Source organism: Rhizobium sp. K102 (genome assembly GCF_022385315.1).
Lineage (GTDB): Bacteria > Pseudomonadota > Alphaproteobacteria > Rhizobiales > Rhizobiaceae > Rhizobium > Rhizobium croatiense.
In genome coordinates this window covers 57,672-114,851 of the sequence record NZ_CP092437.1, presented here as the reverse complement: position 1 = coordinate 114,851, position 57,180 = coordinate 57,672, and the positions used below count along the sequence as shown (strand labels likewise).

51 protein-coding genes and 1 pseudogene (2 of these 52 running past the window's edge) are annotated in these 57,180 nt (G+C 62.2%); 21 read left to right on the top strand and 31 right to left on the bottom strand.

Annotated features, from left to right (window positions below; translation table 11 throughout):
* Nucleotides 1-754: the 5' portion of an L-threonate dehydrogenase gene (gene ltnD, locus MHI61_RS28045; RefSeq protein ID WP_239793251.1), read on the bottom strand. It extends 191 nt beyond the left edge of the window; only the first 754 of its 945 coding nucleotides appear in the window; the start codon lies at nt 752-754; its stop codon lies beyond the left edge, outside the window.
* A 69-nt stretch (nt 755-823) separates the two neighbouring features.
* Nucleotides 824-2,140: an MFS transporter gene (locus MHI61_RS28040; protein WP_239793250.1), complete on the bottom strand. Its 1,317-nt coding sequence runs from the start codon at nt 2,138-2,140 to the stop codon at nt 824-826.
* Nucleotides 2,141-2,382: 242 nt separating this feature from the next.
* On the opposite strand from MHI61_RS28040, the gene MHI61_RS28035 reads away from it, so the two are divergent.
* The 4 genes from MHI61_RS28035 to MHI61_RS28020 all read left to right on the top strand — a co-directional run bounded on the left by MHI61_RS28035 (nt 2,383) and on the right by MHI61_RS28020 (nt 6,218).
* Nucleotides 2,383-3,381 carry a LacI family DNA-binding transcriptional regulator gene (locus tag MHI61_RS28035; protein ID WP_239793398.1) on the top strand — a complete coding sequence of 333 codons (999 nt, stop codon included), beginning with the start codon at nt 2,383-2,385 and terminating at the stop codon, nt 3,379-3,381.
* A 16-nt stretch (nt 3,382-3,397) separates the two neighbouring features.
* Nucleotides 3,398-4,066, top strand: a complete 669-nt coding sequence (locus MHI61_RS28030; protein ID WP_239793249.1) for an aldolase — start codon at nt 3,398-3,400, stop codon at nt 4,064-4,066.
* 195 nt (nt 4,067-4,261) lie between these two features.
* On the top strand, nt 4,262-4,930 hold the full coding sequence (locus tag MHI61_RS28025; RefSeq protein ID WP_010032957.1) for a haloacid dehalogenase type II: 669 nt from the start codon (nt 4,262-4,264) through the stop codon (nt 4,928-4,930).
* 13 nt (nt 4,931-4,943) lie between these two features.
* On the top strand, nt 4,944-6,218 hold the full coding sequence (locus MHI61_RS28020) for an FAD-binding oxidoreductase (RefSeq protein ID WP_239793248.1): 1,275 nt from the start codon (nt 4,944-4,946) through the stop codon (nt 6,216-6,218).
* A 94-nt stretch (nt 6,219-6,312) separates the two neighbouring features.
* Here the strand turns inward: MHI61_RS28020 and MHI61_RS28015 are convergent, their stop codons facing one another.
* The 6 genes from MHI61_RS28015 to argE all read right to left on the bottom strand — a co-directional run bounded on the left by MHI61_RS28015 (nt 6,313) and on the right by argE (nt 12,928).
* Nucleotides 6,313-7,770: an NAD-dependent succinate-semialdehyde dehydrogenase gene (locus MHI61_RS28015; RefSeq protein WP_239793247.1), complete on the bottom strand. Its 1,458-nt coding sequence runs from the start codon at nt 7,768-7,770 to the stop codon at nt 6,313-6,315.
* 54 nt (nt 7,771-7,824) lie between these two features.
* Nucleotides 7,825-8,868, bottom strand: coding sequence for a tartrate dehydrogenase (locus MHI61_RS28010; protein WP_239793246.1), 1,044 nt, complete (start codon nt 8,866-8,868; stop codon nt 7,825-7,827).
* Nucleotides 8,869-8,877: 9 nt separating this feature from the next.
* Complete coding sequence (locus MHI61_RS28005; protein ID WP_239793245.1) at nt 8,878-10,341, bottom strand: aldehyde dehydrogenase family protein; 1,464 nt, start codon at nt 10,339-10,341, stop codon at nt 8,878-8,880.
* A 124-nt stretch (nt 10,342-10,465) separates the two neighbouring features.
* Nucleotides 10,466-10,819: a cupin domain-containing protein gene (locus MHI61_RS28000; RefSeq protein ID WP_239793244.1), complete on the bottom strand. Its 354-nt coding sequence runs from the start codon at nt 10,817-10,819 to the stop codon at nt 10,466-10,468.
* 37 nt (nt 10,820-10,856) lie between these two features.
* Nucleotides 10,857-11,780, bottom strand: coding sequence for a glyoxylate/hydroxypyruvate reductase A (locus tag MHI61_RS27995; RefSeq protein ID WP_239793243.1), 924 nt, complete (start codon nt 11,778-11,780; stop codon nt 10,857-10,859).
* Nucleotides 11,781-11,803: 23 nt separating this feature from the next.
* A complete protein-coding gene (argE, locus tag MHI61_RS27990; RefSeq protein WP_239793242.1) occupies nt 11,804-12,928 on the bottom strand; it encodes an acetylornithine deacetylase in 1,125 nt (374 codons plus the stop codon).
* A gap of 268 nt (nt 12,929-13,196) precedes the next feature.
* Between argE and MHI61_RS27985 the strand changes: the two genes are divergently transcribed.
* On the top strand, nt 13,197-13,892 hold the full coding sequence (locus MHI61_RS27985; RefSeq protein WP_239793241.1) for a GNAT family N-acetyltransferase: 696 nt from the start codon (nt 13,197-13,199) through the stop codon (nt 13,890-13,892).
* 115 nt (nt 13,893-14,007) lie between these two features.
* On the opposite strand, the gene MHI61_RS27980 is transcribed toward MHI61_RS27985, so the two are convergent.
* Together MHI61_RS27980 and MHI61_RS27975 are read right to left on the bottom strand one after the other, a co-directional pair.
* Nucleotides 14,008-14,211 carry a hypothetical protein gene (locus MHI61_RS27980; RefSeq protein ID WP_239793240.1) on the bottom strand — a complete coding sequence of 68 codons (204 nt, stop codon included), beginning with the start codon at nt 14,209-14,211 and terminating at the stop codon, nt 14,008-14,010.
* Between the two features lie 250 nt (nt 14,212-14,461).
* Nucleotides 14,462-14,773, bottom strand: a complete 312-nt coding sequence (locus MHI61_RS27975; protein ID WP_239793239.1) for a hypothetical protein — start codon at nt 14,771-14,773, stop codon at nt 14,462-14,464.
* 286 nt (nt 14,774-15,059) lie between these two features.
* On the opposite strand from MHI61_RS27975, the gene MHI61_RS27970 reads away from it, so the two are divergent.
* Complete coding sequence (locus MHI61_RS27970; protein WP_239793238.1) at nt 15,060-15,965, top strand: LysR substrate-binding domain-containing protein; 906 nt, start codon at nt 15,060-15,062, stop codon at nt 15,963-15,965.
* Nucleotides 15,966-16,022: 57 nt separating this feature from the next.
* Complete coding sequence (locus tag MHI61_RS27965; protein WP_239793237.1) at nt 16,023-17,180, top strand: HPP family protein; 1,158 nt, start codon at nt 16,023-16,025, stop codon at nt 17,178-17,180.
* Between the two features lie 27 nt (nt 17,181-17,207).
* Here MHI61_RS27965 and MHI61_RS27960 read toward each other — a convergent pair whose 3' ends face one another.
* The 8 genes from MHI61_RS27960 to MHI61_RS27925 form a co-directional block, all read right to left on the bottom strand.
* Nucleotides 17,208-18,137, bottom strand: a complete 930-nt coding sequence (locus tag MHI61_RS27960) for an electron transfer flavoprotein subunit alpha/FixB family protein (RefSeq protein WP_239793236.1) — start codon at nt 18,135-18,137, stop codon at nt 17,208-17,210.
* A gap of 23 nt (nt 18,138-18,160) precedes the next feature.
* On the bottom strand, nt 18,161-18,910 hold the full coding sequence (locus tag MHI61_RS27955; RefSeq protein ID WP_239793235.1) for an electron transfer flavoprotein subunit beta/FixA family protein: 750 nt from the start codon (nt 18,908-18,910) through the stop codon (nt 18,161-18,163).
* 10 nt (nt 18,911-18,920) lie between these two features.
* The gene (locus tag MHI61_RS27950; RefSeq protein WP_239793234.1) at nt 18,921-20,351 is read right to left on the bottom strand and encodes an aldehyde dehydrogenase family protein; all 1,431 of its coding nucleotides are present in this window, start codon (nt 20,349-20,351) and stop codon (nt 18,921-18,923) included.
* A 13-nt stretch (nt 20,352-20,364) separates the two neighbouring features.
* Nucleotides 20,365-21,099 (bottom strand): ABC transporter ATP-binding protein, encoded by a 735-nt coding sequence (locus MHI61_RS27945; protein ID WP_239793233.1) that lies wholly within the window; start codon nt 21,097-21,099, stop codon nt 20,365-20,367.
* Nucleotides 21,096-21,914, bottom strand: coding sequence for an ATP-binding cassette domain-containing protein (locus tag MHI61_RS27940; protein ID WP_239793232.1), 819 nt, complete (start codon nt 21,912-21,914; stop codon nt 21,096-21,098). Before MHI61_RS27940 ends, MHI61_RS27945 begins: the two co-directional genes overlap by 4 nt.
* Nucleotides 21,911-23,221, bottom strand: a complete 1,311-nt coding sequence (gene livM / locus MHI61_RS27935) for a high-affinity branched-chain amino acid ABC transporter permease LivM (protein WP_239793231.1) — start codon at nt 23,219-23,221, stop codon at nt 21,911-21,913. The genes MHI61_RS27940 and livM overlap by 4 nt, the downstream gene beginning before the upstream one ends.
* Before the next feature lie 15 nt (nt 23,222-23,236).
* Nucleotides 23,237-24,154: a branched-chain amino acid ABC transporter permease LivH gene (locus tag MHI61_RS27930; RefSeq protein ID WP_239793230.1), complete on the bottom strand. Its 918-nt coding sequence runs from the start codon at nt 24,152-24,154 to the stop codon at nt 23,237-23,239.
* A gap of 78 nt (nt 24,155-24,232) precedes the next feature.
* Nucleotides 24,233-25,348, bottom strand: a complete 1,116-nt coding sequence (locus tag MHI61_RS27925; protein WP_239793229.1) for an ABC transporter substrate-binding protein — start codon at nt 25,346-25,348, stop codon at nt 24,233-24,235.
* A gap of 308 nt (nt 25,349-25,656) precedes the next feature.
* On the opposite strand from MHI61_RS27925, the gene MHI61_RS27920 reads away from it, so the two are divergent.
* The 6 genes from MHI61_RS27920 to MHI61_RS27895 are packed head-to-tail and all read left to right on the top strand — an operon-like array spanning nt 25,657 to nt 34,356.
* A complete protein-coding gene (locus tag MHI61_RS27920) occupies nt 25,657-27,738 on the top strand; it encodes a hydantoinase/oxoprolinase family protein (protein WP_239793228.1) in 2,082 nt (693 codons plus the stop codon).
* A gap of 10 nt (nt 27,739-27,748) precedes the next feature.
* Nucleotides 27,749-29,416, top strand: a complete 1,668-nt coding sequence (locus tag MHI61_RS27915) for a hydantoinase B/oxoprolinase family protein (protein WP_239793227.1) — start codon at nt 27,749-27,751, stop codon at nt 29,414-29,416.
* Complete coding sequence (locus MHI61_RS27910) at nt 29,413-30,624, top strand: pyridoxal phosphate-dependent aminotransferase (RefSeq protein WP_239793226.1); 1,212 nt, start codon at nt 29,413-29,415, stop codon at nt 30,622-30,624. Before MHI61_RS27915 ends, MHI61_RS27910 begins: the two co-directional genes overlap by 4 nt.
* 12 nt (nt 30,625-30,636) lie before the next feature.
* Nucleotides 30,637-31,449 (top strand): NAD(P)-dependent oxidoreductase, encoded by an 813-nt coding sequence (locus MHI61_RS27905; RefSeq protein ID WP_239793225.1) that lies wholly within the window; start codon nt 30,637-30,639, stop codon nt 31,447-31,449.
* Nucleotides 31,450-31,455: 6 nt separating this feature from the next.
* A complete protein-coding gene (locus tag MHI61_RS27900; RefSeq protein ID WP_239793224.1) occupies nt 31,456-32,649 on the top strand; it encodes an FAD-binding oxidoreductase in 1,194 nt (397 codons plus the stop codon).
* Nucleotides 32,650-32,670: 21 nt separating this feature from the next.
* The gene (locus MHI61_RS27895; RefSeq protein ID WP_239793223.1) at nt 32,671-34,356 is read left to right on the top strand and encodes a thiamine pyrophosphate-binding protein; all 1,686 of its coding nucleotides are present in this window, start codon (nt 32,671-32,673) and stop codon (nt 34,354-34,356) included.
* A gap of 39 nt (nt 34,357-34,395) precedes the next feature.
* Here MHI61_RS27895 and MHI61_RS27890 read toward each other — a convergent pair whose 3' ends face one another.
* Both MHI61_RS27890 and MHI61_RS27885 read right to left on the bottom strand, forming a co-directional pair.
* Nucleotides 34,396-35,127 (bottom strand): FadR/GntR family transcriptional regulator, encoded by a 732-nt coding sequence (locus MHI61_RS27890; protein ID WP_239793222.1) that lies wholly within the window; start codon nt 35,125-35,127, stop codon nt 34,396-34,398.
* Between the two features lie 45 nt (nt 35,128-35,172).
* Nucleotides 35,173-38,229 (bottom strand): FAD-binding and (Fe-S)-binding domain-containing protein, encoded by a 3,057-nt coding sequence (locus MHI61_RS27885; RefSeq protein ID WP_239793397.1) that lies wholly within the window; start codon nt 38,227-38,229, stop codon nt 35,173-35,175.
* 98 nt (nt 38,230-38,327) lie between these two features.
* Between MHI61_RS27885 and MHI61_RS27880 the strand changes: the two are divergent.
* Nucleotides 38,328-39,076, top strand: a pseudogene (locus MHI61_RS27880) (SDR family oxidoreductase).
* Nucleotides 39,069-39,818: an SDR family oxidoreductase gene (locus tag MHI61_RS27875; RefSeq protein ID WP_239793221.1), complete on the top strand. Its 750-nt coding sequence runs from the start codon at nt 39,069-39,071 to the stop codon at nt 39,816-39,818. Before MHI61_RS27880 ends, MHI61_RS27875 begins: the two are co-directional and overlap by 8 nt.
* On the opposite strand, the gene MHI61_RS27870 is transcribed toward MHI61_RS27875, so the two are convergent.
* The 3 genes from MHI61_RS27870 to groES all read right to left on the bottom strand — a co-directional run bounded on the left by MHI61_RS27870 (nt 39,799) and on the right by groES (nt 42,114).
* Nucleotides 39,799-40,056 carry a hypothetical protein gene (locus MHI61_RS27870; protein WP_239793220.1) on the bottom strand — a complete coding sequence of 86 codons (258 nt, stop codon included), beginning with the start codon at nt 40,054-40,056 and terminating at the stop codon, nt 39,799-39,801. The two genes, MHI61_RS27875 and MHI61_RS27870, sit on opposite strands and share 20 nt — an antisense overlap.
* Nucleotides 40,057-40,123: 67 nt before the next feature.
* A complete protein-coding gene (gene groL, locus MHI61_RS27865) occupies nt 40,124-41,752 on the bottom strand; it encodes a chaperonin GroEL (RefSeq protein WP_239793219.1) in 1,629 nt (542 codons plus the stop codon).
* A 47-nt stretch (nt 41,753-41,799) separates the two neighbouring features.
* Nucleotides 41,800-42,114 (bottom strand): co-chaperone GroES, encoded by a 315-nt coding sequence (gene groES / locus MHI61_RS27860; RefSeq protein WP_010029452.1) that lies wholly within the window; start codon nt 42,112-42,114, stop codon nt 41,800-41,802.
* A 387-nt stretch (nt 42,115-42,501) separates the two neighbouring features.
* On the opposite strand from groES, the gene MHI61_RS27855 reads away from it, so the two are divergent.
* The 4 genes from MHI61_RS27855 (at nt 42,502) to MHI61_RS27840 (ending at nt 44,042) form a co-directional block, all read left to right on the top strand.
* The gene (locus tag MHI61_RS27855) at nt 42,502-42,792 is read left to right on the top strand and encodes a hypothetical protein (protein ID WP_010032737.1); all 291 of its coding nucleotides are present in this window, start codon (nt 42,502-42,504) and stop codon (nt 42,790-42,792) included.
* 83 nt (nt 42,793-42,875) lie between these two features.
* Nucleotides 42,876-43,232 (top strand): hypothetical protein, encoded by a 357-nt coding sequence (locus MHI61_RS27850; RefSeq protein WP_239793218.1) that lies wholly within the window; start codon nt 42,876-42,878, stop codon nt 43,230-43,232.
* Nucleotides 43,233-43,290: 58 nt separating this feature from the next.
* Nucleotides 43,291-43,617 carry a DUF2934 domain-containing protein gene (locus tag MHI61_RS27845; protein WP_239793217.1) on the top strand — a complete coding sequence of 109 codons (327 nt, stop codon included), beginning with the start codon at nt 43,291-43,293 and terminating at the stop codon, nt 43,615-43,617.
* 5 nt (nt 43,618-43,622) lie between these two features.
* A complete protein-coding gene (locus MHI61_RS27840) occupies nt 43,623-44,042 on the top strand; it encodes a metal-dependent phosphohydrolase (RefSeq protein WP_239793216.1) in 420 nt (139 codons plus the stop codon).
* A 55-nt stretch (nt 44,043-44,097) separates the two neighbouring features.
* Here the strand turns inward: MHI61_RS27840 and MHI61_RS27835 are convergent, their stop codons facing one another.
* Complete coding sequence (locus MHI61_RS27835; RefSeq protein ID WP_239793215.1) at nt 44,098-45,201, bottom strand: flavodoxin family protein; 1,104 nt, start codon at nt 45,199-45,201, stop codon at nt 44,098-44,100.
* 279 nt (nt 45,202-45,480) lie between these two features.
* Between MHI61_RS27835 and MHI61_RS27830 the strand changes: the two genes are divergently transcribed.
* Nucleotides 45,481-47,820, top strand: coding sequence for a PAS-domain containing protein (locus tag MHI61_RS27830; RefSeq protein WP_239793396.1), 2,340 nt, complete (start codon nt 45,481-45,483; stop codon nt 47,818-47,820).
* A gap of 50 nt (nt 47,821-47,870) precedes the next feature.
* On the opposite strand, the gene MHI61_RS27825 is transcribed toward MHI61_RS27830, so the two are convergent.
* From MHI61_RS27825 to MHI61_RS27795, 7 genes are all read right to left on the bottom strand, one after another.
* On the bottom strand, nt 47,871-49,721 hold the full coding sequence (locus MHI61_RS27825; RefSeq protein WP_239793214.1) for a DUF2264 domain-containing protein: 1,851 nt from the start codon (nt 49,719-49,721) through the stop codon (nt 47,871-47,873).
* A gap of 76 nt (nt 49,722-49,797) precedes the next feature.
* A complete protein-coding gene (locus tag MHI61_RS27820) occupies nt 49,798-51,072 on the bottom strand; it encodes a sugar ABC transporter substrate-binding protein (protein ID WP_239793213.1) in 1,275 nt (424 codons plus the stop codon).
* A 35-nt stretch (nt 51,073-51,107) separates the two neighbouring features.
* Nucleotides 51,108-51,821, bottom strand: a complete 714-nt coding sequence (locus tag MHI61_RS27815) for a YesL family protein (RefSeq protein WP_239793212.1) — start codon at nt 51,819-51,821, stop codon at nt 51,108-51,110.
* An 18-nt stretch (nt 51,822-51,839) separates the two neighbouring features.
* Nucleotides 51,840-52,949 (bottom strand): sn-glycerol-3-phosphate ABC transporter ATP-binding protein UgpC, encoded by a 1,110-nt coding sequence (gene ugpC, locus MHI61_RS27810; protein WP_239793211.1) that lies wholly within the window; start codon nt 52,947-52,949, stop codon nt 51,840-51,842.
* Nucleotides 52,950-52,964: 15 nt separating this feature from the next.
* Nucleotides 52,965-54,137 carry a glycoside hydrolase family 88 protein gene (locus MHI61_RS27805; protein ID WP_239793210.1) on the bottom strand — a complete coding sequence of 391 codons (1,173 nt, stop codon included), beginning with the start codon at nt 54,135-54,137 and terminating at the stop codon, nt 52,965-52,967.
* Between the two features lie 4 nt (nt 54,138-54,141).
* Complete coding sequence (locus MHI61_RS27800; RefSeq protein ID WP_239793209.1) at nt 54,142-54,978, bottom strand: carbohydrate ABC transporter permease; 837 nt, start codon at nt 54,976-54,978, stop codon at nt 54,142-54,144.
* Nucleotides 54,975-55,931, bottom strand: a complete 957-nt coding sequence (locus MHI61_RS27795) for a sugar ABC transporter permease (RefSeq protein ID WP_010029740.1) — start codon at nt 55,929-55,931, stop codon at nt 54,975-54,977. Before MHI61_RS27795 ends, MHI61_RS27800 begins: the two co-directional genes overlap by 4 nt.
* A gap of 247 nt (nt 55,932-56,178) precedes the next feature.
* On the opposite strand from MHI61_RS27795, the gene MHI61_RS27790 reads away from it, so the two are divergent.
* Nucleotides 56,179-57,180, top strand: partial view of a heparinase II/III family protein gene (locus MHI61_RS27790; RefSeq protein WP_239793208.1) — the 5' portion only. 792 nt of this gene lie beyond the right edge of the window; 1,002 of the gene's 1,794 nt are visible here — the first part of the coding sequence; the start codon lies at nt 56,179-56,181; its stop codon lies off the right edge, out of view.

The window sequence follows — 57,180 nt, the reverse complement described above, 5'->3', positions numbered from 1 at the left end:
GATCCTTGACAAAGATCTCGATGCTGCTGAGCGGCGTATAGTCTCCGGCCAGCACGTGCGGGACACGATTTTCGAACATCCAGGAATTGCCGGCCGAGGCGGTGATGACTTCATAAACCTTGGCGAGGTCGAGGCCCTGCTTGGCGGCAAAGCTTATCGCCTCGCATGCGGCTGCGATGTGCACGCCGGCGAGAAGCTGGTTGATCATCTTGAACGCAGCGCCCGTTCCGGCGGCGCCGCCGAGCTCGTAGACCTTGCCGGCCATGGCATCGAGGGCGGGGCGGGCCGTATCGAAAGCCTGCCGCGAGCCGGAAGCCATGATCGTCAGCTCGCCAAGCGCGGCCTTGGCCGCGCCACCTGAAATCGGCGCGTCGAGATAGTGCAGGCCGAGGGCCTCCGTCCGCCCCGCCAGATCGCGTGCAACGGCTGGATCCATGGTTGCCGACGAGATGAAGACGGCGCCAGGCTTCATCGTATCCGCAGCGCCCTGCGGTCCGAACAGCACGGTCTCGGTCTGCGCGCCGTTGACCACCACGGAGACGACAATGTCGGCGTCCTTGGCGGCGTCGGCTGGGGTCGCCGCGCCACGCCCGCCTTCGGCGGCGAAGCGGTCCACCGCTGCCGGGGTTATGTCATATCCAACGACATCGAGACCTGCGCGCTTCATGGACCGGGCCATTCCCAGCCCCATGGAACCAAGACCGATAACGGCCACGACGACGGCAAGGCCCGGGCTTTCAGCAAGCGGTGTCATGAGGAGGTTCTCCAGTCTCGTGAGGAAAGATCCGTGCCCCTCCGGAAGCCGTCCCGGAGGGGCTGTGGTTTAGCGATTGACGGTTTTCGCGGGGACCGTCAACACGGCCAGCGAACCGATGACCAGTGCGGCCGCCAACAGATACATGCCGGCGCTGTTGTTGCCGGTGAAGTCCTTGAGATAGCCGACTAGAAACGGTCCGAGGAACCCGGCGAGATTGCCGACCGAATTGATCCAGGCGATGCCGGCCGCAGCGCCCGTGCCGGCGAGGAAAGCGGTCGGAAGCGACCAGAAGAGCGGTGCGCAGCTGATGGCACCCGCAGCGGCCAGCGAGAGGCAGATGATCGACACCGTCGTGCTCGTCGCGATCGTTGCGGCAACGAAGCCGCCGGCGGCGATGAGAGCCGGAACGACGAGGTGCCACCGGCGTTCGCGCAGCCTGTCGGCAGAACGCCCGAGCGCCAACATCGCGACGAATGTGCAGATATAGGGAATAGCGGAGATGAGGCCGATGTTGAGATTTCCGCTGACGCCCGACGCCTTGACGATGGTCGGCATCCAGAAATTCAGGCCATATTGCCCGAGCACGAAGCAGAAATAAATCAGGCACATCAGCCAGACGCGACGGTCGGTCAGCGTGCCCGAGATGCTGTGCGGGCTTGCTGTCTTGGCTTGATTCTCCGCTTCGATATTGGCCGTCAGCACCCGCTTTTCCTCATCGTCCAGCCACGTCGCGTCAGCGATCCTATCATCAAGATAAAAGAACGTCGCGATGCCGAAAAGAATGGCCGGAGCGGCTTCGATCAGGAACATCCATTGCCAGCCGGAAAGCCCGTGCGTTCCGTGAAAGCCGTCCATCAGAAGGCCCGAAAGCGGATTGCCGAAAATGGCGGATACCGGGATTGCGGACATGAAGGTGGTGATGATCTTGGCGCGGCGATGCGCCGGATACCAGGATGTCAGATATAAAATGATGCCGGGGAAAAATCCTGCCTCGGCCACGCCCAGCAGGAAACGCAGGACATAGAAGACGGTTTCCGACGAGGTGAACATGAAGGCCGCGGAGATGACGCCCCAGGTGATCATGATGCGGGCGATCCAGACCCGCGCGCCGACCTTGTTCATGATGATATTGCTGGGCACTTCAAACAGAAAATAGCCGATGAAGAAAATACCGGCGCCGATTCCATAGGCAGCTTCCGAGAGGCCGAGCTCGCTCGACATCTGCAGCTTGGCGAAGCCGACATTGACGCGGTCGAGATAAGCGACGACGTAACACAACATCAAAAACGGCACGATGCGCCAAAATACCTTGCCATAGGCCCGGTCTTCGGTCGCCTCTGCGGGATATGCGCCAGCGATTGGCGCCTCTGTATGCAGCGTCATGATTCTCTCCTCCGATCGTTGCCGCGGTCTCCGACAGGTCCTCCCGCGGCACGCTGAGCCGCTTTGGCAGCGCTGCCATTCTGGTTAACTTATTTTGGCAGCGCTGCCAACCGCAATTTGGCAGCGCTGCCAAAAAAATCTTGCTTCTTGCCTGAAGTAGTGAAAAATGAAGCCCGCCTAGCGAGGGTGTTGTCAGACCGCTTCGCGCCGGAAGCTGCCTCATGTCGGGTTCAAAATTGACTATGGAATTCAAACACCAGGCGACGGTCACCCTTGCGGAGGTCGCAGAAGCGGCCGGCGTCGGCGAGAGCACGGTGTCGCGCGTGCTGCGCAATCATGGCTCGTTTTCAGGCAAGACCCGGGAGCGGGTGATGGCCGCCGTCGAACGGTTGGGCTATGTGCCGAACCGGATCGCCGGAACGCTGGCCTCCACCGGTTCGCGCCTCGTCGCTTTTGTCATTCCTTCGCTGTCCAACATCGTCTTTCCCGATGTGCTGCGCGGCGCTAGCGCCGTTCTGGAGCAAAACCGATATCAGGCGGTTTTTTCGGTCACCGACTATGATCCGGGCAAGGAGGAAGCGCTCGCCGCCGCGATGCTCGCCTGGCGGCCGGCGGCGGTGATGCTGGCAGGATACGAACATACCGAAGGCACGGCGAAGATGCTGCGCGCCAGCGGCTGCCGGGTCGTGGAACTGCTCGATCTGGACGGGGATGCCCTCGACATCGCGGTCGGCTTCTCGAACCGTGCGGCCGGGCGGGAGAGCGCTGCCTTCCTGCTCAGGCGCGGCTACCGAAAGATCGGTTATGTCGGTCACGACCTGAACCGTGATACCCGCGCCGGCAAGCGCTTTTCCAGCTTTTGCGAAACGCTCGACGCCAACGGCACGCCCCTGGTCGACCACGAAATTCTTGGCGGCCCTTCCTCGGTGGAGAACGGCAGGTTGGGCCTGGAGCGACTGCTTGCACGGGCGACCGATCTCGATGCCGTCTATTTTTCCAATGACGACATGGCGTTGGGCGGTTACTTTCATTGTCTGGCGCAGGGGATTTCGATCCCGTCGCAGCTCGCCATTTTCGGCTATAACGGCCTCGATATCGGCCGGGCGATACCGCAGCCGCTGTCGACGATCCGGACGCCGCGCGTGGCGACGGGTGAGATAGCCGCGCAGCTGATCGTCGCCAACGCGCCGCCCCAGGCCGTCGATCTCGGCTTTGAACTGATCGAGGGGGCAACTGCCTGATATTGGAGGAAGTGTCATGTCCGACGCGCGCCAGCGTGAAGAAATCTGCCGATACGGCCGCTCGCTGTTCGAGCGCGGGCTGACGCCCGGCTCGTCGGGCAACATATCGTTGCGGCTGGAGGACGGCGGCTGGCTGGTCACGCCGACCAACGCCTCGCTCGGTTTTCTCGATCCGGCCCGTATTTCAAGGCTCGATGCCGAAGGCCGGCTCCTGTCCGGCGACAAACCGACCAAGGAAATCCCGCTGCACACCGCCCTCTACGACACACGCGGCAGCGCCCGCGCCATCGTCCATCTTCATTCCACCCATGCGGTGGCGCTGACAATGCTGCCTGAGATCGATCCGCGCGCCGCCTTGCCGCCGATGACGCCATATTATCTCATGCGCGCCGGCGAAACGGCGCTGGTGCCCTATTATCGCCCGGGCGATCCGGCGGTGGCCGATGCGATCCGCGGGCTGGCCGGCAAATATTCGTCGGTGCTTCTGGCCAATCATGGACCCGTCGTCGCCGGTGACACTCTGGAGGCGGCGGTTTTCGCAACCGAGGAACTGGAGGAAACGGCGAAGCTCTATCTGCTGCTGCGCAACCTCAATCCTCGCTTCCTCAGCCCGGAGCAGGTGGCCGATCTCGTCAAGACCTTCGGCCTCGATCTTCCCTCGCATCATCACCACGATCACGATTGAACCCGTCCTCGTTTCGTGGACCATCGAGCGTGACGGCATGATCCGTTTGCGGCAGCGCGCAACCTTCTGCCAAACCCCGCTTTCGATACGATAGATTCTGCTTCCGATGCCGCCAATTCAGGCAAGCCATGAGCAAAGCGGTGCCTATGATGGTGGACAGGTTTCCCCTAGTTCAGATCGTTCGAGGATATGCAGATGACCACATTCCGTCCGAAATACATCACCTTCGATTGCTACGGCACGCTGACCAATTTTCAGATGGCGGAAGCAGCCCGCGACCTTTACGGCGACCAGCTCGACGAGCCGCGCATGGCGGAGTTCATCAAGAATTTCGCCGCTTATCGTCTCGACGAGATCATGGGCGCCTGGAAGCCCTATGCGGAAGTCGTGCACAATTCGCTCGAGCGGACATGCAAGCGCAACGGCGTGACCTTTCGCGACGAAGCCGCGGAAATGATTTACGCGCGTGTACCGACCTGGGGTCCGCATCGCGACGTACCCGAGGGCCTTGCTAGGGTTGCGCGGGAAATTCCGCTGGTCATCCTGTCCAACGCCATGGACGCTCAGATCATGTCGAATGTCGAAAAGCTCGGCGCCCCCTTCCACGCGGTCTATACGGCTCAGCAGGCAAATGCCTATAAGCCGCGTTTCCAAGCCTTCGAATATATGTTCGATATGCTCGGCTGCGGGCCGCAGGACGTGCTGCACTGCTCGTCTTCCTTCCGCTACGATCTGATGTCGGCGCATGATCTCGGTATCAAGAATAAGGTCTGGGTCAATCGCGGCCACGAGCCGGCCAATCCTTATTACGGCTATGTCGAAATCCCTCACATCTCGGGCCTGCCTGGCGTCGTCGGCCTCTGACGGAGACAAGCGGATGCAGTTCCAATCCTACTGGCACGACACGGCCCGCGCTTTTGCCGATGCGGCCCAAGGTCCTGTCGAGGGACATTACGACGTCGCCATCATCGGTGCCGGCTTCACCGGGCTTGCCGCGGCGCGCCAGCTGGCGAAAGCCGGCGTCAAGGTCGTCGTGCTGGAGGCCGAACGCGTCGGCTGGGGAGCATCGGGACGCAATGGCGGCCATCTCAACAACGGACTTGCGCATAGCTTCCTGTCCGCCAAGGCCGCGCTAGGCCCTGAGCGGGCCGCTGCGCTCTACCGCGCGTTCGACGATTCCATCGATACGATCGAGACGATCATCACCGAAGAGGGGATCGACTGCGATTTCCGTCGTGCCGGGAAGCTGAAGCTTGCCTCCAAGCCGCAGCACTTCGAGGCGATTGCCCGCAATTTCGAAGCTGTGCACAGAGAAGTCGATCCGGACACGGCGCTTCTGACGGCAAACGAGCTGAAGAGCGAGGTCGGGTCGCCTTTCCATGGCGCCATGCTATCGAGGAAGAGCGCGATGATGCATATGGGCCGCTATGTCGCCGGGCTTGCAACCGCGGCCGTCCGCCACGGCGCGACGATCTACGAACAGGCTGCGGTGACCGCCCACAGGCAGGGTAACGGCCGCCACAGCCTTGAGACCGCGCGGGGCACCGTCACCGCCGATCACGTGCTGGTTGCGACCGGCGCCTACACGCCCTCGCTCTTCGGCTATTTCCGTCGTCGGATCATTTCCGTCGGCAGCTTCTTGATCGCAACCCGTCCGCTGAGCGATGCCGAAATCGCCGCGACGATGCCGGGAAACCGGACCTGCGTCACGTCGATGAACATCGGCAACTATTTCCGGCTGTCGCCGGACAAGCGGCTGATCTTCGGCGGTCGCGCCCGCTTTTCCGCCACGTCAGATCAACGATCGGACGCAAAGAGCGGCGATATTCTGCGTGCCAGTCTCGCCGAGATCTTCCCGCAGCTTGCCGGTGTCGAAGTCGATTATTGCTGGGGCGGTCTCGTCGATATGACCAAGGACCGTTATCCGCGTGCCGGCTATGTCGACGGCGTTTGGTACGCCATGGGATATTCCGGCCACGGCGCCCAGCTTTCCACCCATCTCGGCATGATCATGGCCGATGCCATGATGGGCAAGGCGGACCGCAATCCGGTAAAAGGGCTTGAATGGCCCGCCGTTCCCGGTCATTTCGGCAAGCCATGGTTCCTGCCGATGGTCGGGCTTTATTACAAGACGCTTGATCGCTTCAAGTAAGCGGCGCACACGCGAGAGCGGTTCGATCTTTCCAGAACATAGATGTAGCAAGGGCGCCGGAATGAATTTCCGGCGCCCGTTGTTTTTGCGCGGGTCAGGAAAGCCCGCCGATGTGGAAGCTCTTCACTTCCAGATATTCCTCGATGCCGCATTGCGCGCCCTCGCGACCGAGGCCGGATTGCTTGACGCCGCCGAACGGGGCGACCTCGGTGGAAATAGCACCGGTGTTGAGGCCGATCATGCCGAATTCGAGCGCTTCGCCGACACGCCAGGAGCGCTTCAGGCTCTCGGTGTAGAAGTAGGCGGCAAGGCCGAAGGGGGTGGCATTGGCGATGCGGATCGCCTCTTCCTCTGTGTCGAAGCGAAAGAGCGGCGCAACCGGCCCGAATGTCTCTTCGCTGGCGAGCTGCATGTCGGTCGTCGCACCGCCAAGCACCATCGGCGCCGCATATTGATCGCCGGCCGGCATCGAACCCGCCGTGGCGAGGATTTTTGCTCCCTTTTCGACCGCGTCGTCGACGTGACGCTTGATCTTCTCGATCGCGGCCTTGTTGATCATCGGCCCGATATCCGTACCAGCATCCGTACCGGCCCCGACCTTCATGGCCGCGACCCGCGCGCCAAGTTTGGCGGCAAAGGCCTCGTAAACGCCGGACTGGACGAGAAGGCGGTTGGCGCAGACGCAGGTCTGGCCGCCATTGCGGAATTTCGAGGCGACTGCGCCTTCCACGGCAAGATCGAGATCGGCGTCGTCAAAAACGATGAAGGGCGCATTGCCGCCGAGTTCGAGGCTGAGCCGCTTGACGCTGTCGGCCGCGCCGCGCATCAGCAGCGAACCGACGCGGGTCGAGCCGGTGAAAGAAATCTTGCGGACGGTCTGGTTGGCCATCAGTTCGTCGCCGATGCCGGCCGGCATGCCGGTGACGATATTGATCACGCCTTTGGGGATGCCGGCGCGCTCCGCCAGGACGCCCAGCGCCAACGCCGAAAATGGAGTCAAATCCGATGGCTTGATGACAACAGTGCAGCCCGCCGCGAGCGCCGGTCCCACCTTGCGGGTGATCATCGCATTGGGAAAATTCCACGGCGTGATGATCGCCGATACCCCAACGGGCTCCTTGAGGACGACGATGCGCCGATCTGCTGTCGGTGAGGGAATGGTTGTGCCGCCGATGCGGCGCGCCTCCTCGGAAAACCATTTGACGAACGAGGCGCCGTAACGGATTTCGCCGCGCGCTTCGGCAAGCGGCTTGCCCTGTTCCCTGGTGAGGATCAGCGCCAGGTCCTCGATATTGTCGAGCATCAGATCATGCCAGGCTTCCAGCAAGGCGGCGCGCTCGGCATGGGTCTTTGCCCGCCATGGGCCAAAGGCTTTTTCCGCCGCCGCGATTGCGGCCCGCGTATCGGCTCCGTCCATATCGGGCACCGTGCCCAGCACGTGCTGCGTCGCCGGGTCGGCCACCTCGATCGTGCGCCCCGCTGCGGCCCCGCACCATTCGCCGTCGATGAGACCTTGCTGGCGAAGCAGGCTGCCGTCTCTCAATCCGTTCATTTTCTCCCCTTTCGTCAAAGCTCTTTTAAATTACTGCCCAGTTTGCGCGACGCGCTAACCGAGTGCGGAAAGCACCGATGCCATGATCGCGTCGGTTTTGTCTTTGCCGGGAATTGCGCCGATGCCGCGCGCCGTCGTCGCCTCGATGGCGGCCATCACCTTTCCGGCGGCGGTCGTCTCGCCGAGATGTTCCAGCATCATCGCGCCCGACCATATGGCGGCGATCGGATTGGCGATCCCGAGATGAGCGATGTCGGGCGCCGAACCGTGGACGGGTTCGAACATGGAGGGCGCCGATCGATCGGGATTGATGTTGGCGGATGCCGCAAAGCCGAGCCCGCCTTGGATCGCGGCGCCAAGGTCGGTCAGGATATCGCCGAACAGGTTGGAGGCGACCACGACATCGAGGCTTTCGGGCGCCATGACCATGCGGGCGGCCATGGCGTCGATATGATAGCTGGTCACTTCGACATCGGGATATTCCGCAGCGAGGCCGTGGGTGATCTCGTCCCAGAAGACCATCGAATGTTTCTGCGCGTTGGATTTCGTCACCGAGGCAAGCTTGCCGCGCCGCCGGCGCGCCTGCTCGAAGCCGAAACGCAGGATGCGCTCGACCCCTGTGCGGGTGAAGATCGCGGTCTCGACAGCCACTTCGTTGTCCGTGCCCTGATGGACGCGGCCGCCGGCGCCTGAATATTCGCCCTCGGTGTTTTCACGGATGCAGAGGATGTCGAAGCCGTCGGACCGCAACGGCCCCTGTACGCCCGGCAACAGTCGGTGCGGGCGGATATTGGCATATTGCACGAAGGCCTTGCGGATGGGCAGGAGCAGCCCATGCAGCGATACGGAATCCGGCACTTTTCGCGGCCACCCGACGGCGCCGAGCAGGATGGCCTCGAAAGACCGCAGTGTCTCGATGCCGTCGGCCGGCATCATGCTGCCATTTTCGAGATAATAGTCGCAGGACCAGGGGAGGCGGGTTGCCTCAAGAGAAAACCCGCTCGATCCGGCCGTCTTTTCGAGCACGGCCCAGGCTGCTTCCGTCACGTCGCGGCCGATGCCGTCTCCGGGCAGAAGGGCGATTTTGTAAGTCTTCATCGCAGCTCCTTAAAGGCTGATGAGCACGCTCTTGCTCTTGCGGTTGGCGTGATAGGCTTCGCGGCCGAGATCCTTGCCGATGCCCGACTGTTTGTAGCCGCCGGTTGGCAGGATATGGTCGCGCGAGCGGCCGTAGCGGTTGACCCAGACGGTGCCGGCCTGCAGGCGGCGGGTGAGGCGGATCGCCCGCGCGAGATCGCGGGTGAAGAGACCGGCGGCCAGCCCATAGGATGGATGGTCGGCCAGCGTCAGCGCCTCCTCCTCATCCTCGAAGGTCTGGATGGTCAGCACCGGTCCAAAGATTTCCTCGAGAACCGCCGGCGATGTTGCCGTCACACCGGAAATCAGCGTCGGTGCGTAGAAATAACCTTCGCGGTCGAGCCGGCCGCCGCCCGTGAGGCATTCGGCCCCGCCCTCGATCGCGGCCCGGATTATGCCATCCATGCGGGCGATCTGGCGTTCGGAAATGACGGGCGAATAGTCGGTCGTTTCCTCCCAGGTGGGACCTGGACGGATTGCCGCCAATCTCTCGAGAAGCGCGGCTGCGAGCCCGTCCGCCACCTTCGCCTCGACGATAAGGCGGGACCCGCAAACACAGGCCTGGCCGGCATTGGACAAAATGCTGCCGGCAATCGCGCCTGCTGCGAGATCGAGATCGGCGTCGGCGAAGACCAGCTGAGGGCTCTTGCCGCCGAGTTCCAGCGTCATCGGCTTCACGCCGGTTCGGGCGATATTGGCCATGATCGCCGCGCCGGCTGCGGTCGAGCCGGTGAAGCTGACCTTGGAAATGCCCGGATGTCCCGTGATTGCAGTTCCCGTGGTGGGGCCGTCGCCGAGGACGACGTTGACGAGGCCGGCGGGCAAGCCGGCCCGCACCGAAAGCTCGGCAAGATAGAGTGTCGAGAACGGTGTCATCTCCGATGGTTTCAATACCACCGCATTGCCCGCTGCCAGCGCCGGAGCGAGTTTCCACCCCGCCATCGACAATGGAAAATTCCACGGCGTGATCGCGCCGATGACGCCGTAGGGCTCCGTCACGATCATGCCGAAATTTTCGTCGTCGGTCGGGACGAGATCGCCGCCTTCCTTGTCGGCGAATTCGGCGAAGAAGCGGATCTGCTCGGCGGTGACGGCGATATCGCCGGGGACCAACTGGCCGACCGGTCGGGTCGAGGAGAGCGCTTCGAGCCTGGCGAGGGTCTCCGCTTCGGCTTCGATCAGGTCCGCCCAGCGCTGCAGCGCCTTGGTGCGCTCGCGCGGCCGCACGCCACCCCAATTGCTCGTCTTCAACGTTTTTTGGGCGGTTTCGACGGCGTGGTCGACAAGGGCATCGTCGGCAAGCGGGCAGCCTGCATAGGCCTTGCCGTCGGACGGGCGATGCATGTCGATGACGGCTTCGGCAGGAAGCAGCCGGCCGCCGATGAAATGTCCGACAGGCAAGGAAATCGTGTTCGGGTCGAAGCTGAGTGTCATCGCATGTCCTCAAGATGGGCTGAGACAAGCCTAACCGGGGAAAGCGAGCAGCATGCATCGACCGGCGGTGCTGAGGCGGTGAAAAATTGCGTTTTCGCCGCCGCCACCAGTCAATTCTACGGCGTCACGTCACGGTTACGTAGATCTTGCGCACCGTCTCGATCGTCTTCCAGACGCCGACGAAACCCGGCTTCAAGACAAAACTGTCGCCGGCCTTGTAGACCACCGGCTCGCCGCCGTCCGGCGTCAGTTCGACCAGGCCGGAAAGGATGTGGCAGAACTCGAACGTCTCGCCTTTGATCGAACGCGTCTCGCCGGGCGTTGCCTCCCACACGCCGGTATGAATACTCTCTGCGCGGGCGACATCCTGCGCCCAGGTCTTGAAGGTGGGATTGCCCGAGATCAGGCGCTCGGGAAGGGGGCCGGACTCGCGCGGCGCGTGGGATGGGTTGGTGTCAATCGTCTTGAGCAGGGACATGGCTTTCCTTTCGGGGTTTACGTTTGGGGCGGATGATTCAGTAGCCGCGGCTGCGGTCGATCAGCCCGATCGGATCAAGGCCCGCCCGATGCCGTTTGATATTGTCGATCACGGCCGCCGCGGCGGTTTCGGGCTGGGTGACGCTGGCAATATGCGGCGTCAGCAGGATTTGCGGATGGCGCCAGAAGGCATGGTCCGCAGGCAGCGGCTCGGGATCGGTGACATCGACGACGGCGCCCGAGAGATGCCCGGCATCGAGCGCGTCGACGAGAGCCTGATGATCGAGCTGCGCGCCGCGGCCGACATGGACGAGCGCGGCGCCGGCCGGCAGCCTTGCGAAGAGCTCGGCATTCAGGAAGCCGCGGGTCTCCTCCGTCAGTGGCAGCAGGCAGACGAGAATGTCGGTGGTTGTAAGCAGGGTATGGAGACCTTCGCCGCCGCTCAGGCAGCGCACGCCGCCGATCGCGCGCGGGCTGCGGCTCCAGCCGGAAAGCGGGAAGCCGAAGGGTTGCAAACGTTCGAGCACCGCGCTTCCCAGCATGCCGAGACCGAGCACGCCGATGCGGCGTTCTGCGGCCTGTACCGGGTGGATCGGCTGCCAGAGCCCGCGTCGCTGCTGGTCGAGATAGGCCGGCAGGTCGCGATGGAGCGCAAGGACGGCGAGCGTCGCATATTCCTGCATCATCCTGACGATGCCGTCCTCGACCATCCGGACCACCTTGACCCGGGCCGGCACGGCATCGATGCAGAACTGGTCGATGCCGGCGCCGATCGAGAAGAGGATTTCGAGATTGCTGTAGCGCGCGAGATCGTCGGGCACGGTCCAGGTGATCAGGTAGCGCACAGCCTCCGGTTCGACCGATGCCGGATTCATGGAAAAGGCGATGTCGGGCAGTTCGCGCGCGAAGGCTTCGGCGAACATGGCGCCGCGCTTTGCGTCGGAATTGAAGAGAAAGGTCATTGCATCGGCTCCTTAATAGCAAATCAGGCGGTGCAGCGGCGGGCGAGGGCTTCGACCATTGCCTGGCAGGCCAGGAGTTCGCCGGCGAGAATGAATTCGTCCGGCTTGTGGGCCCGGCCGATATCGCCCGGCCCGCAGATGATCGCATCAATGCCGGCGCGCTGGAAAAGGCCGGCCTCGGTGCCGTAGCTGACGGCGGCAAGCGGTTCGATGCCGGTCAGTTCGCCAAGCAGGCGCGCAAGCGGCGCATCGGCGGCAAGCGATAAGGCCGGATAGGCGCTGAGTTCGCGCCATTCGACCTCGAAGCCGCGATGCGGCAGCGCCTCGGCCGCCGCTCGCAGCGGCGCCAGCAGTATGGCCGGATCGATGCCGGAAATGGCTCTTGCCTCGAACTCGGCCTCGCAAGTGTCGGGAATGATGTTGACCGCCTGGCCGCCCTTCAACGTGCCGACCTGAAGAGACGAATAGGGCGGCTCGAACACATCTTCGAATGGGCCGTGTGTCAGCCGGGCGGCTTCGGCATTGGCGCAAGCCAGGACGCTGCTCATGGCATGGATCGCGTTCAGTCCTTGGTCCGGGCGGGAGGAATGGCCGGACCGGCCCCTGACCGTCAGCCGGGCGGCGGCCTTGCCCTTATGGGCGCGGACTGCCCGCATGCCGCTCGGCTCGCCGATGATCGCGCCAAGCGGGGGCGCACAGAGGTCCGGCAGGCGTGCGATCATGTGCGGGACGCCGCGGCAGCCGGCCTCCTCATCGTAGGAGAAGGCGAGGTGGATTGGCCGACGGAGCCGCGTCGCCGCGAGCATCGGGACGGCGGCAAGAACGGCGGCGAGGAAACCCTTCATGTCGGTGGTGCCGCGGCCGTAGAAGCGGTCCGCTTCGGCGCGCAGGCGGAACGGGTCGCTGCTCCAGCCGGCCTCGGCGGCGGGAACCACGTCCATATGGCCGGAGAGGATATAACCCGGCACCTCGACCGGCCCGATCGTCGCGAAGAGGTTCGAGCGGTCACCCTCGGGGCCGGGAAGCTCGGTGGCGGCAATACCGTGACTTTTGAGATAGTGCCGGATCCAAGCGACGATTTCGCCGTTCGGCGTACCGACGACGGAGGGAAAGCCGACCAGCCTTTCGAGAATTTCAATTGCCTGCATGGGCGTCCTCACGGCACGGGATGTCGGGGTGCAACCGGGCTCTTGCGGTCAACGGCGTCGTCGGCCGGTCTGGGTCTGGCCTTTGACTGTATAGACCGGCCCAGGCTTTATTTGCCGAAAGCGCATCCGATTTTGGTCGATTGTTGTGTTTGCGCGGGCGTCGCCAGTGAATTGTATCGCGCGATCCGTCCTAATCTCGATAAGGCAGTTTTCCGTGGGGCGGCGTTTCCTGGGGGACGTTGCCAGAAAATGCGGCAGGAGGGTGGGAGTGAGCGCACTGACATCCGAATCCAGGTTTATCGACAGTTTCGAGACGCGCATTGCCGACATCGACAGCGTCGATATCGATAAGCTGCATGCGCTCTCAATGTCGGTCGCCTGGCCGCATCGCCGCGAAGACTGGCAGTTCTTGCGCGACTTCGGCCAGGGCATTGCGGCGATCGATGAAATCGGCCGCATCCTCGGCTCTGCGATGTGGTTTCCCTATGGCGACCGATTCGCGACGATCGGCATGGTCATCACCTCGCCGCGCCTGCAGGCCAACGGCGCCGGGCAATGGCTGATGGGCCACGCGCTCGATCAGGTTGCCGGGCGCAATCTCGGGCTGAACGCGACGCGGGCGGCGCGGCGCCTTTTCGTCCTGATCCGCGCCGGCCGGATCGAGGCCTTCTCGCTTTGCCGAAGGTTCGGGCGCGGCCATGTCATCGGTCCGGTCGTGGCAAGCAATCACGCCGATGCGATCGCCGTCGTCCACCCGCATGCTGTCGAGCATGCTGGAGCATTCTTGCGCCTCGATACACGCGAGAAAGGCGGGACATTTGCCGGTTTCCTCTCCCGCTGCGGTCTTCCCATTTATGATATCGTGACGACCATGTCGCGGGGCGACCCTTGGCTCCCGGTTCCGGGACGCCGAGGGATGCACGAGCCGAAGACCTATGCGCTCGTCAGTCACACGCTCGGCTGAGCTGGACGAGCTCTAAAGCGCGTCGCATCAAATATGATTCACGCAACGCGCTTTAGCTCTTTGTTTTATGCATGTCGCTGTCCCGGAACCGCTGCACACTTCCGGGTGACATGCATTAAGCACCGGGACTGAGGGGCAGCGATGCATGAGCCTGAGCGCGCTCGCACTCGGGCCGGAATGAGCGATATTGCCAGAAACCGTCCGGAGATTCTCGCCGGTATACGGTCTCGAGCCAATAGATGGTGTCGTCGAGCGGCAAGACGGGATACCAAGCATACCACTGCGACCAGATCTTTCTTCGCTGTTCGTTTCCTCTCATCGCCCCTCTCTTTCCTGAGCGGTCCGCTCCGACAAATATTCAGAGGATGAGAATAATATTACGAAACTATTCTTCTACGAAGATCCTTTTGGGATTAGTCAAAATTGTCCTTCACCCAATGAGGCAATTCCGCACGATATGGATGGGCACAACCTGTTTGCGAGGGAGTCTGCGAGCCGCGTGATGGAATGAGAACGACGTTCGCAACGGCTCCATCGCCGTCTGCCTGGTCACGAGGCAGAGCGGATGCTCAGTTGATCGAGCGCAGCCCGAGATAAGCGGCCAAGCAGACGGCGGAAAGGCTGATGGTCAGCCTGGGTCTGGCGTCGTCGAACATTGCCGCCAGCGAAAGGCAGAGCATCAGGATGACCGATTTCGCCCAAAGATCCTGATCGGAGAGGGTGAAGGCGACTGCCGCCAGAAAGACCGCACTAGCGACCATCGTGACGGGGGCGGATTTCGCGGCGAGATCACCGCCAGAAAAATACGGCAGGAGAAAACGTCGCATGCTCAAGCCTGAAGCGACGCTCAGAAGAAGGCAGGTCAAAATAAGGTGCAACATTGGTCGTCGACGATCGCTCTGCAGATAGCTTGCAGATGCAAACGTCATGCCAGCCGCAATTGCCCTGCCGCAGAGGCAAGGCTGAGACTTCTTTGGCTATTTCGGCGGCGGCACGATCCTTTTTTCGGCATCGCCGGCGTGTCCACGCGCTGAATAGCGCGCATGCAGCCCCGACAAGCCGGGATGGCGAGGCGGAACTGTGCGGCGCAGAAACCTGCTTGAGCGGATGCAATGATTTTTATATAGAGAATGATAAATCATCAAAATTCTGAAAAAGAGATTTTCATTGGATCTTTCCTCGATCGAGATATTCCTCGCCGTCGCCAGCGACCGGAGCGTTACAAAGGCCGCCAGGGCCGTCGGGCGGGTGCCGTCGAACGTGACGACACGTATCCAGCAGCTGGAGGAAGACCTCGGCGCTTGCCTGTTCAGCCGTGACGGCAAGAAGATGACGTTGACGCGGGAGGGCGAGACGTTTCTCACCTATGCCAACCGGCTTATGGCGCTTGCGCTCGAAGCGCGCCAAGCCGTACGGCCTCTCGCCCCATCGGGAACATTGCGAGTCGGAACGATGGAGAGCACGGCGGCAAGCAGGCTGCCGGCGGCGCTGACGCAATTCAACCAGATGTGGCCTGACGTGTCGCTGCATCTGACGATGGGGGCGTCCCGCGATCTCGCCCGCGATGTTCTGGCCGACGCACTGGATTGCGCCTTGATTGCCCGGCCACCGAAGACGATGCGCGAAGATGACCGCGATTTCGATGTCGAGCTCGAGGCGCTGGCGATGGAGACGGTCTTCGTTGAGGATCTGTTGATCGTGCTGCCGTCTGGGCATCCCGCCATCAAATCCGCCGCCGACCTGCGTGTCGGGGCGCTCGCCGCTTTGGAGCCCGGCTGCACCTATCGCAGGATCGCCGAAAACTGGGCGCGTCAATCGAGCGCCCTGCCGACGAGCGAGCTCGGCTCCTACCACGCGATCCTGGCGAGTGTTGCGACCGGCAATACCGCAGGCGTGATGCCGAAATCCGTGCTCGACCTCATGCACTGGCCGGCGGCTCTCCCGACCCATCAGCTCGGCCCCGTCGAGACGCTGCTAGTGTCCCGCAGGGATAGCCGCCCCAGCGCCTTCAGCGCCTTCCATGAAGTCCTCAGCGCGACCAAAGGCAGAGACATGAGGTTGGCGACAAACTAGTTTCTCCGTCTTCCTCTTTCGCCCGCCAGACAATCCTCGCTTCCAATTGGTCTTTGCATGCAATATCCCGTTTCTCCAAAGATGGGGCAGAGCCGTTTTCGCCGCTTTCGCCTGTTTTCGCCCATCCTGGCCGGTGCGACGTTAAGAGAGCGGCTGATCGCCTGTTTCGGCGCGTTGCTGGGCATCGGTCTCACCGGCGTCATCAGCGGCTATCTTTTCGGCCAGGGACCGCATCTTCCCTTGATCGTCGCGCCGATGGGCGCCTCGGCAGTGCTGCTTTTCGCAGTGCCGGCAAGCCCGCTGGCGCAACCATGGTCGATCATCGGCGGCAACACCATTTCCGCCATGATGGGCATCATTGCCGCTTACTTCATACGTGACCCGATCATCGCAACCGGCGTCGGAGTTTCACTGGCGATCGGCGCGATGTCGTTCACGCGATCCCTCCATCCGCCCGGAGGGGCTGCGGCGCTGACCGCAGTGCTCGGCGGTCCCGTCGTTGCCGGCTGGGGGTTCCTCTTTCCCTTCGTGCCCGTCGCCTTGAACTCCTGCATTCTCGTCGCGCTTGGCCTGCTGTTCCACAAGCTTTCCAAGCGGAATTATCCGCATGTCGTGCCGAAGCCGGCGGAGAATACCCATCAGACGGTCGACCTGCCGTCTGCGGTGCGGGTGGGCTTTCGCGAGGAGGATGTCGATGCCGCCCTGGAAGCGCTCGATGAAACCTTCGATATCGATCGGGCCGATCTCGGGCGGCTGCTGCAGCAGGTCGAGTTGCAAGCGGCCATCCGCTCCAACGGCAAGATCAGCTGTGCCGATATCATGTCGCGCGATGTGATCGCTATCGGCGAGGCTTCGGAACCGGATGCCGCACGGCATCTTCTCCTGAAGCATAATATCCGGACGTTGCCGGTGAAGGATCCGGAGGGCCGTCTCGTCGGCACCGTCGGCCTGCGGGAGTTGTTCGCGAGCGGCGATACGATTGCCCATGCGATCTCCAGGCCGGCGGTGGCGAGAGCTTCGGACGCCGCTCTGTCGCTGCTGCCCGTTCTGACGGACGGGCGCACGCATGCCGTCATCATTGTCGATGACGATCATCGGATCGTCGGCCTGATATCGCAGACCGATCTGCTGAGCGCCGTGGCGCGGCTGCTTCCGAGTGACGGTGAGGCGATCGCGACGGTGGCGCCACCCGTGCTGACATCAAATCACGCTTAATCGACGACGCGGTTGGCACCGCCCCGCTCAGAGCGCCTTTTCCAATTCCGGCAGTGCGTCGAAGAGATCGGCGACGAGGCCGTAGTCGGCGACCTGGAAGATCGGCGCCTCCTCGTCCTTGTTGATGGCGACGATCACTTTCGAATCCTTCATGCCGGCCAGATGCTGGATCGCCCCAGAGATGCCGGCGGCGATATAGAGATCGGGCGCCACCACCTTGCCGGTCTGACCGACCTGCCAGTCGTTCGGCGCATAACCGGCATCGACGGCCGCCCGGCTGGCGCCGACGGCAGCCCCGAGCTTGTCGGCAACCGGCAGGATGACCTCCTTGAACTTCTCGGCCGAGCCGAGCGCCCGGCCGCCGGAGATGATGATCTTCGCCGAGGTCAGTTCCGGACGGTCGGAGGCCGACAGCGCATCGGCGACGAAGCGCGACAGACCCGGATCGGAGATCGCTGCGATCGCCTCCACCGTTGCCGAGCCGCCTTCAGCGGCGGAAGCAAACGAGGCGGTGCGCACGGTGATCACCTTCTTGGCATCGCTTGCCTGCACCGTCTGGATGGCATTGCCGGCATAGATCGGCCGCTTGAAGGTATCGGGGCTGACGACCTCGATGATCTCCGAGACCTGGGCGACATCGATGAGGGCAGCGACGCGCGGCAGCACCGTCTTGCCGACCGAGGTGGCGGCAGACAGGATCGCGTCGTAGGAACCGGCGAGCGAGACGATCAGATCGGCCAGCGGTTCGGCGAGATTGTTGGCAAGCGCGTCGCTTTCGGCCAGCAGCACCTTGGTCACACCGGAAAGCTTGGCAGCCTGATCGGCCGCCGCCTTGGCGGCCTTGCCGGCGACCAGGATGTGCACATCGGAGCCGATCTGGCTTGCCGCCGTCAGCGCCTTGGCGGTCTGGTCGGAGAGGTGATTGCCGTCATGGTCGGCCAGAAGAAGAATGGTCATGATCGTGTTCTCTCTTTCCTGGCTTACAGCACGCCGGCTTCGTTTTTGAGCTTGTCGACCAGTTCGGCGACCGACTTGACCTTGACGCCGGCCTTGCGGCCGGACGGCTCCTCGGTCTTCAAGATCTTCAGCCGCGGCGTCGTGTCGACACCGAAATCGGCCGGGCTCTTCTTGTCGAGCGGCTTCTTCTTCGCCTTCATGATGTTCGGCAGCGAGGCATAACGCGGCTCGTTCAGGCGCAAGTCGGTGGTCACAACCGCCGGCAGCTTGATCTCGATCGTCTGCAGGCCGCCATCGACCTCGCGGGTGACCTCAGCCTTGCCGTCACCGATCTCGATCTTCGAGGCGAAAGTTGCCTGGGCCGAACCGAGCAATGCCGCCAGCATCTGGCCGGTCTGGTTGGAATCGTCGTCGATTGCCTGCTTGCCTGATATGATCAGCCCCGGCTGTTCGGCATCGGCGACCGCTTTGAGGATCTTGGCGACGGCGAGCGGCTCGACTTGATCGTCGGTCTCGACCAGGATCGCCCGGTCGGCGCCCATGGCGAGCGCCGTGCGCAGCGTCTCCTCGGCCTTGGCCGGGCCGATCGAGACGACCACCACTTCTTCCGCCTTGCCGGCCTCCTTCAGCCGCAGCGCCTCTTCCACCGAGATCTCGTCGAACGGGTTCATCGACATCTTCACATTGGCAAGCTCGACACCCGAACCATCCGGCTTCACCCGGATCTTCACGTTGTAGTCGACAACCCGTTTAACGGGCACGAGAATCTTCATGGGTATTCCCTTATGCGAATGTGTAGGCGGTTTTGACCGAGGTATAGAATTCGGCAGCGTACCGGCCCTGTTCGCGGGGGCCGAAGGACGAGCCCTTGCTGCCGCCGAACGGCACGTGGAAGTCGACGCCGGCCGTCGGCAGGTTGACCATGACCATGCCGGCTTCGGCATTGCGCTTGAAATGCGTCGCGTGTTTCAGGCTGGTGGTGGCGATGCCGGAGGACAGGCCGAAGCTGGTGTCGTTTGCGACGGCGAGCGCCTCGTCATAATCCTTCACCCGGATGACGGCGGCGACCGGGCCGAAGATTTCCTCCCGCGCGATCCGCATCTGGTTGGTCGCTTCGGTGAAGAGCGCCGGTTCGAGATAGAAGCCGGGTGCTGCCCGCTCCAGCCTGTTGCCGCCGAAGGCGAGCCTTGCGCCTTCCTTTCGGCCGATGTCGATATAGTCGATGTCCTGTTTCAGCTGGCTTTCATCGACGACCGGGCCGATATGCGTGCCGCTCTTCAGAGCATCGTCGACCACAAGAGCCTCGAGGCGTTTCGAAAGCGCCGCCACGAAGCGGTCGTGAATGCCTTCGGTGACGATCAGCCGCGAGGATGCCGTGCAGCGCTGGCCGGTGGAGAAGAAGGACGAATTGGCGGCCGCCTCGACGGCGACGTCGAGGTCGGCATCGTCGAGCACGACGAAGGGGTTCTTGCCGCCCATCTCCAGCTGGAACTTGCGATTATGCTCTATCGAGGCGAGCGCGACGCGTTTTCCCGTCGCTGCCGATCCGGTGAAGGTCAGGGCGTTGATATCGGGGCTGTCGAGCATGGTCTGGCCGACCACGTTGCCGCGCCCCATGACGAGATTGACGACACCGGCGGGCGCGCCTGCCCTATGGAGGATTTCGACGAGGGACCAAGCTGAGCCCGGCACGAGATCGGCAGGTTTCAGCACGACCGCATTGCCATAGGCGAGCGCCGGCGCGATCTTCCAGGCAGGGATTGCGATCGGGAAATTCCACGGGGTGATGACGCCGACCACACCTACCGGTTCGCGGGTGATCTCGATGCCGACGCCGGGGCGGACCGACGGAAGCGTTTCTCCCGACAGCCGGAGAATCTCGCCGGCGAAGAAATCGAAAATCTGGCCGGCGCGGCTGACTTCGCCGATCGCTTCGGCGAGGGTTTTGCCTTCCTCGCGGGCAAGCAGGCGTCCGAGTTCCTCCTTACGCGCCAATATCTCGTCGCCCGTCTTTTTCAGGACGGCGTGACGCGCCAATAGCGGCGATTGCGACCAGGCCGGCAGGGCTGATTTTGCCGCCGCGATGGCGGTCCTGACGTCGTCGGCGCTCGCGCGACAAAATTCGCCGACGATGTCGTTGGTGTCGGACGGGTTTATGTTCAGCGAGGCATCGCCGGCAACCCATTCCCCGGCAATCAGGTTCTTGTGCAGCATGAAGGTCTTCCGTTCAGTGGAGTCCGAGATAGGCTTTGCGGACGTCTTGGTTGTCGAGAAGGGAGGCGCTGTCGCCGGAGAGATGGATCCGGCCGTTGACCATGACGTAGGCGCGCTGAGAGAGCTTCAGGGCATGGTTGGCGTTCTGCTCGACGAGAAATATGGTTTTGCCCATCGCCGCGATCTCTCCCAGGACTTCGAAAACGCGCTTGACGATCAGCGGCGCCAGCCCCAGCGACGGTTCGTCGAACAGGATCAGTTCCGGCCGCGCCATCATCGCGCGGGCGATGGCGAGCATCTGCTGTTCGCCGCCCGACATGGTGCCGGCTGTCTGGTTGCGGCGCTCCTTGAGACGCGGGAAGAGCTCGAACATGGTGTTCCGATCCTCTTCGAACCAGGCCATCCCGATCGGCGTCGTGCCCATCATCATGTTCTCTTCGACGGACATTTCCTGATAGATCTGACGCCCCTCGGGAACGAGTGCTATGCCGCGCCGGGAAATCCGGTTGGTCGGCATGCGGGAGATGTCTTCGCCGCGATGCAATATCCTGCCCGACGAGGCGCGCGGCGCGCCGAAGATGGAGGATAGCAGCGTGGTCTTGCCGGCTCCGTTCGCGCCGATCAGGCTGACGATTTCACCGGCCGAGATATGAACGTTGACGGCTTTCAGCGCTTCGATCGGGCCGTAATGGGCATGAACATCGGCGAATTCGAGAAGCGGCGCCTGCGTGTGGGACGGCTGGCTCATGCATGGACCTCCTCTTCGCTGACGCCGAGATAGGCCGCGACGACGGCCGGATCGTTGGCGACGTGTTCAGGCGTGCCGTCGGAGATCACCTCGCCGTGATCGAGCACAACGATATGGTTCGAAATGCGCATGACGAGGCCCATGTCGTGTTCGATGACGAGGACCGTCTGGTCGTGGTCGGCGCAGAGCCGTTGGATGACCTCGGCAAGATCTTGGGTTTCCGAGGGGTTCAGGCCGGCGGCCGGCTCGTCGAGGCATATGAGGCTCGGAGCCGTGCACATGGCGCGGGCGATCTCGACGCGGCGCTGCCGGCCATAAGGCAGCTCGCCGGCAAGGCGGTTGGCGTCTTCGGCGAGATTCATCTGCCGCAGCCAATGATAGGCGCGGTCGACCGCTTCTTTCTCTGCCTTGCGGAACACCGGCGTGCGGAAAACGCCGCTCAGAATATTGTTGTGGGTTGCGAGATGCTGGGCGACCAGAAGGTTTTCGATGACCGACATTTCCTTGAACAGGCGGATGTTCTGGAACGTCCGTGCGATCCCGGCGCGGGTGACGAGATGCGAGCCGCCAGTGACCGGTTTCGTCACCAGTTCGCCGATATCGGTCGGGCCATCGCGCCCGTTCAGCATGATGCGGCCTTCGCTGGAGCGATAGAAGCCGGTGATGCAGTTGAACATCGTCGTCTTGCCGGCGCCGTTCGGGCCGATCAGCGCGGTCACCCCACCGCGTTCGACCGTGAAGCTGACGTTCCGGTTGGCGACAATGCCACCGAAACGCATCGTGACACTCTGCACGTCGAGGATGGCTTTGTTCATCGCCCCGCCTCCGCCTTGCTCGGGAAGGACAGTTCGCTGCCGACGCCTTCTTCCACCGTGCTCGGAAAGAAGGCCGGGCGCTTGATGCGGACCAGCCCGCGCGGCTTCCAGATCATCATGACGACCATCAGAATGCCGAAGACCAGGACGCGATATTCGGCGAACTCACGCAAAAGCTCGGGAAGAATGGTGAGGACGAGAGCCGCCGCGATGACGCCGGCCGTCGATCCCAGGCCGCCGAGCACGACGATGGCGAGAATGAGCGCGGATTCGAAAAAGGTGAAGGAGGTCGGGTTCACGAAACCCTGTTGTGCCGCGAAAAAAACGCCGGCCAGCCCCCCGGTGGAAGCGCCGAGCATGAAGGCGGTGAGCTTGGTGAAGACGTGATTGACGCCGAGCGAACGGCAGGCGATCTCGTCTTCGCGCAGCGCTTCCCACATGCGGCCGAGCGGTATGACACGCAGCCGCTCCACCGCGTAAATGACGAAGCAGACGACGAGAAACAGCACGAAATAGAGGAACCAGAACCGGTAGTCGCCATTATAGGCGATGCCGAGATATTCGTGAATGGGAACGCCGCCCTGTTTGGCCGTGCGGGTGAATTCGAGGCCAAGAAGTGTCGGCGGTGGAACCGGAGCGCCGTTGGGTCCGCCGGTGAATTCAAGCCAGTTGTTCAGCACCAGGCGGATGATCTCGCCGAAACCGAGGGTCACGATGGCAAGATAGTCGCCATGCATCTTGAGGACTGGGAAGGCCAGGATCATGCCGCAAAGGCCGGCGAGGAACGGAGCAAGGATCAGCGCGCTCCAGAATCCCAGGCCGAGATATTGCGATCCGAGCGCCAGCAGATAGGCGCCGACGGCATAGAAGGCGACGTAGCCGAGGTCGAGCAGACCGGCAAGCCCGACGACGATGTTGAGCCCCAGGCCGAGCAGGCAATAGATGAGGGCGAGGATCGCAACGCCGAGGAAATACTTGTCGGCAAAAAGTGGCAGGCTCAGCCCAGCGAGAAACAGTAGCGTAAGGACGAGCATCGGCGATTTTTCCTTGCCGCTCATCACGGTCACGCCCGCGCCGCTGCCTGCCAAGCGCCGGCCGAGCTTTCGACCGAGGCTGCTCATCTGAAACAGCGACAGCGCCGATCGGCCGGCCGTGACGATGGCGGCGAGTAGCAGCGCCCGCGTCAGCTCGTTGGTGAACGAAAATCCGTCGAGCACCAGGCCGGAGATCGGGCCAAACAAGATGATGGAGACCGTGAAGGTGAGGAGCGCTTGCTTGGACAGCGCGAGGAGGCGATTGGGTTCCATGGTTCCTGCTCCTCCTCAGACTTTCTGGATTTCCGGGCGGCCGAGCAGGCCGTACGGTCGGAAAAACAAAAGGGTGATGAGCAATGCGAAGGCGAAGACATCCTTGTAGTCGGTGCTGACATAACCGGCGAACAGCGCCTCGGTCAGGCCGAGGACGATGCCGCCGAGCACGGCGCCGGGCAGCGAGCCGATGCCGCCGAGAACCGCGGCCGTGAAGGCCTTGATGCCCATGACGAAGCCGATGAAGAAGTTGAAGGAGCCGTAATTGAAGGTGACGAGTGTCCCGCCGACGGCGGCGGTGGCCGCGCCCATGACGAACACCGTCGAGATGATCCGGTCGGTATTGATCCCCAATATTGCGGAGATCCGGATATTCTGCTGGGTGGCGCGGCATTCGCGGCCGATCCTGGTATAGTTGATCACATAGGTGAGCAGGCCCATGGCGATCAGCGACGCGAACAGGATGACCGTCTGCATATAGGTGATCTGCGCGAAGTGGGTATCGTTGCCGATACGGAACGCTCCCTGGATCAGCGTCGGCACGCCCTGGTCGCGCGCGCCCTGGGCGATCTGGACGTAGCTCTGCAGCATCAGCGAGATGCCGATCGCCGAGATGAGCGGGGCAAGCTTGGTCGAGCCGCGAAGCGGCCGATAGGCCACGCGCTCGATGACCCAGCCATAGACTGCGGTGATTGCGCAGCTGATCACCAGCACGGATATCAAGGCGAAAGGAACCGACTGGACGCCGAAATAGGCAAGCACGGCAAGGGTGATTGCGGCGATATAGGCCGATACCATATAGACGTCGCCATGAGCGAAGTTGATCATCCGGATGACGCCGTAGACCATGGTATATCCGACCGCGATCAGGCCGTAGATGGTGCCGAGCGTGATGCCGTTGAACAATTGCTGAACCAGGATGTAAAAGTCCATGGTGAACCCCTTTTATGTTTCTCGGGGATGGATAAGCCGGCCGAACCTTGAGGGTCCGGCCGATCCGGCAAAATTGCCTTACTTCACCAGGACAGGGGTTCCCTTGTCGTCGAAGTTGTAGAAGACGAACTTGAAGTCCTTGATGTCGCCTTTCTTGTCCCAGGTGATCTTGCCGATGGCGGAATCGACGGTGTTGTTGCGGAGATAGTCGGCCTGGGCCTTCAGCTCGTCGCCGGCCTTGAGCGCGGCGACGACCGCCTGCGCATTGGCATAGCCGTAGAGCACGTAGTTGGCCGGCGTGATGTTGGCTTTCTTCAACGCATCCTGGACGCCCTGGGTCGACGGATCCGCCAGCGGGTCGGGTGTCGCCGAATAGTAGACGTTCTTCAGATTCTGAGCGCCGCCGGCGGCCGCGACGAGTTCCGCCTGGGCGAAGGCGTCGCCGCTGACGACAACCAAGTCGACACCCTGTTCCTTCAACTGACGGATCAGCGGGCCGCCTTCGGGAATGAGCCCGCCGAAATAGACGGCATTGGCGCCGGAACTCTTGATCTTGGTGACGAGCGCATTGAAGTCGCGTTCACCGCGGGTGAGACCTTCATACATCACCGGCTTTACGCCGCGCGCTTCAATCGTCTTCTTGACGGCGTCCACCAGGCCCTGGCCATAGGTGTCCTTGTCGTGGATGAGGGCGATCTTGTCCCGCTTCAGCGTGTCCAGAATGAAGCTGCCGGCCACGACCGCCTGCTGGTCGTCACGACCGCAGCCGCGGAACAGATTGTCGAAGCCGCGATCGGTCACGGTGGGGTTGGTCGAGGACGGCGTCATTTCGAGGATGCCGGCGTCATTATAGACTTCGGAGGCGGGAATGGTGTTGGACGAGCAGAAATGCCCGATCACGGCCTGGACCTTGTCCTGGTCGACGAAACGGTTGGCTACGGCGACGGCCTGCTTCGGTTCGCAGGCGTCGTCGCCCTTCACCAGTTCGATCTTCTTGCCGTTGATGCCGCCTGAGGCATTGACGTCGGTGACATAGGCGGAAACGCCGCTGAACACCTGCTCGCCGAAGGTCGCATTGGCGCCGGTATAGGGGCCGGCGACGCCGATCTTGATCGTGTCGGCGGCGAAAGCGTTGGAAAAGAGTAGGGCGGAGGCGAGTGCGGTCGCCGTAAGAAGCGTTGAGATGGATTTCATTGTGCTTTCCCTCTGGTTGAAGCAACTCTCATGTTCTTGTCTTTTGGGATGCGGGTTCGGCCTGCATTCACCCTTCGCCATCACGCGAAGTAATTATTTTTATTCAGTAATTCGTCCTTCCCGAAAGGGCCTGGAAAAGCGGGCCCCGAGAATTTCGGTCTTTTTGCCAATTGACACTTATATGATAAGTGACATATACGAAGATCGTCAAGCGGAAATGTTGCAGCGGCGCTGGCAACAGTGAAGAATGGCTGGATGCGGGGCCGCATGAGCGCGGTCTGTAACGCGAGAAACTGAGGAACAAGACGGTGAGCAGCACGCCACGAAACTGCCGGGTGGGCGTCGATATCGGCGGCACCTTTACGGATATCGCTCTCGACCTCGATGGGACGCTTCACTCGACGAAAATATTGACCGATTATACGGCCCCGGAGCGGGCGATCCTGAAAGGCGTCAAATCAGTCGCCGAGATGGCGGGCATCGCTCTTTCGGAGATCGGCATCCTTATCCACGGCACGACGCTTGCCACCAACGCCCTCATCGAGCGGCGCGGCGCCAGGACCGCCTTCGTGACGACCGAAGGTTTTCGCGATGTGCTGGAGATGCGCACCGAAAACCGTTTCGAGCAGTATGATCTCAATATTTCCCTGCCGCCGGCGCTGATCGCCCGCGCCGACCGCTTCGTCATCCGTGAGCGCATCGATGCGGCCGGCAAGATCCTGCTCGATCTGGATGAAGTCTCGGTCGCCGCAGCTGCCGAGCAGATCGCAGAAGGCGGCTATGAAAGTGTCGCGATCGGCTTCATTCATGCCTATGCCAACGGCGCGCATGAAGTTGCCGTCCGCGACGCGATCCTGAAGCGGCTTCCCGATATTTCCGTTTCGATCTCGTCGGAAGTTTCGCCGCAGATGCGCGAGTTCGAGCGCTTCAACACGGTCTGCGCCAATGCTTATGTCAAGCCGGCGATCAAATCCTATCTCGACCGTCTCGTCGTGTCGCTGAAGGAGATCGGCGTCGGCTGCCCCGTGTTTATGATCCATTCCGGCGGCGGCATCGTTTCGGTCGAGAGCGCCTCGGAGTTTCCGGTGCGCCTCGTCGAATCCGGGCCGGCCGGCGGCGCGATCTTTGCGGCCGACATCGCCCGCCAATACGGACTCGATACGGTTCTGTCCTTCGACATGGGCGGCACGACGGCGAAGATCTGCCTGATCGAAAACCAGGTGCCGAAGACTGCCAAGACTTTCGAAGTGGCGCGCACCTATCGCTTCCGCAAGGGATCCGGTATGCCGATTTCCATCCCTGTTGTCGAGATGGTCGAAATCGGCGCCGGCGGCGGTTCGATCGCTTCGATCGATGGCATGCGCCAGATCCGGGTCGGGCCGCATTCGGCGGCCTCCGAGCCCGGCCCGGCCTGTTATCAGCGCGGCGGCAAGAACCCGACGGTGACCGACGCGGACCTGATCCTCGGCAAGCTTGATCCCGATAATTTCGCCGGCGGCGCCATCCCGCTTTCCATCGAGGCGAGCCGCAAGGCGATGAGCGACGATATCGGCGCGGTCATCGGTCTCGAGCCGGAAGCTTCCGCTTACGGCACCTGCGAGATGGTCGATGAGAACATGGCCAATGCCGGCCGCGTCCATACCGTCGAGAACGGCAAGAACATTTCCGATTTCACCATGATCACCTTCGGCGGCGCCGGACCGCTGCATGCCGCGCGGCTCTGCGAAAAGATGGGGATTTCGACCTTTCTCGTTCCGCCCGGCGCCGGCGTCGGTTCGGCGATCGGCTTCCTCAAGGCGCCGTTCGGTTATGAATCGGTCCGCAGCGCCGTCTTCAACCTGTCGAACTTCGAATATGCCGAAGCCAACCGGCTGCTGGAAGCGATGAAGGCCGAAGCGCTCGGCTTCGTCGAAGGCGGGCTTGATGCCGGCGCGCCGGTGATCGAACGCACGCTCTTCATGCGTTATGCCGGGCAGGGCTGGGATATTCCGGTGCCGCTTGCCGACGACAACTTCGATTCAACGAGCCCCGAGGCGATCGCGGCCTCGTTCGAGCGCGAATATGAGCGCTTCTTCGGCCGCGCCATCGAGGGCCTCGATATCGAGATCGTCAGTTGGTCGGTCAAGGCGAGTTCGCCGCTGCCGCCGGTCGAGCGCATCGCCTCCGTCGCCGAGGGCGATGTCCTGCGGCCGGCCAAGACCCGCCGCCTGTTCGAGGCGTCGCAAGGCGCCTATCTCGAAGCCGGCATTCACGACCGGACCGGGCTGAAGCCGGGGGACGTCGTCAAGGGTCCCGCCGTCATCGTCGAGCGCGAGACCTCGGCGGTTCTCACCGCCTCCTTCAAAGCTGTCGTCCAACGCGACGGCTGCCTGCTCGTAACCCGGATCTGAGGATAGTCACATGAACCAATCCATGATCGATATCCATATGCAGGTCATGTGGAACAGGCTGATCTCTGTCGTCGAGGAGCAGGCGCAGACGCTGATCCGCACGGCCTTCTCCACCTCGGTGCGCGAGGCGGGCGATCTGTCGGCCGGCGTTTTCGACCTCGACGGCCGCATGCTGGCGCAGGCGGTGACCGGCACGCCGGGCCATGTCAACGCCATGGCGGAATCGGTGGCGCATTTCATTGCCGACATCGGGCCGGAGAATATCTTCGAAGGCGACGTCTACATCACCAACGATCCGTGGAAGGGGACGGGCCACCTGCACGACATCACCGTCGTCACGCCCTCCTTCCATCACGGCAAGCTGGTCGGTTATTTCGCCTCGACCGCCCATGTCGTCGATGTCGGCGGCCGCGGCTTCGGCCCGGATGCGCGTGAGGTCTATGAAGAAGGCATCTTCATCCCGATCATGAAGTTCTTCGAGCGCGGCGAGTTGAACCGGACGCTGATCCACATCGTCCGCAACAATGTGCGCGAAAGCGACAAGGTCGTCGGCGACTTCTATGCGCTCGCCGCCTGCAACGAGACCGGCCATCGCCGGCTCATCGACATGCTGACGGAATTCAATCTCTCCGACTTGTCGACGATCGGCACCTTCATCCTCAAGCACAGCCGCGAAGCGACGCTGGAGCGGCTGAGGAACCTTCCGCACGGCTCCTGGAATTACAGCCTCGATCTCGATGGTTATGACGAGCCTGTGCATCTTGCCGCGAAGCTGAGCATCGGTCCCGAGGGGATCGTCGTCGATTTCGACGGCACCTCCGGCATGAGCAAATTCGGCATCAACGTGCCGCTGGTCTATGCCAAGGCCTATGCCTGCTACGGCATCAAATGCGTGGTGGCGCCGGAGATTCCGAACAACGCCGCCTCTCTCGCCCCTTTCGACGTGGTGGCGCCGGAAGGCTGTATCCTCAATGCCAAGCGGCCGGCGCCGGTCGCCGTCCGACACGTTCTCGGCCATTTCGTGCCGGATCTCGTATTGGGCGCGCTACATCAGGCGCTTCCGGGGCAGGTGCCGGCGGAGGGCGCGAGCGCGCTCTGGAATCTGCATATGAGCGTGCGCCCGCTTTCCGACCAGATCGGCGGCAAGGGCGCGGAAATCCTGATGTTCAATTCCGGCGGTTCCGGTGCGCGTGCCTCGCTCGACGGCTTGAACGCCACCGCCTTTCCGAGCGGCGTGCACACGATGCCGATCGAGGCGACGGAGAATGTCGGCCCGGTGATCGTCTGGCGCAAGGAACTGCGCGAGGGCTCCGGCGGCGCCGGCGCGCAACGCGGCGGTCTCGGCCAGATGATCGAGATCGAGGCGGCCGAAGGCTTCAGCTTCCGTTTCTCCGCCATGTTCGACAGGCTCGGCCATCCCGCGCGCGGTCGTGACGGCGGATTGGACGGCGCGGCAGGCGCCGTTGCGCTCGATGACGGCACGGTTCTCAAGGGCAAGGGGCTGCAGTTCGTGCCGGAAGGCCGCCGCCTCGTTCTCTCGCTTCCGGGCGGCGGCGGTTACGGCGATCCGGCCGCCCGCCCGAGTGAGGCGGTCGAACACGATCTCAGGCATGGATACATCACCGAAGAACAGGCTGGCGCCTACGGCCGGAGCCGGACCCAGGGAGGCAAGGCATGAATATGATTGCATTCGAAAGCGCGCGTGTCGCGACGATCAAGTCCTCGCCTTCGATGGCGGTCTCCATGGCCGCCAAGGCGATGCGGGCCAAGGGCGAGCATGTCATCGACCTGTCGCTCGGCGAGCCCGATTTCGACACGCCCGCTCACATCGTCGAAGCTGCAATCGAAGCGATGAAGCGTGGCATCACGCGCTATACGGCGCCGGACGGCCTGCCGGAACTGCGCCAGGCGATCGTCGCCAAGTTCAAGCGCGAGAACGGTCTCGACTATGCCATGGATGAAATCTCCATCGGCAACGGCGCCAAGCAGATCCTCTTCAACGCTTTCCTCGCCACGCTGGAGTCCGGCGACGAAGTGGTGGTGCCGGCGCCCTACTGGGTCTCCTACACCGACATCGTCATCCTGCATGGCGGCGTGCCGAAGATCGTTGCCTGCGGCGTCGAGAATGCCTTCAAGATCACGCCGGAACGCCTCGAAGCGGCGATTACCTCGAGGACGCGCTGGTTCCTGTTCAACTCGCCATCGAACCCGACGGGCGCGATCTACACGGCGGACGAGTTGAGGGCGCTCGGCGCGGTACTGGCGCGCCATCCCCATGTCGCGATCATGTCGGACGAGATCTACGAGCATATCGTCTGCGCCGACGTGCCGTTCACCTCCTTCGCCATCGCCTGCCCAGAGCTGAAAGAGCGTACGCTGATCATCAACGGCGTCTCGAAAGCCTATGCGATGACGGGATGGCGCCTCGGCTATGCGGCCGGCCCGAAACAATTGACCAAGACCTTGAATAAGCTCCAGTCGCAAAGCACGACCTGCCCGTCCTCCATCACCCAGGTCGCGGCTGCCGCCGCCCTCAACGGCCCTCAGGACTTCGTCACCAGCGCGGTTGCCGAATACAAGGCGCGTGGCGAGCTCGTCGCCAAGGGCTTCGGCGCGATACCGGGCCTCGAAGTGCGCGCTCCCGAAGGCGCTTTCTACCTCTTCCCCAAATGCGCCGACCATATCGGCAGGACGGCCCCTGACGGTGCCAGGATTTCCAGCGACACGGAACTGGCCTCCTATCTCCTGAAACAGGGCAAGGTCGCCACCGTTCCCGGTGCCGCTTTCGGCGTCGAGCCCTATATCCGGCTTTCTTTCGCAACATCGCGCGAAAACCTTGCCATCGCCATCGAGCGCACCGCCGATGCGCTGTCCAAACTTCGCTAACGGGGAAATTCCATGACCGATTTTCAGCGCACCCTTCTGACCGGCGCGGCCGGTGCTCTTGGAACCCAACTGCGCCAGTCCGGAACCAGGCTTGGAAAGATCGTCAGGCTGTCGGCACGCAAGCCCTGCGAGAACCTTGCGCCGCACGAGGAGGATTTTCCGGCTGATCTTTCCGACTTCGACGCCGTCTCGAAGGCCGTAGAGGGCTGCGACGCCATCATCCACATGGGCGGCCAGGGCCTCGAGGCTGCCTGGGACACCATTCTCAACGCCAATATCGTCGGCAGCTACAATATTTATGAGGCGGCCCGCCGGCACGGCGTCAAGCGTATCATCTATGCCAGCTCCGTCCACGCCATCGGCTTTTACGAGCGCACCGAGACGATCGACGGCAACGCGCCGACCCGCCCCGACAGCCTCTATGGCGTGTCCAAGACCTTCGTTGAAAACCTCGGCCGCTACTATTTCGACAAGTTCGGCATCGAGACGGTTAGCCTGCGCATCGGCTCCTCCTTCCCGGAGCCGACGGACCGGCGCCATCTCATCACCTGGCTTTCCTATCGCGATTGCCGCCAGCTCGTCGAAAAGAGCCTGTCGGCCGAACGCGTCGGCTTCATGGTCGCCTACGGCATGTCCCACAACAGCCGGGCCTTCTGGGACAACCGCGCGGCGGCTTCCCTCGGCTACAAGCCGGAAGACAGCGCCGACGACTACGAAGAAAAGGTCTTCGCGAAGACCAAGCAGGGCGATCCGAACGATCCGGCGGTTCGCTTCCAGGGCGGCAGTTTTGCCGCCGCCGGCCATTTTGAAGACGAGAAGAAGTGAGAGGCGATGCAAGCTTCCAAGTCATCCTATGACGTGGTGATCGTCGGCGGCGCGGTGGTCGGCAGTTCGACCGCCTATTTTCTCGCGACCAATACCGACTTCAAGGGCTCGGTGCTGGTGATCGAAAAGGATTGGACCTATCAGCGTTCGGCAACCGCGCTCTCCTCCAGCTCCATCCGCCATCAGTTCTCGAATGCGATCAACGTCAAGGTCTCGCAGTTCGGCACGGAGTTTATCCGCAACTTCAAGGAAAACGTCGCCGTCGATGACGACACGCCGGAGATCGGCTTTCACGAGGCCGGCTATCTGTTCCTCGCCGAGGATGAACGCGGCGATCAGGTCCTGAGGCGCAATCACGAGACTCAAATCTCCTGCGGCGTAGAAGTGACGCTGCTCGACCCCGATGGCCTCGGCCGGCGGTTCCCGTGGCTCAATCTCGAAGGGCTGACGCTCGGCAGCACCGGCGAACGCGGCGAGGGCTGGTTCGACAGCGTCGGCCTATTGCAGGGCTTCCGCAAGAAGGCCCGGTCGCTCGGCGTCGAATATATCGAGGATGAGGTGATCGCTGTAAACCGTGAGGCTGATCGCATCGTCTCCGTGTCGACGAAGAGCGGCCAGACGATTGCCTGTGGCGCATTGGTCAACACGTCAGGCACCAACGGCGTGAAGGTGGCTCGCATGGCGGGTCTCGATATTCCCATCGAACCGCGCCGGCGCTCGCTGTTCGTCGTCGATTGCCGTACGCCGCTCGAAGGCAAGGTTGGCCTGACGATCGACCCCACGGGCGTCTTCTTCCGGCCGGAAGGCAAGTTCTATCTGATGGGAACCTATCCCAAACATGATCCGGAAGTGGATCCCAACGATTTCGACGTCATGCATGACGAATTCGACGAGGAAATCTGGCCTGTCCTGGCGAACCGCGTTCCGGCCTTCGAGGCGATCAAGGTCGTCAACTCCTGGGCCGGCCATTACGACTACTGCACCCTCGACCACAATGTCGTCCTCGGACCGCATACGGAGGTCGGGAATTTTCTCTTCGCCAACGGCTTCTCAGGCCACGGCCTGCAGCAGTCGCCCGCAATGGGGCGGGGTCTTTCGGAACTGATCGCCTATGGCGGCTTCAGGACGCTTGATCTTTCGCCATTCGGCTACGAGCGGGTGACGGCAAACCGGCCCTTCCTCGAAGACGCCGTCATCTAACAAACAGCAGAGGGGAACCCGATGAGAAACGAAACATCCAAGCGCAGCGGCGGCCAGGTGCTCGTCGATGCCTTGCGCATCCACGGCGTCGATCGCGTGTTCGGCGTGCCGGGTGAAAGCTATCTTGCCGCCCTCGACGCGTTTCACGGTGCCGAAGACGCCATCGAGTTCGTCATCTGCCGGCAGGAGGGCGGGGCCGCCTACATGGCGGAAGCCTACGGCAAGATGACCGGCAAACCCGGGATCTGCTTCGTGACCCGCGGGCCGGGCGCCACGAACGCCTCCATCGGCGTGCATACGGCCTTCCAGGATTCGACGCCGATGATCCTGTTCATCGGCCAGGTGGCGCGCGACCAGATGGAGCGCGAAGCCTTCCAGGAGATCGATTATCGTCGCATGTTCGGGCAAATGGCGAAGTGGATCGTCGAGATCGAGGATGCCGCCCGCATTCCCGAGCTCATCAGCCAGGCTTTCCATCGCGCGGTCAACGGCCGCCCCGGCCCGGTGGTCGTCGCCCTTCCTGAGGATATGCTGACCGATATGGTCGACGTCGCCGACGCGCCGCCCTACAAGAAGGTCGAGGGTTTTGCCGGCGAACAGCAATTGGAGGAATTGCTCAGCCTTCTCTCCCAGGCGAAGCGCCCGATGGCCGTCGTCGGCGGCGGCGGTTGGACGCAGCGGGCCGTGGATGACCTCAAGGCCTTTTCCGAGGCCTTCAGCCTGCCGATCGCCGCGTCCTTCCGCTGTCAGGACCTATTCGACAACCGCCACGAAAACTATGCCGGCGATCTCGGCCTTGCCGCGGGGCCGAAGCTGATCAGGCACGTCAAGGATTGCGACCTGCTGATATCGATCGGCGCCCGCCTCGGGGAGATGACGACTGGCGCTTATACGCTGATCGACATTCCCGTCCCGAAGCAATTGCTCGTTCACATCCATCCGGGCGCGGAAGAACTCGGGCGCGTCTATCATGCAAGCCTGCCGATCAATGCCAGCGTCGCCGGATTCCTCTCGCAGGCGGCCAAGCTGACGCCGTCCGTCGCGCCGGTATGGAAGGAGTGGACCAGAACGGTCCATGCCGACTACCTGGAAAACCTCGTCCATCCCGAGGTGCCGGGTCCGGTGCAGATGGGCGATATCATGGAATGGCTGCGCGGCCATCTCAAACCCGATGCGATCCTGACCACCGGCGCCGGCAATTATTCCGCCTGGGCACATCGTTTCTATCAGTATCGATCGTTCCGCACCCAGCTCGGGCCGACCAACGGTTCCATGGGATATGGAGTGCCGGCGGCGGTCGCCGCCAAGATCACCGATCCCTCACGCACGGTGGTTGCCTTTGCCGGCGACGGATGTTTCCTGATGAACGGCCAGGAACTCGCAACCGCGATGCAATATGACGCCCGGGCGATCTTCCTCGTCATCAACAACGGCATGTACGGCACGATCCGCATGCATCAGGAGCGCAGCTATCCCGGCCGTGTTTCCGGCACCCAGCTGACGAACCCGGATTTTGCCGCGCTGGCGCGATCCTACGGCCTGCATGGTGAGACCGTCGAAAAGACGGAGGATTTCGCCGGCGCTTTCGAGCGCTGCGAAGCATCAGGCAAGCCCGGCCTCATCGAAATCCGGATCGACCCGGAAGCGCTGACGCCGAAAATGACCCTGACGCAAATCCGTGAGCAGGCGATTGCTCAGGGAAAATGATTGCGGGGAATGCGCCGCCTGAAAAATCAGGCGGCGCGCTCAATCCTCTGCTTCGATGCTCGCCGGCTCGTCGAGCATCGTGCGGTAACGATGGAGGCTTTCCTCCAGATGGGTGATCAGCGCGTTCTTCGCGGCTTTGACGTCACCCTGGGTGATCGCGGCCAGAATGGCGGCATGTTCCTTGTTGATCTTCTTCAGATAGCCGCTATAGCCGCGCGCCGATTGCCGATGCTTGAGCACCAGATCGAAATTGATGCTCTCCATCACCGCTTCCAGAAAACTCGGAAAATGCGGATTGCGGGTGGCGCGGGCGATCGCAAGATGGAATTCGTAATCGGCACGGGCCTCGACGACGGCATCATCGGTGACGAGGTTTTCGAGGGTGTCGTAGGCGCGGGCGATTTCGGCCAGCGCCTCCGGCGTGCGCCTTGCGGCCGCAAGCGCGACGGACTGGATCTCCACACCGAGGCGCAATTCCAGGATCTGCATCGCCGAGCGAATATCCTCGATGCGGCTGATCTCAAAATTGAGGGTCTTTGCATCCTTCTCGGAGACATAGACGCCGGCACCCTGGCGCGCGGTTACCCTACCTCCGACCTTGAGGGAGGTGAGCGCTTCGCGAATGACGGTTCGGGAAACGCCGAATTCCTCGCACAGTTGGGCACTTGACGGAATTTTCTCGCCGGGCGCATAAAGGCCGGAGTCGATGCGCTCCGTCAGTTTCGCAACGACGATTTCCGCGAGATTGCCTCGTTGCGTGATGATTGACACTTGTGCGCTCCGGTTTCCACGATCGAATTTAGCACATATCACATGTCATGCCACATATGATCGCGAGATGTCCGGCTTTTCAGAAATTATCCGGTTGATGACTTGAAACGGATGCGGGATACGCTTGCCGTCGATTTCCTTTACCTGGGAGCGGCACGAATATCCTGTCGCCATGAGGATATCGGCTTCGCCGGCCGCATCAAGCTCGGGCTTCCAGCTCATTGCGTAGAGACGTTCGGAGATCGGCCGATTGCGGGCCTCGTGGCCGAAGGTGCCTGCCATGCCGCAACAGCCGGTTTGCGCCGCCTGAAGGTCGATGCCGAGCATTTCGAATACTTTTTGCCATTGTGCGACGGAGGCCGGTGCATTCGTGCGCTCGGTGCAATGGGCCATCAAGCGGAAGCTTTTGCCTTCGGCGGCGGAAGGCGAGGCGGTGAGCCGGTCGAGGTTGGCGGCCAGCCATTCTTGAGGGAGCAGGACATTCGCCTTCGATATCCCCTTATATTCGCTGCGAAAGGCGAGCGTCATCGATGGATCGAGCCCGACGAGCGCCACGCCTGTATCATCCAGTCGCTCAAGATAGCGCGCCGTCCGCTTGGCCGCCGCCTCGAAGCGTCCGAGATAGCCATGAACATGCAGGGCTTTGCCATTGGTGTGGGAGGCCGCAAGGAACGGCGTGAGCCCGATTTTCCTGGCGAGCCCGATTGCGCCAAGCGCAACGTCCGGATCAAAATAGGCGGTGAAGGCGTCGGCGACGAAGACGACGCTGCGCTGCCTTTCCTGCGGCGGCAGAGCTTCGATCGCTTGAGCGGTCGCAAGCGGCACGCCGAGGCGCGCGGCTTCCCTGGCGAGTGAGATCCGCGGCAGATGCGGCAGGGAGGTCAGCCCGGCGACACGCATCAATGTCCTGCCGGCGCGCGTGCCCACGACCAGATTATAGGCAGGCCGGATGCGCCGGACGAGCGGCAGAGTGGTTTCGATCGCCGCGACTAGCGGATCCTTCAGCGGGCGGAGGTAGCGTCCGTAATAGAGTTCGAGGAATTTCGAGCGGAAGGCCGGCACACTGACCTTTACCGGACACTGCCCCGCACATGCCTTGCAGGCCAGACACGTGTCCATCGCAGCGCGCACCTCATGGGAAAAATCGTCCCGGTTTGCCGGATTCAGCGAGTTGAAGGCGCGCCGCGCCAGGCTGGCGAACGGAATGCTCCGCCGCAGGCGCATCGCCTCCTGGCGGGGATCGATGTCCTTCTCGGCAAGCAGCCTCAGCCATTCCCGCATCAGCGCGGCGCGGCCCTTGGGCGAAAATCGCCGGTCGCGCGTCGCCTTGTAAGAGGGGCACATCGGGCTCGTTTCGTCGAAATCGAAACAGGCGCCATTGCCGTTGCAGTAGGCGGCGTTATCGAAGGCGGAGCGGATCTCGTTGCCGATGATGCGGTCGATATCTCCCCGCAGTGGAGGATCGTCGATCTTCGTCAGCACTTCCGCGGAAGGGGTTGCGATCTTGCCGGGATTGAGCCGATTCTCCGGATCGAAAGCCCGCTTGATCTCCTGCAGGCTGGGATAGAGGTCGCCGAAAAATTCCGGCACATATTCCGAACGTACGCCCTTGCCATGCTCTCCCCAGAGCACGCCGCCATATTTGCGGGTGAGCGCCACGACGGCGTCGCTGACCTCCCGAACCAGCCGGACGTGATCGTCGCGGGTCAGGTCGAGCGCCGGCCGTACGTGCAGGACGCCGGCATCGACATGGCCGAACATGCCGTAGGAAAGGCCGGCGCCATCGAGAAGCGCGCGGAACTCGCGGATATAGGCCGCCAGGTTTTCCGGCGGCACGGCCGTATCCTCGACGAAAGCGATGGGTCTGACCGGCCCTTCCACATTACCGAGCAGGCCGACCGCGCGCTTGCGCATCGACCAGATCGCCTCGACATCGGCATGGCCCCGGGCGATCGTATAACCGGCATGGCGGGCGTTCGCGCCCGTGTCGAGAGCGGCGGTCACGTCCGCAAGCTTGCGTTCGAGTTCCTCTTCATCATCGGCCAGCACTTCGGCAATATTGATGCCGTTGGTCGCTCTGCCCGCATCGTCCGGAAAGAAGCGGGCAATGCCGGTCCAGACGATGTCGCTTTTCGCGAGGCCGAGAACTTTCTCATCGACCGTTTCCACCGAGGCGACGTTCAGCGCCACGAGGTTGCGGGCATCCTCCAAGGCGGTGTTGAAGTCGTCGTAGCGGATGTTGATCAGCGCCGCATGGGCGGGGATCGGCAGTAGGTTCAATTCCGCCTCGGCGATCATCGCCAGCGTTCCCTCCGAACCGCAGAGTATGGCATTGAGGTCGAAGTGTCCGTCGCCGCGCCTGACATGGGCGAGGTCGTAGCCGGTCATATAACGGTTGAGCTTCGGGAAGATTTCGGCGATCCGCTCGTGTTTTTCCTGGCCGATCCGTTCGACCGTCCTGTGGATCTCGCCGACGCGGCTTTCTCGCGCCGCGATCTCCTCGAACGCCTTCGCGTCGAGCGGGCGCGACCAAAAGTCGGACCCGTCCGTAAGCACGATGCGCAATCCGAGGACGTGGTTGCTGGTCTTGCCGTAGAGGCACGAACCCTGGCCGCAGGCGTCGGTGGAGATCATGCCGCCGATGGTGGCGCGGTTGGAGGTGGAGAGTTCGGGGGCGAAAAAGAGGCCATGGGGCTTCAATGCCCGGTTCAATTGATCCTTGACGACGCCCGCCTGGACACGCGCAATCCTTCGGACGGGATCGATCTCGAGAATGGACGTCATGTGCCGCGAACAGTCCACCACGACGCCCGATGTCAGGGATTGACCGTTGGTGCCGGTGCCGCCGCCCCGCGGCGCGATGCTGATCTCTCGGAAGGCCGGTTGCGACAGCACGGCCGCCACGACCTGCAGGTCTTCGACGGCCCTCGGAAAAAGGATGCCGGTCGGCTCGACCTGGTAGATGGAATTGTCGGTCGAAAACACGGTTCGGCTTGCCGCGCCGGTTTCGATATCGCCGGTAAACCCCGCCTCGATAAGCCGCTGGAAGAAACCCGCGGGGGGCAGGGGGATTGAAACCTTCGGCTGGAGGCGTGGAATCATTTCGAAACCTTCAGAATGCACTTGAGCTTTGCCAAGCTTGGCATATAAGTGATAACATACAATGCTGACGGCGCAACGCCAAACAACGAGGTGGAACTTTGAAGAACCAGACCGCAATCATCGTCGGCGGCGCTTCCGGGCTCGGATTGACGACGGCGAAGCTCATGATCACACATGGGGCGACCCGGATCGGGCTCATCGATCGCAACGAGGAACTGCTCGGTTCCTCGGCTGCGGCGCTGCGCGCGCTTGGCGCCGAGGTCGCAACGGCCATTGCCGATATTTCCAGGGCAGAAACGGCGCATCGCGGGTTTAACGAGATCGCCGGCAAACTCGGCCGCATCCACGTGCTCGTCAACAGCGCTGCCATCTATCCCCGGCGGCCTATCCTTGAGATCACCGACGAGGAGTGGGATCTCGAAAATGCGATCAACGTCAAGGGTACCTATCATATGATGGTCGCCGCCGTCCTTCATATGCGCCAGCACGTGAACGCACCTGAGGTGACAGGGCGGATCGTTAACGTGACCTCGGTCGATGCTTTCAAGGCCCACCCCAAAACGCCCATTATGCCGCAACCAAGGCGGCCGTCGTCAGCCTGACGAAATCCTTTGCCCAGGAATGCGCCAAGGATCAGATCCTTGTCAATTCCGTGGCGCCCGCCGGTTTTGCGACGGACCGGGCAAAGGAACTCGGATTCCTGCCGGAGTTGGCCAAGGCCAGCGCGCTCGGCCGTGCGGCGGAGCCGGTCGAGATGGCGGAATGGATCGTCATGATGGCGTCGAGCCGCAACACCTATGCCACCGGCGAAAACGTCGTCGTCAGCGGAGGTTACATCTATGTCTGAGCCGCTGCCCTATCGGGTCGCCGTGGTCACGGGTGCGACGAGCGGCATCGGCCGCGCCACCGTCGGCAGGTTGCGCGACATGGGGCTGACGGTCTATGCCGTCGGCCGAATCGCCGAGGCACTGGCTGAACTGGTCCAGGAGAGCGGAGCCAAGCCGATCCAGGCCGATGTTCGCGATACCGCTGAAATCGTGCGGCAGCTTGATGGCGTTGATGTCGACATCCTGATCAACAATGCCGGCATTCTCTCGACGCGGGCGACTTTCGCCGAGATCGAACCCTCCGAGATCGATGCGATGATCGACGTCAATCTCAAGGCGCCGATGCATCTGACCCGCGCCTTTCTGCCTGGAATGGTCGAACGAAAGCGTGGCCACCTCCTCTATATCGGTTCAAGCGGCGGCCAGGCGCCATATCCGAACATGGCCGCCTATGGCGCTTCGAAGGCCGGACTCAGCCTGTTCTGCGACAATCTGCGCTGCGATCTGCTGGGAAGCTCGGTGCGCGTGACGGAGGTCGTGCCGGGCCGCGTCCAGACGGACCTCTATCGAACCGCAATGGCGGGCAACCAGGCGCGGACGCTGCTCTATGACGGCTACCGCCCGATCCAACCGACTCACATCGCCTCGATCATCGCCAACGCCATCGAGCTTCCCGTCTTCGTTGACGTTTCCAGGATAGAAGTCTTCCCGACCGACCAGGCGACCGGCGGCGGTACCATGATCAAATTCCCCGAGCAGTAGGCGGGCGTTCGCTCGCTTCGAAGAGGCCGCGGGCCGCCTCGACCATCGACTGCAGGTGGTTGGGGTCGCGCACGCCCTGTCGGTAGAGCTCGATGATGATGCTCGCCATTCGTTCGGCTTCGGCGCTGTCCCTTGCTATCGCGTAGTCGGCGCTGAGCTTGTCGAAGACCTGCTGGCAGGTTGCCAGATCGCGGGAGTCCAGCGGCACCTGCGATCGGTTTGTGATCGTTTGAACCATCTTAATTCCCTCGGAAAACAGCCCGCCCGGACATCATCCTGTCGGGGCGGGCCGGCGACCTTTCGTCTCAGAAATCCATGCCGGGGCCGCCCGGCATTGCCGGAGGGGCATCCTTCTTCGGCTTCTCGGCGATCATGGCTTCCGTCGTCACGAGAAGACCGGCGATGGATGCCGCGTCCTGAAGCGCGGTGCGAACGACCTTGGCCGGATCAATGACGCCCTGCGCATAGAGGTCGCCATATTCACCCGTCTGGGCGTTCCAGCCATAAGAGAAGTCGGTCTTTTCGCGCAGCTTGCCGACGACTACCGAGCCCTCCGCGCCGGCGTTCTCGGCGATCTGGCGAGCCGGCGCCTCAAGTGCGCGGCGAACGATGTCGACCCCGACGCGCTGGTCGGCATTGGCGGTCTGGACTTTTTCAAGCGCCTTGACGGCGCGCAGCAGGGCCACACCGCCGCCCGGCAGGATGCCTTCCTCGACCGCCGCGCGGGTTGCGTGAAGCGCGTCGTCGACACGGTCCTTCTTTTCCTTGACTTCGACTTCGGTCGAGCCGCCGACGCGGATGACGGCAACGCCGCCGGCGAGCTTGGCAAGGCGTTCCTGCAGCTTCTCGCGGTCGTAGTCGGAGGTGGTTTCTTCGATCTGGGCCTTGATCTGGGCAATGCGGCCTTCGATGTCGGACTTGGCGCCCGAACCGTCGACGATCGTGGTGTTTTCCTTCTCGACCGACACTTTCTTGGCGCGGCCGAGCATGTCGAGTGTCACGGATTCGAGCTTGATGCCCAGGTCCTCGGAGATGACGGTGCCGGCAGTGAGCACGGCGATGTCTTCAAGCATGGCCTTGCGGCGGTCGCCGAAGCCGGGGGCCTTGACGGCAGCGATCTTCAGGCCGCCGCGCAGCTTGTTGACGACGAGCGTTGCAAGGGCTTCGCCTTCGACGTCTTCAGCGATGATGAGGAGCGGCTTGCCGGACTGGACGACGGCTTCGAGAACCGGGAGCATCGACTGCAGGTTCGAGAGCTTCTTCTCGTGGATCAGGATATAGGGATCCTCGAACTCGACCCGCATCTTGTCGGCATTGGTGACGAAATAGGGGCTGAGGTAGCCGCGGTCGAACTGCATGCCTTCGACGACTTCGAGTTCGGTTTCGGCGGTCTTGGCTTCTTCAACCGTGATGACACCGTCATTGCCGACCTTTTCCATCGCCTCCGCCAGGAAGCGGCCGATTTCAGCATCGCCATTGGCGGAGATCGTGCCGACCTGGGCGATCTCGGAATTGTTGGAGATATTGCGGGCGTTGGCCTTCAGTTCCGCGACGATGGCGACGACGGCGAGATCGATGCCGCGCTTCAGGTCCATCGGGTTCATGCCTGAGGTAACGGCCTTGGCGCCCTCCTTGACGATGGCCTGGGCGAGGACCGTCGCAGTCGTGGTGCCGTCGCCGGCGATGTCGCTGGTCTTCGAAGCGACTTCGCGGACCATCTGGGCGCCCATGTTCTCGAACTTGTCTTCGAGTTCGATTTCCTTGGCGACCGAAACGCCGTCCTTGGTGATGCGCGGCGCGCCGAAGGACTTGTCGATCACGACGTTACGGCCCTTCGGGCCAAGGGTCACCTTCACGGCGTTGGCCAGGATGTCGACGCCGCGCAACAGCTTCTCGCGGGCTTCGACGTTGAATTTGACTTCTTTAGCAGCCATGTCCTCACTCCTTCATAGGCAGCTAGCATTGACCACGTCCTGAGGGTTCAGGCGGCCTGCTTTCCTTCGCTCTGGGCTTCGATGATACCCATCACGTCGCTTTCCTTCATGATCAACAGGTCCTCGCCGTTGATCTTGATTTCCGTGCCGGACCACTTGCCGAACAGGACGCGATCGCCGACCTTGACGTCGAGCGCCTGAATCTGGCCGGCATCGTTGCGGGCGCCGGGACCGACGGCAATGACCTCGCCTTCCTGCGGCTTTTCCTTGGCGGTGTCGGGAATGATGATGCCGCCCTTGGTCTTTTCCTCGGAATCGACGCGGCGGACGAGAATGCGGTCATGAAGCGGTCGGAACGACATGTCTTCCTCCATCGACAAACAATGATGACGTTGTTCGCCAGACCGGACCGGATGACGAGGTCCGGGTGGGTGCAAGGTCGCGCGCCTTGCGGGATTGATCTGGTTCGATGGTTTTTCGATTTCAAGGGGCGGCGCAGAAAAATTAGCACTCGCTGCTGGCGACTGCTAATGGCCCCGCGGGGAACAGAAGACCGGCTCCTGCGTTCGAACTAATGACGATGGTCGTCCCCTCGTCTTGAAGACGAGTTCAAAACTGTGCTCCGGCTTGAATCCGGATTTCGGCGTTCCTAGCTCTCAGGCGATCGAGGCTCGATGAGCTCGATCACCGTCACACGTTCTTTTAGGCCCACGTTCTTTTAGGCCCACGTTCTTTTAGGAGTGAGTGACATGGAAGAGAAGACCAATATAATCAAAGACCTCACTATCGAGGAACGCGAGGAAATCTTCGTCGACATCGCTCGTACGCTGGAGGATACGGCGCGCGAGGCCCTCGTCGAGGGCAATATGCACTTTGCTGTACTGTCGAACAACATGGCCGAAGCGATCCGCGTCAACGCCGACGAACTCGCCCGGGACGATCCCGAGAATGCCGAGCGCGTATTGCTCCAGGCGACGGCGATGATCTCGCAGTTCGAGGCCGTGCACCCTTATCGCATGGTAAGCATGGCCGTTCACTGATTGACCCGCTCAAATCAATCGCCGGCGTGCGGAACTCTCACAGCTGGCGAAGGTTAATGGATCACAGCATCGAGAGGTGATCCATGACGACTTCGAAAACCAACACACCACCCGAAAGCGGAACCGACGACGCGCGTTCCTTCGACACGCAACGGGCCGAGGTCGATCGCCAGAATGCATCGGACGCAGTCCGGCGCAATGCGAGTTCGACATCGGATCGCGACAGCGGCACCGAAACGCCAAGCCTGAAACTCGCGAAAGAGTATCTGAGCCTCGGCGGGCGCCGCCGGTCCAAGATCGACGACAACATCACCACTGTTCGCCAATGGGAGGTGGATCCGCCGGCGGCCGAACGCTTCTGGCAGGAGCGGGTGGAGACGCTTTCAAAGGCTGAGCGCAAGCAGGTGGAGGATTTTCTTCCCACCATCAACACGCCTTGAAACACGGCCGCTCGAGGCGAAACCAAACTGCGAGGTCTGGTCGGACCTGGAGAAGATCATGGCCACAGACAAACACGAACAGATACGCCGGCGGGCCTACGAAATCTGGGAGGCCGAAGGCCGCCCTGAAGGGGCGGACCTGCGTCATTGGATGCAAGCCTGCGACGAGCTGGCTGGCGAGGACGAGGATGAGACGCTGCAGGACCTGCTCGATCAAGACGACAGGGACGACGCGGCGCTGCTTCAAGGCGCCGGGGAAAGCGGCGATCGCGATCGGCCACACCCCGGATTTGGTCAAGGTGCCGGGGCGACGCCGCCCGATATCGAGATAACCACGGGGGAGAAACCTTCGCGGCAGAAGATCAGAGAGACCGAAGGACCGTAATCGTCATGCAGCATCTCGACCACGCCATGCAGATCGCCATGGAGGCACATGACGGCCAGACGGACAAAACCGGACGGCCCTTCTTCGAGCACTGTCAGCGGGTCGCGCTTCTCGTGCCGGGCGACGAGGCGCGAACCGTCGCCTACCTTCACGACGTCGCCGAAAAAGGCAATGGCTGGACGCTCGACAGGCTGAAAGAGGAAGGCTTCCCGTCGGCGATCATCTCTGCGGTGGATGCATTGACCCGGCGGCCCGACGAGCCGGACGAGGAATTCGTCAGGCGTGCGGCAGCAAACTCGCTCGCTTTGCCTGTCAAATGGGCCGATCTCGAAGACAATCTGCGCCAGGCCGAACAGGCCGGCAAAGACAAGCAAAAATATCAAAGCGGCCTGGATCTGCTACGCGATATCGAGAACGGACAATAGTGTTCCCTTCCGGTGGCCGCAGCGAAGGTCCGGCCAGCAAGAGGCGTTCGTGTCGCTATTTCTGACGCGGCTGCCGCAAGCCGGCGCCGGTAGCGATCTGGCGGCCTTGGCGCCTGGCGGCAGCGGCTTCGTATAGCGTTCGCGCCGCATTGCGGATTTCCTCCTGCATCGCCTGGTCTTTCTCGTATGCCGCATGGCTTGTCGCGTAGGGTTCCCAGTAACCGATGTAACGGTCGATTTCCGCAAGTGGGCCGGCTGGTATAAGATCCATCGATCTCAGCCAGTCCGAAAGGTTCCTGCGGACACCTTCGGCACCTTCCGTGTCACCATGAACGATGACGGAAAACAGGCGGCCTTCCAGATGGCGGGGATAGGGCCATCCGTGCATCTCCAGCTGTTTTGCCTGGTCGGCATGTTTCCCATGGGTGCTCGTCGGATCCGGGTTGCCGCCGTCGGCACAGACAAGCCGGTCGATCATCAGCTTCAGGGATGACGGCGCCTGATACCAGTGCACCGGCGTGACGATCATGATGCCGTGCGCCTCGACCCACATCGGATAGATCTCGTTCATCCAGTCATGGATCTGTCCGAGCGAATAGTTGGGATAACAGGAACAGGGCCAGTGACAGAGAGCCGCCGCCGTGGAGAAGCAGGCTTTGCACGGATGGATCTGCCGGCCGTATTCCGAGGCGAGCCGGCTCAAGTCGAGGATCTCGATCTTCACATGGCGCTGCTGTTCCAGCACCTCCCTGGCGATATCGACCATGCGGTAGCTCTTGGAAATCTCGCCCGGGCAGGTGTGTTCGCTGCGCGTCGAGCCGTTGACGAGAAGCAGACGGGTCGGCCCGTTCGGATCGTCATGCCGCTTTTGCGCGTCACGGATGGCATCGCGGGCCGCCAGCCAGTCTTCAGCCAGATCATAATCGGGATCGGCGAAGCCGGGGCCGGCCTTGCGGGTCTTCGGGCTTTTTCGCGAATTTGCGTAGGCTTCCCAGGCTGCCGAGGCGAGTCGCGCAAGCTCTTCCTGCAATTTGCCGTAGGCCGGATCCTGAAATTGATTGAGAAAGCGCCGCTTGAATTCATGCTCGTCGAGCCGCGGGCTGGGACTGCCCTTGCGCGGTTCGAGATCGGAGGCTGAAGTGGCAACATTGGCTGGCATTGGGACCTCCTGAAGCCGGTGCTTTGCTGAACGCACCGGCAGATACTGTGTTCCCGTCATGCCACCGATGGGCCGATGCAAGCGCAGCGTCGAGCGCTAAACTCTTCCGGAATTTCAAGAAGTAGCCGCCACCCACTAACCATTTCCTGACCATGAAACAGGCCACGATGGCATGCCGACCAGCGGTAAGTCGCTTATTAACTCATACGACCTATAGTCGCGGCCACTTGGGCGAACGGGGGAGTGGTCTTGTCCGACGAGCTGCACATGATCTCTGCAATGGGTGGTGCGTTGACGGGCCTGCCCGGACTTGGCGATTGCCTTGATCAACACGATATCGTGCTCAGCGTTCACCTCGATCGAGATGAGTTTCACGAATGCGTCGCCAAGCGGCCGTTACCCAACCTTATCCTGCTCGACGCCCTGTCGTCGGAGGGACGCCATCTCGAAGACTGCCGGCGTCTCAAGGAAAACGCCGTAACGCGTGATATCCCTGTGATTATACTGGTCTCGCCGCAGGACGAGCAAAGCAAGATTGCGGGGTTTGCCGCCGGTGCGGTGGATTGTGTCTCCAACCGCGTGGCCGCCGCCGAGCTCGTCGCCCGCATCAAGCGACATATCGAGCTCGGCGCGGCGCAGGCGCGACTGCAGCGGCGCAACGAGCAACTCGACACCGCGCTTGCCAGCATGGGACAGGGCGTGTGCCTGTTTGACGAGGCCGGCCGGCTGCTTCTTTCGAACAATCGTTATGCTGAGGTTTACGGACTCGATCCCGCCGTCATCCATCCGGGGCAGTCCCTGGAAGACATCCTGAATCTGAGACATGAGGTCGGTGCCGTTCCCGCCACTTCGACGTCGGACTATCTCGCCTGGGCCGAAGCGACCAATATCGGTGACGTGCCCCAGGATTGGATCAAGGAACTCAAATCCGGCCGGATCATCCGCGGCTATCATCAGCGGACGCCGGGAGGCGGCTGGGTATCGACCCATGAGGATATCACACAGGCCTGGTTCGCGGAAAAAGCCCTTGCAGAGGCGCACGCCCAGGCAGAACGCGCCGAGCAGGAGGCGCGGGCGGCGCATGCCCGGCTTCTGGCAGCCTTCGAAGTCGTCCCGGAAGGCCTCGTCCTGTTCGACGCCGAAGACCGCTTCGTCCTGTGGAACCGACGATACGAACAGCTTTACGCCGAAAGCGGCGATATGCTTGTCAAAGGGATGCGCTTCAAAGACCGCCTGCGTGCAGGCCTCGAACGCGGCCAGTATCCGGAGGCGGTCGGGCGCGAAGAGGAATGGCTTGAGGAGCGGCTGGCCCATCATGCCGAGCCCACCAGCAAACACGAGCAGCGTCTGCCCGGAAACCGGTGGATCCGGATCGAGGAACGCCGGATCTCCGAAGGGGGCAGCGTCGGCATCCGAGTCGATATCACCGATCTCAAGATGCAGGAGGCGTCGTTCAGGCTGCTGTTCGAAGGCAATCCGATGCCGATGTGGGTGTATGACCGCGATACCCTGAAGTTCCTCCATGTCAACCAGGCTGCCATCGATCACTATGGCTATCGTCTGGAGCAGTTCCTGACCATGACGCTGCGTGACATCCAGGCGCCGCAGGACGCCGGACGGGCCACGTCTGCCGTCTTCGATGCCGAGGATCCAGCCGCCACGACCTGCTCCTCCCGCCACCTCAAGGCAGATGGCGGCGCCATTGAAGTCACCGTCTATTCCACCTGCTTGAACTACAAGGGCAAGGCGGCATCGCTGATGGCCGTCGCCGACGTCACCGAGGCCAAGCGTGCCGAAAAGGCATTGCTGCAGCACCGCGATACGCTGGAAGAGATGGTGCGCTCCCGCACCGTCGAACTGGCGCGGCAGGCGGAAGAACTCGAACGCATGCTCGAACAGGAAAAGCAGATCAACGAGTTGCAGCGCCAGTTCGTCTCGATGGCCTCGCATGAGTTCCGCACCCCGCTGGCGGTGATCGACGGCGCAGCGCAGCGGCTCATTCGCCGCAAGGAGGCGGCGACGCCGGAATTCCTTGCCGAAAAGGCCGACCAGATCCGCAGCTCGGTTTCCCGTATGCTCGAACTGATGGAAAGCATTCTTGCCGCCGGGCGGTTGGATCATGGCCGGATCACCATCATACCCAAGCCGTGCTCAATTGCCGAAATCATCGAAACCTGCAGTGCGCGTCAGGAAAGCATCCGGCGATCCCATCGCTTTCTGCTCGAACTCGACCGGATTCCTCAGACCATTTATGGTGATCGCCCCGCGCTCGATCAGGTCTTCAGCAACCTGTTCTCAAATGCCGTGAAATACGCGCCGGATTCTCCCAATGTTCACGTCACAGGGTGGCAGGAAGGAGAAAGCGTCTGCATCACTGTGCGCGACGAAGGCATCGGCATCGACGCCGACGACCTCCCGAAGATGTTCCAGCGTTATTTCCGCGCCAGAAGCTCCACAGGCATTGCCGGCACCGGCATCGGCCTCAATCTCGTCAAACAGATCATCGAGCTTCATGGTGGAACGATCGAGGTGACGAGCAGCCGCGGGAATGGCACGACGTTCACCCTCCGGCTTCCCATCGGCGCGGAGGTGTACGATGAGTTGCGTGCGGCGGGCTAAAGCGCGTCGAGATCATTCAGATTCGCTCCTCGCGCTTCAGGTATACAATCCTAAAGCTTCAGGGCGAATGCCGGCACGCGCACGCCGTTTTCACGGAAGTGCCGCTCCAGCTCGGTAGTGTCCGGACTAGCCGGCGGGTTGCTCAGCGCCTCGGCCCAGTTCTCGCGGCTGGGCAGGGCCATCGCCGCGGTGACGAGCACGGTGGTTCCCGGGCCGAGTTCGCCGCGCAGCTGCGGCAGCAGGGTTTTGGCGTGGATGAGGTTGGTGTTGGGGATCGGGCTCATCGTGTGGCCGGCCCTCGGACGGGATGACAGATCCACGATGGCGCTGACATCCGTTTGTCCGTAACAGACTGCCCGACCTTCCGCCTGTTCGGATCGATCGGCATTAAAATCGGCACGTTCGATCGCAAAGCCGCCTTCGATGGTGCTCAGCGCCCGCGGTGTGGTTATGCGGTGAATGCGGATGTGCCAGGGGTTTGCGGGGATGAGCCATGTCTCGATGCTGACGTCCTGCCAGGGGCGCCAGCGCGAATAGAGCCGGTCGCCCGCTATCAGCGCTTCTTCGAGGGTTTCGCGCATGCGGAAATGAACGCCGTCGTCGGAGAGGCCGAGCATGCCGTCGAAGCTGGCGGCGGCAAAGTTCCGGTCGTCGGCCTCGATGTTGAAGGCATAGCGGGTGGAGTAGGCGAATTTCGAATATTTCTCGTTTGCACCGCGCATCTTGTCGTGCTGCTGGCCGGAGGAGAGCACGACGACATTTCCCGGCGTATGCATGGCGACCATGCCGGCCGGCTTCAAAGCCACCGGCTCTGAGAATTCCGGCTGCGGCGCCTCTTCGGCGGCCCAGAAGGGGTGATCGTGAGGAAGGGCGAGCGGCAGGAAGAATTTCAGCGCCCAATAGGGCGAGCCGGGAGAGTTATAGCTCTCGCTCATCAGAAGGTTCGGGTAGCCGTAGCCGATGGAGAGAACGCCATCGCGATCGGCGATCGGCAGCGCCGACCACCAGCGGATATGGCGCATGTAATAGCCCTTGATCTCAGCCCAGGGCAGCGCCTCGACGCCGGCAAAGGCGAGCGCACCCCAGAAGCCGCCGGCGGCGAAGCGGTAGGTCTGGCTGCGGCCGAAGGCAAGGGCTGCGCCATCCGGGCCGAACCAGTGGCGGATATCCGCGGCGAAGGTCCTGGCGCGATCGCGGAAGCGGTCCCTGCGCGCCTCGTCGCCGCGCGCCAGCACGGCGTAGATCAGGCCATAGAAATGCATGGCGAAGGGGATGTAGTGATCGACCCGCCGGACCGGCCCGTCGCGATACCAGCCGTCGCCGAGATCGAAAGCTTCCAGTTCGTCGAGATAGGTGACGGTTTTGCTTTGGTCGAACGCCACACCGACACGCTCCAGCCCGAGATCGATGAGGACGCGGAAGAATTTCCAGTTGTTGTCGATAAATTCCAGGTTCCGCGCGGCGACAAGATAGGCGGAGACCGTCTTCTTCTCGTTGTCAGCAAGCGGCTCCCAGATATGTTCGGGCACCAGCGCCAGCGCAAAGCCGACGGCGGCAAGCTCGACCAGCCGCTGGTTGCGATCGGCGAGATCACCCCAATATTCGGGATGATCGGGATTGGTGCCGTTTGCGAGCCCCTGCCGATAGAGATCCCAATGCGGGAAATGACCGCCGCCTGCAGCAAGAGGAACGATGCCCCAGAGCGGCCGCGCAAATCCTTCCAGATCCGCCGCCGCCCGGTCGAAGATCGCGCCGGCAGCACCGAGGCGCACACGTGCGCCGCCTTCGGAGAAATAGGGCAGGAGCGGTTTGAAGAGGTCGATGACGGCCTTGGCCAGATCGTCGCGTGTCGTCAGCGGATTGCCGGAAAGCGGGTTGGCCTTGGTAGGATCGTAGATCATCGTCAACTCGGAATTTCGTAAAAACAAATTCGGCCGCGGGCCGATGTTGACCCGCGGCCGCCGATATCTTGTGAGACTACTTGATGGCTTTCACGCCTTCAGTCATTTCTTTCAGACCGTCATCGACGGAGGTGTTGTCGGTCATGATCGCGTCGTGGGCGCGGTTGAGCACCACCTCGATCTTCGCGGCGTTCGGATTGACGGCCATTTCCAGGTAGGCTTTGGCCGGTATCAGCGCTTCCTTGCTGGCCTCATCCTGCGGGAAACCGGGCGTCGACGCGATCTTTGCGCTGACATCGGCGGTCTTCAGCGCCGGGAAGGTACCGGTCGAGGCGATGACGGCCGCGCCCTCCGGGCCGGTGACGAACTTGATGAAATCGAGCGCGGCATCCTTGTGGGCGGAATTGGCGTTGACCGCCAGCCCCGAGATCTGCGCAGCTGTCGTGCCGGCGGCCACACCGTCGGGATGCGGGAACTTCACGATGCCCCAGTTCTTGCTCTTCGATTCACCCGACTTGACCTTGGCGATCTGGGTGCCGACGAACCAGGTGCCCATCGGCAGCATGCCGATCGTGCCGTTGAAGAAGAGCGCCGAATAATGCGTATTCGATGTCTTCAGGAAGGCGTAGGAGGGGATGGCGCCATCCTTCTGCAGGGTGAGCGCGCGCTCGTACCAGGGCTTCAGGAAGGTGTAGTCGCCATCAACAAGCGTGTGTTTTCCGTCGAGGATGCCGGGCAGCTGGACGGTTGAGCGCCAGGTATGCAGCAGCGCGCCATAGGTTTTGTTGGTGCCCATGCCGCCCGCAAGCTTTTCGGCCGTTTCGTCGAACTGCGCCCAGGTCATGTCGTTGGTGGGGTAGGGGACGCCTACCTTGTCGAAAATGTCCTTGTTGTAATAGACGATCCAGAAGTCGGAGCGGAACGGCAGCGAATAGATCTTGCCGTCGACGGTCAGCTCTTCGATCAGGCCGCCATAGGGTGCCGGATCGATCTTCTGATCTTTCACGAAGCCGCTGAGATCGGCGATGTTGCCGGCGCGCACGAGATTGGTATAGCCCGGCACGTCCTTGATGGTGACGATGTCGATATCTTTCGAGCCGCCGGTCAGCTGCGTCGAAATCATCTGCTGGTAGTCCTGCGAGCCGAGATCCATCGGCTCGAACTTCACGTTCGGATGCTTGGCCTGATAGGCCTCGATCAGCGGCTTGTAATAGGCGGTCTTGTCCCAGTCCCACAAAGCCCATTTCAACGTCACGGCGTCTTGAGCAAGCGCTGCGCCGGCCGTCGTCGCGGCCAGAGTGAAACCTGCCACGGCAAGTTTCACCGTCCTCCCGAATTTGTCCAAATACATTCCTGTTCTCCTTCCCTGGATCGTCTCTGGATCAGTTATTTTATGAAGTGTCGGCGCGGCCGCATTGCCTCTGGCAGGTCCAGAACCAACACCACTGCCCGATGGACGCCGAATGCGACGGCGAACATTCCGAGTGAAAAATTGAAGGTCGCCGGCATGAACACGGAAACCGGATAGAAGAGGATGTGCGCCAGCCACAGCGTGGCGTTGATCGCGAGCGCGGCAAGCGCGGGGAGTGGGCGGGCGATGGAGGCGAGCGCGGCGAGGCGAAGGAGCCGCAGCGCCGGCAAGTCGCGCATCACCATCAAGACGATGAGATGGCAGGCGAGCACGGCAAGGAAGGCGGTCGCGACGAGCGCGATCGCCAGCGGTGCGGCGAGCATCAGATTGCCGCGCGCCCCGGCGCCATAGGTGGCAATCGCATGGACGCCTATCGCAAGCGCGCCTGCCAAGGCCAGGCCCCAGGCGGTGGCGCGCCAGAAATATTGCCGGAATGCTTCCAAGAATTCCCTGAGCAGATAGGTGTTGCGATCTTCGACGAAGGCGACCGAGACGCGGGCCATGGCGGCGAGTGCTGCCGGGAGCGTCACCACGAAGAGCGAGGCCAGGATGAACAGGATGTTGAGCTTGACCATCTCCCACCATTCGCGGGCGAGGATATCGGCGAACAAGGCAAGGCCGGTCTTCGCAGGCGCATCCTTCGGAATGCCCGGCCCTTCTTTCGTCCACATGTCCCGCAACCACTGCATGGCCGTCTCCCCAGGCGCTCAGTAGAGAATCGATCGTTCGGTTTCCTTGTCGAACAGCTGCGCATTGCTCATGTCGGCGACAAGCGTCGCCTCCTCGCCGATATCGGGCCGGAAGCGCGGCGATACGCGCGCGATGAGATTGCGCCCGCCAGCCACCATGTTCAGATGCACTTCCGAGCCCATCGGTTCGGCAAGTTCCACCACCGCCTTCACAGGGGCCAGGTTCTCGGCCGGAATGTCGGCCGGCGGCAGTTCGTGGAAGTTTTCCGGGCGGATGCCGAGCACCAGCTCGCGGCCCTCGTAGGGAGCGATCCTGCTCTTGTCGAAATGATCAGGCAGCGGCAACTCGCGGCCATCGAAGACGGCGACATAGCGCCCGGCCCGGCGCTGGATGATCGAGGGCAGCATGTTCATCTGGGGCGCGCCGATGAAGCCGGCGACGAACATGTTGACGGGGCGGTCGTAGAGGTTCTGCGGCGTGTCGACCTGCTGGATATGGCCGTCCTTCATGACGACGATGCGGTCGGCCATCGTCATGGCTTCCACCTGGTCGTGGGTGACGTAGATGAAGGTGGCATTGAGGCGCTTGTGCAGCTTGGTGATTTCCGAGCGCATCGTCCCGCGAAGCTTGGCGTCGAGATTGGACAGCGGCTCGTCGAGCAGGAAGACGGCCGGGTTGCGCACCATGGCGCGGCCGAGCGCGACGCGCTGGCGCTGACCGCCCGAAAGCGCTTTCGGCTTGCGGTTCAGGAGATGGGTGATGTCGAGGATCTTGGCGGCGTCCTGCACCTGCTTGTCGATGAAATCGCGCGACACTTTGCGCAGCTGCAGGCCGAAGGCCATGTTCTTGTAGACGGTCATATGCGGGTAAAGTGCGTAGTTCTGGAAGACCATGGCGATATCCCGGTCCTTGGAGGGGACGTCGTTCATGACGTCGCCGCCGATCCGGAGCTCGCCGCCGGAGATCTCCTCGAGCCCGGCGATCATCCTGAGCGTCGTCGATTTGCCGCAGCCCGAGGGGCCGACCAGGATGATGAATTCCTTATCGGCGATTTCGAGGTCGATATCGTGGACGACGGTGAGCGCGCCGTAGGTCTTGTTCAGGTCTTTAAGCGAAATGCTGGCCATCGGGTTCTCCTGACGTCACCAATAGGAAGACCAGCGGCGCGAAAGGCGCGTCAAAGCTTCCATGTAATAATAATCTCCCCAGGAGACGCACTCATCGACGCCCTCGCCACGGCAGGTGTTGAAGGGCGATTTCTTCGAATAGGTGGCGTGCAGCACCAGGCCGTTGGAGACTGCGGGATCCTTGACCGCATAGTGATCGGCAAGGCTCTTCACCATGCGCCGCGCCAGCATGCGGTAGCGCTCGGCGGCTTCGGCGCCGACGAGATCGGCCATTTCAAGCAGGCCGCAGGCGGTGATGGAGGCGGACGAGCTGTCGCGCGGCTCGCCGTCGCCATCGGAAAAGACGAGATCCCAATAGGGCACCATGTCGGCCGGCAGCCGGTTGAGATAGAAGCCAAGCAGCCGATCGAAGGTCCGGCGGTATTCCTCGATCCGCTCGTAGCGGTAGGAGAGCGCCATGCCTGCGATGCCCCAGGCCTGCCCGCGCGCCCAGAAACTGTCGTCCCGGTAGCCCTGCTTGGTGGCGCCGCGCACCGGCGCGCCGGTGGCCGGGTCCATGTAGAAAGTGTGATAGGTGGAATCGTCCGGCCGCACCGAATGGGCGAGCGTCGTGCGAGCGTGCGTGAGCGCGATCTCGCGATATTTCGGGTCGCCCGTCTCGCGGCTGGCCCAATAGAGAAGTGGCAGGTTCAACAGGCAATCGATGATGTAGCGGTATTCCTCCGCCTTGCCCTTGTGGCCCCAGGCCTGGATGAACTGGCCGATCGGCTGGAAGCGTTCGATCAGCTGGTCTGCGGCGAGGATCGCCGCCTTGCGGCCGTCCTCGTCGCCGACGAGTTTCCAGGCGGCGATGCAGGAGGGCGAATAGAGAAAGCCCATATCGTGGTGGTCGGTCTCGATGCGGTTGACGATCCGATGCAGGAAGGACTGGACCTGGATCTGCGCGGCATGCCGGAAAATAGGATCGCCGCTGTGCTCGAAGGCGAGCCATAGCTCGCCCGGCCAGAAGCCGGCCGTCCATTGGTCGTTGGCAACAGCGGGATAAAAGTTGTTGACGCTCGAATGGTTCTGCGCGGCGTAGGTGAATGTGGGAAGATTGCGCCTGACCTGCGCGACGGCGAGATCGAGCGCGGCGTTTACTTCCTTGTCGGTGATCGGCTGCGGGGCGACTGTTGAAACGGCATTCATGGCTTTAACCCTTCAGTCCCGTCGAGGCGATGCCCTCGACAAAGAAGCGCTGCAGAGCGAGGAAGACGATGAGAACGGGAACGAGGGCGACGACGGAGGCCGCCATGATCAGCCCATATTCGGCCGAATACTGCGAGATGAACATGCGCAGGCCGATCTGGACGGTCTTCAGCTCTGTCTTGGTGAGATAGATCATTGGCCCGAGGAAATCGTTCCACGTGCTGACAAAGGTAAAGATCGTCAGTGTCGAGAGGGCGGGCTTCGAGAGCGGCAGCATGATGCGCGCCCAGATATGATATTCGTTCATGCCGTCGATGCGTGCCGCCTCGCAGAGCTCGGTCGGGATCGACATGTAGAATTGCCGCATCAGGAAAACGCCGAAGGCGGTGAAGGCCTGCAGGCAGATCAGCGCCAGATGCGTGTTGTTGAGGCCGAATTCGCGCATCAGCAGGAATTGCGGCACCATATAGACCTGCCAGGGCATGGCGATGGTGGCGATATAGCCGAGGAACAGCGTGTTCTTATAGGGGAAATTGAGCTTGGCGAAGGCGTAGGCGGCAAAGCTCGACGTCAGAAGCTGCAGCAGCGTGACGATGATCGTCAGCTTCGAGGTGTTGTAGATGAAGAGCGCAAGCGGGATCTTCGTCCAGATATCGACGTAGTTCTGCCATTGCGGCTGCGACGGTATCCATTCGATCGGGAAGGCGAACACGTCGCGGCTGAGCTTCAGCGATGCCGAGAGCATCCAAGCGAAGGGCATCAGCATGACAACCGTCACCGTGATGACGATCGCATAGAGGAGGACTGTTTTGACGGTGATCTTGCGTCCGGCGATCCTCATGCCTCGTCCTCCCTCTGGCGGCGGAACTGGAAGACCGTGACCGCGAGCACGAGGAAGAACAGCACCAGCGAAATCATGCTGGAATAGCCGAGATCCCAGGAGATGAAGGCTTCGTTATAGATGTGGTAGACGAGGACGAGCGTCGAAGTGCCGGGTCCGCCCTGGGTGATCATGAAGATCTGGTCGAACACCTTGAAGGACTGGATCGTCAGCATGACGGTGACGAAAAAGGTCGTCGGCCCGAGCTGCGGCACGGTGACGTGGATGAACTTCTGCCAGGAATTGGCGCCGTCGAGATCGGCAGCCTCATAGAGTTCGGAATTGATCCCCTGCAGGCCGGCCAGGTAGATGACCATGTAATAGCCCATGTTCTTCCAGATGCCGAACAGGATCACCGTCACCATCGCCCAATGTCGGTCGGCCGCCCATCCCGGCATGTTCTTGGGGTCAAGGCCGAGCGTGTAGAGGATCATGTTCACCGGCCCCATCTCGGGGTTGAAGATCATATTCCAGACGACGGCGACGGCGACCAGCGAGGCGACATAGGGGAAGAACATCGCCGTGCGGAAGAAATTGCGCCCGGCGATCTTCTGGTTGAGGAGGACGGCGAGGCCGAGCGCGCAGAGCAGCGTCGCCGGCACCGAGGCGACCGTATAGATGATGGTGTTCCAGAAGGCCGCGACGAAGGCCTTGTCGTCGAACAGCCGCCAGAAATTGTCCAGTCCGGCGAATGTGATCGCATTCGAGCCGTCCCAATGCATGAAGGCGAGCGCGAAGGCGAAGAGGATCGGGCCGAGCGTGAAGACGGCGAAGCCGATGAAATTCGGCGCGATGAAGGAATAGGCGACCAGCGCGCTGCGGATCTTGCGCTGGCGCTTGGACAGAACCGCGACCTTCCGGCGTGGAGTTGCCGGGGCGCCATCCGTCGCGATGACCGAATTCGATATGGACACCGATGCTCCTCCTGGTCGGCATTCTGCAGTTGGCGGCTTCCGGGCTTCTCTAGCCTAAATCCAGAGCCGTTCGGGCGGATGGGTGCCGCCTGTTCTTCCTCCTGCCAAGGACATAGCACATCTCCGGTATTGGTCAAACAAGTTCTGAATAGATCATACAAATTTTATGGCAAGTGCCGGAAACATATGATAGGTGGGGGGGTGAAGGCCAGGCGCCCGTCGATACTTTTCCAGTGCGGGGAGGGACATGTTCAGCGAGATTTCAGGCGCGTTGCCGGACATCCTCGGCGATTTCACGCCGGGAGCCGTCTACTCCGATCGCGAGAGATGGAAAGCGGTGCCGCAGGCCGTGCGGGACGTGGTCGTCCGCGACGCCGAGGCCGCGCTTGCGCGCGCATGGTCTTTGATCACGGCCTCGGATTACCGGGAATATACGGCGACCGGCAATCGTTCGCGTTTCGAGGAGCTTTATTTCACCCGGCGGCGGATGCTCAACGATCTGGTGCTGGGTGAACTCGTCGAAGGGAGCGGGCGGTTCCTGCCCAGGATTGTCGACGGCGTCTTCCTGATCGCGGAGGAAAGCGGCTGGCAGCTTCCGGCGCACAATGCCTATGGGCGCGGCGGCCCGCGTCTGCCGCTGCCTGATACTTCGCAGCCGGTCGTCGATCTCTTCGCCGCCGAAACGTCAGCCCTTCTGGCAACGATCGTCGCCTTGCTCGGCGATGCGCTCGACGGCATCAGCCCGGAGATTGCGGCGCGTGTGAAACGCGAGATCGAGGCCCGCATCCTGACGCCCTATCTCAGCCGGCATTTCTGGTGGATGGGCAGCGGCGACGGGCGGATGAACAACTGGACCGCCTGGATAACCCAGAACATCCTGTTGACCACCTTCTCGCTGAAGACCGATCAGCCGACGCGCCACGCCGTCATCGAAAGGGCGCTCGGCAGTCTCGACGCCTTCCTGAAGGACTATGCCGAGGACGGCGCCTGCGAGGAAGGCGTGGTCTATTACCGCCACGCCGCTCTCTGCCTGCACGGCGCGCTGACCGTGCTCGATAGCGTCGCGCCCGGCCTGTTCGACGGGATCTGGCGGCAGCCGAAGATCCGCAACATGGCCGAATATATCGCTCATATGCATGTGGCCGGCCGCCATTATTTCAACTTCGCGGATTCCTCCGCAGTGGTCGAACCCTGCAGCGCGCGCGAATATCTGTTCGGCAAGGCGGTCGGCTCCGAAATGCTGGCGGCC

Coding starts and splice junctions, on each gene's coding strand:
- MHI61_RS28040 (WP_239793250.1), bottom strand. CDS start 2,140: ATGACGCTGCATACAGAGGCGCCAATCGCTGGCGCATATCCCGCAGAG.
- MHI61_RS28035 (WP_239793398.1), top strand. CDS start 2,383: ATGGAATTCAAACACCAGGCGACGGTCACCCTTGCGGAGGTCGCAGAA.
- MHI61_RS28030 (WP_239793249.1), top strand. CDS start 3,398: ATGTCCGACGCGCGCCAGCGTGAAGAAATCTGCCGATACGGCCGCTCG.
- MHI61_RS28025 (WP_010032957.1), top strand. CDS start 4,262: ATGACCACATTCCGTCCGAAATACATCACCTTCGATTGCTACGGCACG.
- MHI61_RS28020 (WP_239793248.1), top strand. CDS start 4,944: ATGCAGTTCCAATCCTACTGGCACGACACGGCCCGCGCTTTTGCCGAT.
- MHI61_RS28015 (WP_239793247.1), bottom strand. CDS start 7,770: ATGAACGGATTGAGAGACGGCAGCCTGCTTCGCCAGCAAGGTCTCATC.
- MHI61_RS28010 (WP_239793246.1), bottom strand. CDS start 8,868: ATGAAGACTTACAAAATCGCCCTTCTGCCCGGAGACGGCATCGGCCGC.
- MHI61_RS28005 (WP_239793245.1), bottom strand. CDS start 10,341: ATGACACTCAGCTTCGACCCGAACACGATTTCCTTGCCTGTCGGACAT.
- MHI61_RS28000 (WP_239793244.1), bottom strand. CDS start 10,819: ATGTCCCTGCTCAAGACGATTGACACCAACCCATCCCACGCGCCGCGC.
- MHI61_RS27995 (WP_239793243.1), bottom strand. CDS start 11,780: ATGACCTTTCTCTTCAATTCCGACGCAAAGCGCGGCGCCATGTTCGCC.
- argE (WP_239793242.1), bottom strand. CDS start 12,928: ATGCAGGCAATTGAAATTCTCGAAAGGCTGGTCGGCTTTCCCTCCGTC.
- MHI61_RS27980 (WP_239793240.1), bottom strand. CDS start 14,211: ATGAGAGGAAACGAACAGCGAAGAAAGATCTGGTCGCAGTGGTATGCT.
- MHI61_RS27975 (WP_239793239.1), bottom strand. CDS start 14,773: ATGTTGCACCTTATTTTGACCTGCCTTCTTCTGAGCGTCGCTTCAGGC.
- MHI61_RS27965 (WP_239793237.1), top strand. CDS start 16,023: ATGCAATATCCCGTTTCTCCAAAGATGGGGCAGAGCCGTTTTCGCCGC.
- MHI61_RS27960 (WP_239793236.1), bottom strand. CDS start 18,137: ATGACCATTCTTCTTCTGGCCGACCATGACGGCAATCACCTCTCCGAC.
- MHI61_RS27955 (WP_239793235.1), bottom strand. CDS start 18,910: ATGAAGATTCTCGTGCCCGTTAAACGGGTTGTCGACTACAACGTGAAG.
- MHI61_RS27950 (WP_239793234.1), bottom strand. CDS start 20,351: ATGCTGCACAAGAACCTGATTGCCGGGGAATGGGTTGCCGGCGATGCC.
- MHI61_RS27945 (WP_239793233.1), bottom strand. CDS start 21,099: ATGAGCCAGCCGTCCCACACGCAGGCGCCGCTTCTCGAATTCGCCGAT.
- MHI61_RS27940 (WP_239793232.1), bottom strand. CDS start 21,914: ATGAACAAAGCCATCCTCGACGTGCAGAGTGTCACGATGCGTTTCGGT.
- livM (WP_239793231.1), bottom strand. CDS start 23,221: ATGGAACCCAATCGCCTCCTCGCGCTGTCCAAGCAAGCGCTCCTCACC.
- MHI61_RS27930 (WP_239793230.1), bottom strand. CDS start 24,154: ATGGACTTTTACATCCTGGTTCAGCAATTGTTCAACGGCATCACGCTC.
- MHI61_RS27925 (WP_239793229.1), bottom strand. CDS start 25,348: ATGAAATCCATCTCAACGCTTCTTACGGCGACCGCACTCGCCTCCGCC.
- MHI61_RS27915 (WP_239793227.1), top strand. CDS start 27,749: ATGAACCAATCCATGATCGATATCCATATGCAGGTCATGTGGAACAGG.
- MHI61_RS27910 (WP_239793226.1), top strand. CDS start 29,413: ATGAATATGATTGCATTCGAAAGCGCGCGTGTCGCGACGATCAAGTCC.
- MHI61_RS27905 (WP_239793225.1), top strand. CDS start 30,637: ATGACCGATTTTCAGCGCACCCTTCTGACCGGCGCGGCCGGTGCTCTT.
- MHI61_RS27900 (WP_239793224.1), top strand. CDS start 31,456: ATGCAAGCTTCCAAGTCATCCTATGACGTGGTGATCGTCGGCGGCGCG.
- MHI61_RS27895 (WP_239793223.1), top strand. CDS start 32,671: ATGAGAAACGAAACATCCAAGCGCAGCGGCGGCCAGGTGCTCGTCGAT.
- MHI61_RS27885 (WP_239793397.1), bottom strand. CDS start 38,229: ATGATTCCACGCCTCCAGCCGAAGGTTTCAATCCCCCTGCCCCCCGCG.
- MHI61_RS27875 (WP_239793221.1), top strand. CDS start 39,069: ATGTCTGAGCCGCTGCCCTATCGGGTCGCCGTGGTCACGGGTGCGACG.
- MHI61_RS27870 (WP_239793220.1), bottom strand. CDS start 40,056: ATGGTTCAAACGATCACAAACCGATCGCAGGTGCCGCTGGACTCCCGC.
- groL (WP_239793219.1), bottom strand. CDS start 41,752: ATGGCTGCTAAAGAAGTCAAATTCAACGTCGAAGCCCGCGAGAAGCTG.
- groES (WP_010029452.1), bottom strand. CDS start 42,114: ATGTCGTTCCGACCGCTTCATGACCGCATTCTCGTCCGCCGCGTCGAT.
- MHI61_RS27855 (WP_010032737.1), top strand. CDS start 42,502: ATGGAAGAGAAGACCAATATAATCAAAGACCTCACTATCGAGGAACGC.
- MHI61_RS27850 (WP_239793218.1), top strand. CDS start 42,876: ATGACGACTTCGAAAACCAACACACCACCCGAAAGCGGAACCGACGAC.
- MHI61_RS27845 (WP_239793217.1), top strand. CDS start 43,291: ATGGCCACAGACAAACACGAACAGATACGCCGGCGGGCCTACGAAATC.
- MHI61_RS27840 (WP_239793216.1), top strand. CDS start 43,623: ATGCAGCATCTCGACCACGCCATGCAGATCGCCATGGAGGCACATGAC.
- MHI61_RS27835 (WP_239793215.1), bottom strand. CDS start 45,201: ATGCCAGCCAATGTTGCCACTTCAGCCTCCGATCTCGAACCGCGCAAG.
- MHI61_RS27830 (WP_239793396.1), top strand. CDS start 45,481: ATGGGTGGTGCGTTGACGGGCCTGCCCGGACTTGGCGATTGCCTTGAT.
- MHI61_RS27825 (WP_239793214.1), bottom strand. CDS start 49,721: ATGATCTACGATCCTACCAAGGCCAACCCGCTTTCCGGCAATCCGCTG.
- MHI61_RS27820 (WP_239793213.1), bottom strand. CDS start 51,072: ATGTATTTGGACAAATTCGGGAGGACGGTGAAACTTGCCGTGGCAGGT.
- MHI61_RS27815 (WP_239793212.1), bottom strand. CDS start 51,821: ATGCAGTGGTTGCGGGACATGTGGACGAAAGAAGGGCCGGGCATTCCG.
- ugpC (WP_239793211.1), bottom strand. CDS start 52,949: ATGGCCAGCATTTCGCTTAAAGACCTGAACAAGACCTACGGCGCGCTC.
- MHI61_RS27805 (WP_239793210.1), bottom strand. CDS start 54,137: ATGAATGCCGTTTCAACAGTCGCCCCGCAGCCGATCACCGACAAGGAA.
- MHI61_RS27800 (WP_239793209.1), bottom strand. CDS start 54,978: ATGAGGATCGCCGGACGCAAGATCACCGTCAAAACAGTCCTCCTCTAT.